We start from the raw sequence: 56598 nt of genomic DNA on the forward strand, positions 1-56598 counted from the left end.
TCGGATCGCGAGAAATTCCTTTGGATCAAAGACCAGCCCTTTCGGGGGTTGGCATATGGATACGTCAGTAATGATGTTTCTCTTTGGTCAGTTTCAAACTCGCTGCGGCCCCGTTTTCCCGGTGGTTGTATGCATTTCTTTTTTACGGAGAGTTTGATCCTGGCTCAGGATGAACGCTGGCGGCGTGCTTAACACATGCAAGTCGAACGGTGAAGCCAAGCTTGCTTGGTGGATCAGTGGCGAACGGGTGAGTAACACGTGAGCAACCTGCCCTGGACTCTGGGATAAGCGCTGGAAACGGCGTCTAATACTGGATATGAGCCCCTATCGCATGGTGGGGGTTGGAAAGATTTTTTGGTCTGGGATGGGCTCGCGGCCTATCAGCTTGTTGGTGAGGTAATGGCTCACCAAGGCGTCGACGGGTAGCCGGCCTGAGAGGGTGACCGGCCACACTGGGACTGAGACACGGCCCAGACTCCTACGGGAGGCAGCAGTGGGGAATATTGCACAATGGGCGAAAGCCTGATGCAGCAACGCCGCGTGAGGGATGACGGCCTTCGGGTTGTAAACCTCTTTTAGCAGGGAAGAAGCGAAAGTGACGGTACCTGCAGAAAAAGCGCCGGCTAACTACGTGCCAGCAGCCGCGGTAATACGTAGGGCGCAAGCGTTATCCGGAATTATTGGGCGTAAAGAGCTCGTAGGCGGTTTGTCGCGTCTGCTGTGAAATCCCGAGGCTCAACCTCGGGCCTGCAGTGGGTACGGGCAGACTAGAGTGCGGTAGGGGAGATTGGAATTCCTGGTGTAGCGGTGGAATGCGCAGATATCAGGAGGAACACCGATGGCGAAGGCAGATCTCTGGGCCGTAACTGACGCTGAGGAGCGAAAGGGTGGGGAGCAAACAGGCTTAGATACCCTGGTAGTCCACCCCGTAAACGTTGGGAACTAGTTGTGGGGACCATTCCACGGTTTCCGTGACGCAGCTAACGCATTAAGTTCCCCGCCTGGGGAGTACGGCCGCAAGGCTAAAACTCAAAGGAATTGACGGGGACCCGCACAAGCGGCGGAGCATGCGGATTAATTCGATGCAACGCGAAGAACCTTACCAAGGCTTGACATATACGAGAACGGGCCAGAAATGGTCAACTCTTTGGACACTCGTAAACAGGTGGTGCATGGTTGTCGTCAGCTCGTGTCGTGAGATGTTGGGTTAAGTCCCGCAACGAGCGCAACCCTCGTTCTATGTTGCCAGCACGTAATGGTGGGAACTCATGGGATACTGCCGGGGTCAACTCGGAGGAAGGTGGGGATGACGTCAAATCATCATGCCCCTTATGTCTTGGGCTTCACGCATGCTACAATGGCCGGTACAAAGGGCTGCAATACCGTGAGGTGGAGCGAATCCCAAAAAGCCGGTCCCAGTTCGGATTGAGGTCTGCAACTCGACCTCATGAAGTCGGAGTCGCTAGTAATCGCAGATCAGCAACGCTGCGGTGAATACGTTCCCGGGTCTTGTACACACCGCCCGTCAAGTCATGAAAGTCGGTAACACCTGAAGCCGGTGGCCCAACCCTTGTGGAGGGAGCCGTCGAAGGTGGGATCGGTAATTAGGACTAAGTCGTAACAAGGTAGCCGTACCGGAAGGTGCGGCTGGATCACCTCCTTTCTAAGGAGCATCTGACGCCCTGTAATGGGGTTGTTCAGGCGCCGGATCAGACCGAATGTGTCTGCCGGTTAGCTCATGGGTGGAACATTTGACTTGGTGCTCATATCTGATGGTTTGGATCTAGTACGCAGCTTGTCTGTGGGAACGGTTCGGTCCAAAGGGGTGGGCACATGCACGCTGTTGGGTCCTGAGGGGCCGGGCGCTGACGGGGGTCTTCGGATTCGTTGTTGGTGGCTGTTCCTCGAGGGCCTTTTTCTGGTGTCACGGTTGTGGCGTCGGGGAGGGGTACCGCCCGTACTTTGAGAACTACACAGTGGACGCGAGCATCTTCGACATGAGCCTTCGGGTTTGTGTCGTGAAGATGATCTTAAAGATCATTAGTCAATTTTTTGACGATTCAACTCATGTGATTTCAAGTCTTTAAGAGCAAACGGTGGATGCCTTGGCATCTGGAGCCGAAGAAGGACGTAGCAATCTGCGATAAGCCTCGGGGAACTGATAAGCGAGTTTTGATCCGAGGGTGTCCGAATGGGGAAACCCCGCCAGGGCGCGTGCGTACCTGGTGACTCCCGCCTGAATATATAGGGCGGGTAGAGGGAACGTGGGGAAGTGAAACATCTCAGTACCCACAGGAAGAGAAAGCAAAAGCGATTCCGTCAGTAGTGGCGAGCGAAATCGGAAGAGGCTAAACCTAGCGTGTGTGATAGCCGGCAGGCGTTGCATGTTGGGGGTTGTGGGACTTTTCGGATTGTTCTGCCGAATGATCGACGTGACAAGAGAGTATAGACGAACGGTTTTGAACGGCCGGTCATAGAGGGTGCGAACCCCGTAGTCGAAATGCTTGTTCTTGGCGTGAAGAGTATCCCAAGTAGCACGGGGCCCGAGAAATCCCGTGTGAATCTGTCAGGACCACCTGATAAGCCTAAATACTCCCAGATGACCGATAGCGGACAAGTACCGTGAGGGAAAGGTGAAAAGTACCCCGGGAGGGGAGTGAAATAGTACCTGAAACCGTTTGCTTACAAACCGTTGGAGCCTCCTTAGTAGGGGTGACAGCGTGCCTTTTGAAGAATGAGCCTGCGAGTTAGCGATACGTGGCGAGGTTAACCCGTGTGGGGTAGCCGTAGCGAAAGCGAGTCTGAATAGGGCGATTCAGTCGCGTGTCCTAGACCCGAAGCGAAGTGATCTATCCATGGCCAGGTTGAAGCGACGGTAAGACGTCGTGGAGGACCGAACCCACTTAGGTTGAAAACTGAGGGGATGAGCTGTGGATAGGGGTGAAAGGCCAATCAAACTTCGTGATAGCTGGTTCTCTCCGAAATGCATTTAGGTGCAGCGTTGCGTGTTTCTTGCCGGAGGTAGAGCTACTGGATGGCCGATGGGCCCTACAAGGTTACTGACGTCAGCCAAACTCCGAATGCCGGTAAGTGAGAGCGCAGCAGTGAGACTGTGGGGGATAAGCTTCATAGTCGAGAGGGAAACAACCCAGACCACCAACTAAGGTCCCTAAGCGCGTGCTAAGTGGGAAAGGATGTGGAGTTGCTTTGACAACCAGGAGGTTGGCTTAGAAGCAGCCACCCTTGAAAGAGTGCGTAATAGCTCACTGGTCAAGTGATTCCGCGCCGACAATGTAACGGGGCTCAAGCACGCCACCGAAGTTGTGGCATTGACATTTTTGGTAGGCCTTCGTGGTCCAGCCGTGTTGATGGGTAGGAGAGCGTCGTGTGGCGAGTGAAGCGGCGGGGTGACCCAGCCGTGGACGCTACACGAGTGAGAATGCAGGCATGAGTAGCGAAAGACGTGTGAGAAACACGTCCTCCGAAAGACCAAGGGTTCCAGGGTCAAGCTAATCTTCCCTGGGTAAGTCGGGACCTAAGGCGAGGCCGACAGGCGTAGTCGATGGACAACGGGTTGATATTCCCGTACCGGCGAAGAACCGCCCAAGCTAATCCAGTGGTGCTAAGAGTCCTAGCTCGGAATGTTGTTGATCCCTTCGGGGTGAAGGCACGTCCGTGTGAACGCTCGACCCCATGCTGGTGCGGCTAGCGTATTAACAGGTGTGACGCAGGAAGGTAGCCCAAGCCAGGCGATGGTAGTCCTGGTGCAAGTGCGTAGGCCAAGTGATAGGCAAATCCGTCACTTATTAAGGCTGAGACACGATGCGGATAAAAAGTGGGTGATCCTATGCTGCCAAGAAAAGCATCGACGCGAGGTTCAAGCCGCCCGTACCCCAAACCGACTCAGGTGGTCAGGTAGAGAATACCAAGGAGATCGAGAGAATCGTGGTTAAGGAACTCGGCAAAATGCCCCCGTAACTTCGGGAGAAGGGGGGCCATCCACTTATTAGGACTTGCTCCGAAAGGGTGTGGTGGCCGCAGAGACTAGTGGGTAGCGACTGTTTACTAAAAACACAGGTCCGTGCCAAGTCGCAAGACGATGTATACGGACTGACGCCTGCCCGGTGCTGGAAGGTTAAGAGGACCGGTTAGCCGCAAGGCGAAGCTGAGAATTTAAGCCCCAGTAAACGGCGGTGGTAACTATAACCATCCTAAGGTAGCGAAATTCCTTGTCGGGTAAGTTCCGACCTGCACGAATGGCGTAACGACTTCCCAACTGTCTCAACCGCGAACTCGGCGAAATTGCATTACGAGTAAAGATGCTCGTTACGCGCAGCAGGACGGAAAGACCCCGTGACCTTTACTACAGCTTGGTATTGGTGTTCGGTGTGGCTTGTGTAGGATAGGTGGGAGACGGTGAAGCATTCACGCCAGTGAGTGTGGAGTCATTGTTGAAATACCACTCTGGTCACTCTGGATATCTAACTTAGGACCGTGATCCGGTTCAGGGACAGTGCCTGGTGGGTAGTTTAACTGGGGCGGTTGCCTCCCAAAATGTAACGGAGGCGCCCAAAGGTTCCCTCAACCTGGTTGGCAATCAGGTGGCGAGTGTAAGTGCACAAGGGAGCTTGACTGTGAGACTGACAGGTCGAGCAGGGACGAAAGTCGGGACTAGTGATCCGGCAGTGGCTTGTGGAAGCGCTGTCGCTCAACGGATAAAAGGTACCTCGGGGATAACAGGCTGATCTTGCCCAAGAGTCCATATCGACGGCATGGTTTGGCACCTCGATGTCGGCTCGTCGCATCCTGGGGCTGGAGTAGGTCCCAAGGGTTGGGCTGTTCGCCCATTAAAGCGGTACGCGAGCTGGGTTTAGAACGTCGTGAGACAGTTCGGTCCCTATCCGCTGCGCGCGTAGGAAGTTTGAGAGGATCTGACCCTAGTACGAGAGGACCGGGTTGGACGAACCTCTGGTGTGTCAGTTGTTCCGCCAGGAGCACCGCTGATTAGCTACGTTCGGGATGGATAACCGCTGAAAGCATCTAAGCGGGAAGCCGGCCTCAAGATGAGACTTCCATACCATTTATGGTGAGAGGCTCCCAGCCAGACTACTGGGTTGATAGGCCGGATGTGGAAGCGTAGTAATACGTGAAGCTGACCGGTACTAATAAGCCGATGACTTGATAACACACCGTTTTTGGTGCTTGCGTCCACTGAGTGGTTCTCGATGTACGGTCGGGAACACAACAATGAAATATCGTTGTTGGTTTTTGAAACATCAATAGTGTTTCGGCGGCCATAGCGAGAGGGAAACGCCCGGTCACATTCCGAACCCGGAAGCTAAGCCTCTCAGCGCCGATGGTACTGCAGGGGGGACCCTGTGGGAGAGTAGGACACCGCCGGACTTCCTTTAAGTCGAAATGGCCACCCAAAGCTGGGTGGCCATTTCGCATTTACGGGCCCGATTGCGAAATCGACAGCCGTACGGCTTCAGCGCCGGTGCACGCTTCTTCACGGGAGTGCGCACCGGCGCTTCGTCGTATCCGGGGTACTCGAGTGCCGTAGCGCACGCGACTACGCTGACGGCAGCGGAGAAGGGACACGCCATGCGCTACTCACACCTGGGGGCTGAGCCCCGCATCCATCCCGATGCCGTCATCGCTCCCACCGCGGTGATCAGTGGCGACGTGACGGTCGCCGCGGGATGCCAGGTGCTGCACGGGGCGGTCATCACCGCCGAGGGCAGCCGCGTCGTGCTGGGTGAGAACACGATCGTCATGGAGAACGCGCTGGTTCGCGCCAGCTCCACGCACGCCGTGCACGTCGGAGCGCACACCCTTATCGGACCGATGGCGAGCGTCGCCGGCGCCGACATCGGTCAGGAGGTGTTCCTCGCCACCGGCACACGAGTGTTCAACGGCGCGGAGATCGGCGACCGCAGTGAAGTGCGCATCAACCCCGTCGTCCACGTGCGCACCGTTCTGCCCGCCGACACCATCGTGCCGATCTCTTGGGTGGCCGTCGGTGATCCGGTGCAGATCCTGCCTCCTGACAAGCACGAGGAGATCTGGGCCGCGCAGAAGGAACGCGACTTCCCGGGCTACGTCTTCGGTCTCGACCGTGAGACTCCCGACCTGATGGTGCAGCTGACGGAGCGGTACGGCCGCAGTCTCGCCCGACACTCCGCAGATCGCCCTCTGCCAGACTGAGGGCACGAACGACGATGCGCCGGCACCCGTGAGGGCCCGGCGCATCGAGGACGGTTCTCAGCCGGTGTTCTGCAGGCCCGCCGCCACGCCGCTGACCGACAGCAGCAGAAGGCGCTGGTGCTCGGCATCCGGAGTCGGATCGTCGGCGTTCGTGTCGCGCAGCGCGCGCAGGGCACGCAGCTGCAGGAGCGAGAGGGCGTCGACGTAGGGGCTGCGCATCTTGACGGCACGCTGGAGGACCGGCTTGTTGCCGAGCAGCTCGCCTCCCGTGATGCGCTCGACCCACGAGCGGGTGAGAAGCATCTCGTCCATCACGAGCTGGGCCAGATCGTCGCGGTCGCCGAGGGCGAGGTAACGACGAGCGATGCGCTCGTCGGCCTTCGCGAGGCTCATCGCGACGTTGTCGATCATCGTGCGGAACAGCGGCCACTGCTCGTACGCGTCGCGAAGACGGTGCTCGTCGCCCACGGCGTCGAGGGCCGTGCCGAGTCCGAACCAGCCGGCGAGGTTGATGCGGGCCTGCGTCCACGAGAACACCCACGGAATGGCGCGCAGGTCTTCGAGCGACTCGACCGAGAGACCACGGCGGGCGGGACGCGAGCCGAGGGCGAGGTGCCCGATCTCCTCCATGGGGGTGACCGTCGCAAACCACGGAGCAAAGCCCGGCGCCTTGACCAGCGCGAAGAACCGTTCGCGCGAGGCGACGTCCATCGTCGCGGCGACGTCGGCGAAGGCCTCGGCCGCCCCGCGGTTGCGGCGCTCGATCGAGGGGGAGGAGGCGGTGAGCACCGCCGCCGCGACCTGATCGATGTGGCGCATCGCAATGTCGGGGTCGCCGTAGCGCGCGAAGATGACCTCGCCCTGCTCGGTGAGCTTGAACCGGCCGTCAACAGAATGCGGCGGCTGCGCGAGAATCGCGGAGTTGGCGGGTCCGCCGCCGCGACCGAGCGCACCGCCGCGTCCGTGGAAGAGCGTCAGTTCGATGCCCTCGGCCTGCGCCCACGTCGAGATCTTCGCCTGCGCCTCGTACAGCGCGAGGTTGGCCGCGACGGGTCCGACGTCCTTCGAGGAGTCGGAGTAGCCGAGCATGACCTCGAGGCGGCGTCCGGTCGCCGCGAGGCGATCGGCGAACGAGGGGTGCGAGACGATCTCGGCCAAGATGCCGGGGGCCGCCTGCAGGTCGGCGAAGGTCTCGAACAGCGGGATGACGTCGAGAACCGGGAGGTCTTCACCCGGGCCCATGGCGTAGGACGCGAGCTCGTGCACGTTGGCGAGGTCGTCGGCCGACTGCGTGAACGACACGATGTAGCGGCCGGCGGCGCGTGGGCCGAAGCGCTCCTGCACGTAGGCGACGGAGCGGAAGACCTCGAGCACCTCTTCGGTCTGCTCGCTGCGGGCGCCGCCGGCGCGCAGCTCGTCGAGCACCTTGCGGTGCACCGCCGAGTGCTGGCGCACCTCGAGTTCGGTGAGGTGGAAGCCGTAGGTCTCGACCTGCCACACCAGACGCTGCAGCGCGCCGTAAGCCTGGCGCGCGGCGCCAGCCGCCACCAGAGAGTCCTGCACGACGCGCAGGTCGGTGAGCAGGTGCTCGGGGTCGCGGTACGCGAGGTCGGCGTTGCGCGTGCGCGTCGCGGCGATCTTGCGCGCGAGCAGCAGGAGGATGCGGCGGTGCGGCTCGGCGGGGGAGCGCTCGGCGATCTCGGCAGCGGCGTCTTCGTCGGCCGCGCGCAGACGGTGCCACAGCGCGAGCAGAGCGTCGCTGGGCGGGGTGGTCTCGGCATCCAGGGTCAATCCCCGGCCCACGCGCTGCGTGGTGCGTTCGAGACCCAGGAGCACGTGCTCGCTCGCGATCGCGGCGGCCTTGCGCGTGACGGACGCGGTGACGAACGGGTTGCCGTCGCGGTCTCCGCCGACCCAGGAGCCGACGCGGACGAACGGCTTGACGATGGGGGCGCGAGCCCCGGCGTTCTCGCCCTGCAGGATGTCGTCGATGCGGCGGTACACCCGCGGGACGGCCGTGTAGAGCGTCTCATCGAAGACGGCCATGACCGAGCGCACCTCGTCGACGGGCGACGGCTTCTCGCGTCGCAGCGGGGCCGTGCGCCAGAGGGTGTCGATCTCTTCGAGCATGCGACGCTCGGCGCGGCGGCCCTCGGAGTCGTTGTCGCCCGCATCGTCGTGCTCGACGAGCAGCTCGGACAGGCGACGGATGCTCGTCGAGATCGCGCGACGCCGCGCCTCGGTGGGGTGCGCGGTGAAGACGGGGTGGAAGCGCAGCGCCTGGAGACGGCTGAGGGCCGTCTCTTCGCCGACCTCGCTCGCGAGGCGCTCGTAGGCGGTCGCGATGGTGTCGGGGGTGCCTCCGCGCGCGGGGCGATCGCCGCGCTCGCGCAGCACGCGCACGCGCTGGTGCTCCTCGACGAGGTTGACGAGGTGGAAGTACGCCGTGAAGGCGCGGGCGACCTCGTCGGCGCGCTCGATCGAGAACCCGTCGGCGATGGCCGCCGCGCGTTCGAACGCCTCGGGCGTCTCGTCGGTGTAGGCCTGGATCGTCGCCGTCCGCAGTCTCTCGACGTCGTCGTACAGGCCGGGGGAGCCGCTCTCCTGAAGGACGCGGCCCAGGAGGGATCCGAGCAGGCGCACATCGGCACGCATCTGTTCGGGAAGTTCCTGGCCGGCTTCGAAGCGGCCCACGAGGTCGATGGCCTCGGTCGGGGTCAGTTCACGCACACGCCCCAGATTATCGGCGTCCTGTTGCCGACAGATCACACGTGACGTCGTGCGATGGTCGCCGGGGCCGAACTCCGGATTTTCTCCGGGAATGAGCGGGGGAATCCGCAGGGTTTCGCGGTGGCGGGGGCGCGGCATCCGGAAAGATCCGGAGTTCGGCACGTGCCGCCGCCCGGGGCGGCTCAGCCGGGGGATACTCGCAGTCAGCGGAGCCGCCGGGCCCGCGGAGGGAGAGACCGTGAGCGACGACGCCCTGCGGGAAGCCGCCGAGACCATGCGGGCGGTGCGCGAGCGCTGCGTGTGGACGCAGCGGATCGACCACCGCGACCTCGTGCCCTACCTCGTCGAGGAGAGCGCGGAGGTCATCGACGCGGTCGAGGCGGGCACGCGCGCCGATCTGCGCGAGGAGCTCGGCGACCTGCTGTGGCAGGTGCTGTTCCATGCGGAGATCGCCGCGGGAGACCCCGACGACCCGTTCGACATCGACGACGTCGCCCGGGGGCTGACCGAGAAGATGGTGCGCCGGCACCCGCACGTGTTCGCGGATGCCGTGGCCACCACGCCCGAAGAAGTTCTCGTGCACTGGAATGCGGCCAAGGCGGCTGAGAAGCGCGAGCGCACCAGCGTGCTCGACGGGGTCAGTGACCATATGCCCTCGCTCGCCCTGGCGCAGAAGGTGATGGGCAAGGCGGTGCAGGTCGGCGTCTGCGCGCCGACGCATCACCTGGCCGATCCCGAGACCGAGGCGGAGCTCGGCGACGCGCTGCTCACGCTCGTGCACCTCGCCCGGGCTCGGGGGTGGGACGCCGAACGCGCCCTGCGCGAGCGCGTGCGCGATCTGCGCGCCGAGGTGCGCGAAGCGGAGGCCGGCGCGAGCTGACACGCTCGGCCCTCATCCGCAGGGTGGGCGACGCGCCGGGAGATGGAGCCCCGGTTCCGCTCTGGAAGAATGGCACCGTGGCATCCGTGAACCCGCCGCGCGGCATGCGCGACTTCCTCCCCGCTGACAAGGCCCGTCGCGAGCGCGTGCTCGCCGTCATCCGCAAGCGCTACCGCGCGCACGGCTTCGACGAGATCGAGACCCCCGTCATGGAGGACTACGACCGCCTGCACGCCGGTCTCGGCGGCGACAACGAGAAGCTGTCGTTCAGCATCCTCAAGCGGGGGATGGATGCCGACGGCATCCGCGCCGCCGCCGACGACCCTGCCGCGCTGGCCGACCTGGGCCTGCGCTACGACCTGACCGTCCCGCTGGCCCGGTTCTACGCCACGCACCGGGCGTCGCTGCCGACGGTGTTCCGCTCCATCCAGATCGCCCCGGTCTGGCGTGCCGAGCGCCCGCAGAAGGGCCGCTACCGCCAGTTCATGCAGTGCGACATCGACATCATCGGCGATGCGTCGGCGCGCGCCGAGGCCGAGTTGATGGTCGCGAGCCTCGACGTGCTCGATGCGCTCGGGCTCGAGGGCGGCACGATCCGGGTCAACGACCGACGCGCCCTCGATGCGATGCTCGACATCTTCGGCTTCGCCCCCGAGGAGCGCCCGGGCGTGCTCATCACGATCGACAAGCTCGACAAGGTCGGCCCCTCGGGGGTCGTGGAAGAGCTGCGCGGCCGGGGAGTGGACGCCGCGGCGGTGGATGCTCTCGCCGCCTACCTCGAGCGCCCCGCGGTCGAGGCGTCATTCGATGAGGCCGGCATCCGTGCGGCGCTGCCCGACGGCATCCCGGACGAGGTCGTCGCGCACCTCGTCGACCTCGGAGACACGGTGGCCGCCGCCCGCGGGGGAGCGGTACCGCTCGTCTTCGACCCGTTCCTGGTGCGCGGCATGGGGTACTACACGGGCACGATCTTCGAGCTGGCCCACCCGAGCGTCGACTACTCGCTCGGCGGCGGAGGGCGTTACGACGGCATGATCGGCCGCTTCCTCGGACAACAGGTTCCGGCCGTCGGCTTCTCGATCGGCTTCGAGCGCATCGTCGACCTGCTGCCGGCCACCGACGCGAACGGCGAGCGGTCGGTCGTTCTCGTCCACGATCGCGACGTGCCGTTCGCCCAGCTGCTGTCCATCAAGACGGCGCTGGTCGCGCAGGGCGCGCGCGTGCGCGTGGAGCAGCGCGCGAAGAACATGAAGGCTCTGCTCGAGCGCTCCGCCGCCGACGGCTACACCTCGTTCGCGACGGTGACCACCGGCAGCACCGTCGACGATCTGGAGATCAAGCCCCTCGCCTGAGGCCGGCCCCGGACCCATCGACAGGCTCAGGGACCTTCTGACCGAGGTGGCTGAGCTTGTCGAAGCCACCGGGCCGCGCGTGGGTCTCGGTCCCTTCGACAGGCTCAGGGACCTTCTGACCGAGGTGGCTGAGCTTGTCGAAGCCACCGGGCCGCGCGTGCTCCCGGGACCCTTCGATAGGCTCAGGGACCTTCTGACCGAGGTGGCTGAGCTTGTCGAAGCCACCGGGCCGCGCGTGGGTCCCGGTCCCTTCGACGGGCTCAGGGACCTTCTGACCGAGGTGGCTGAGCTTGTCGAAGCCACCGGCCGCGTGTGGGTCTCGGTCCCTTCGACGGGCTCAGGGACCTTCCGACCGAGGTGGCTGAGCTTGTCGAAGCCACCGGGCGGGGCGTGGGTCCCGGGACCCTTCGACGGGCTCAGGGACCTTCCGACCGAGGTGTCGGAGAGCGCCTCAGGCGACGGCGCTGATCAGCGCCTCGTCGGGGCGCTCGGCCGCGAGGCGTTCGAGACGGTCGGCGGTGGCCGCATCGCGCGGCGAGAACCACACCACCCGGGAGCCGAGAGCGTCGTCGAGCCAGAGACTCGACATCTCGAGATTGAGCTCTCCGACCCGGGCGTGCACCAGGTGCTTCGTCGCGGCGCGCTCGCCCCCGACATCGCCCAGACGCCAGAGCTCGGCGAATCGCGGGGACTGCTCCTCGAGCTCGGCGATGAACCGCTGCCACGCGGGCTCGTCGTGGTGACGGCCGAAGGCGGCGCGGAGCCGGGCGGCGATGCGGCGCTGCGCGTGATCGAGGTCGACGTGTGCACGCTGCCACTCGGTGTCGGTGAACAGGAGCACGGCGCAGTTGCGACCCTCGGCGGGCAGCTGGTCGAGGTCGCCGAAGAGGTGGCGGTACGACCGGTTGTAGGCGCGGATGTCGAAGCGAGCGGTCTGCACCGCGGCGGGGTAGGGCAGCAGCTTCTCGAGCAGGTCGAGGTGCGAGGCGCCGACGCAGGGGCGGCTGTCGCGGTCGGGCACGGGGAGGTCGGCGAGGGCGAACAGGTGGTCGCGCTCGTCGTCGCTGAGGCGCAGGGCGCGGGCGATCGCCGAGACGACCTGGGCGGATGCCGCGATGGGCCGGCCCTGCTCGAGCCAGGTGTACCAGGTGAGTCCGACGCCGGCGAGCTGGGCGACCTCTTCGCGGCGGAGTCCGGCGACCCGTCGGCGTACGCCCTCGGGGAGCCCCACGTCGGAGGGACTCAAGCGCGCGCGGCGACTGCGCAGGAAGGCCGCGAAGGCGGCGCGGGTCTCGTCCGAGCGGGGCATGAACTCTCCTGTCCTCCGGCGAGCCTAGAGCCGTGCGCTGTGCGAGCTCGCACGGCGGGGAGTGCTGTCAGTACCAGGATGAGCAGACTCCTGGTACCAGGATGGCATCCGGTTCATCCTGGCACCATGACCAGTACCGCGCACCCTGCAACCGGGTCGGCCCCGACGCCTCTGCGTCCCGGAGTGTTCCACGTTCCGACGTGGCGCTATGTGGGGTTCCTCCTCGGACCCTTCGCCGGCACGTTCGCGTTCAACGCCGTCACGGTCACCCTGCCGGCACTGCGCGACCGCTTCGGCGCGGGCGACGTGGCGCTCGAGCTGGTCGTGGCGGGATACGGCATCCCGTTCGCGGTGTTCCTCATCCTGGGCGGCCGACTCGGCGACCGCTTCGGTCGTCACCGCCTGTTCGTCATCGGCATGGGACTCTTCCTCGCCTCCGCCATCGCGTGCGCGGTCGCCCCCTCGATCGAGACGCTCATCGCGGCGCGCGTGGCGCAGGGACTCGGGGCGGCCCTGTGCACGCCGCAGGTGCTCGCGACGATCCAGGCGACCTCGCAGGGCCCCGCACGCACGAGGGCGATCGCCGCCTTCGGCGCCAGCGGCGGCATCGGCGCGGCCGTCGGTCAGGTCGCCGGCGGAGCTCTCGCGGCGACCTCGTTCGGCCCGGTCGAGGGCTGGCGCGCGGTGTTCGTCGTCGTCGCGCTCATCGCGGTCGCGGCGATCGTCTGCGCTCCGCTGGCACCGCGCTCCCGCGCCCACGAGGTGGTCGCGCTCGACCTCGTGGGATCGGCGGTTCTCGCTGTCGGCATCCTCGCGGCATCCGTCGCCCTCACCTTCGGCCCCGCGTGGGGCTGGTCGTGGCCGGTGTGGGCGGTGCTCGCGCTCGCCGCCGTGGCCCTGGTGGCGATGTGGCGTCACCAGAACGCGATCGAGCGATCGGGACGCGTGCCCCTTCTGCCGCCAAGCGTGCTGCGCCTGCGCCCCCTGCAGCTCGGTCTGGTGGCCGCGGCGCTGTTCTTCGCGGGTTATTCGGCGCTGCTGTACGTCTTCCCCCGCGCCGTCGAGGGCGGGGGACTGACCTCTCTGCAGGCTGGAATGGCGTTGCTGCCGTTCGCCGTCGTGTTCGCGGGGATGTCGCTCGCCGTCGCCCGCATCCAGAGCAGGCTCGGCGACGCGACGCTCGTGCTGGGGGTGAGCCTGCAGATCGTCGCCCTCGTGGCGATGACGGCGACCCTCGCGTTCGCCTGGGGGAGAGACATCGGCCTGTGGCTGCAGCCGGCCCTCGTGCTGCTCGGCGCGGGGCAGGCGCTGATCTTCTCGCCGCTGACCCAGCTGGTCGTGCGGGAGGTACCGGTCGAGGCGGCGGGCCTGTCGGGCGGGATGTTCAGCACCGCCCAGCAGCTCGCGCTGTCGTTCGGGGTGATCGTGATCGGCAGCGTCGTCACCGTGACCGGGGTGACCGGCCGTGACGAGCTGGTCGCCGGCCTCGTGCTCGACATCGGACTCGCCGTCGCGGTGCTCGTGCTCGCGATGGTGCTGCGGACCCGGGGCCGGCGGGGGGTCTGATCGCGCGGGACCGGGAGCTCCCGGCATCCGCCTCTCGACGCAGATGCGCCGGATGCCGGGAGCCGGTCGTCCGCCGGGCGTCACGCCGCGTCCACCCCGCGTTCACCGGCGAGGGGTGTCATCGACGCATGTCCTCTCGTCGGCCCCTCGCCGTGACGGCCGCCTCCGCGGTCGCGATCCTCGGGGCGGGGGCGGTCGGAGCCCGCACCCTCATCGTGCGCCAGGCGGCGATCGCCCGGCGCCGCATCGGCAAGCCGCTCGGCGAACAGGCGCTCGACGCCGATCGCGTGTGGCGCCGCAAGAAGCATCCCGGCAGCCCGGTGGAGCTGCTGCTGCTCGGCGACTCGATCGCAGCGGGTCTGGGAGCGACGCACCGACGCGATACTCTCGGCGCGCGGCTGGCGAAAGGCGTCGCGCGCTCGGCCGGACGCCCCGTGCGACTGCGCACCGCCGCCGTGGTCGGATCGGAGACCTCGGCCCTCGCCGCGCAGGTCGCCTCTCTCCCCGCGGGGTATCGACCGGATGCCGCGGTGATCGTCGTGGGCGGAAACGACGTCACGCACCGCATCCCGGCGTCGCGCGCGGCGGAACAGCTGGAGCAGGTCGTGCGCGACCTGCGCGGACGGGGAGTGCCGGTGGTCGTCGGCACGTGCCCCGACCTCGGAACCCTCCGTGCGATCCCGCAGCCGCTGCGCGCCCTCGCCGCCCGCTCGTCGCGACAGCTCGCGGCCGCGCAGGCCGCCGCCGTGCACCGGTCCGGGGGTCGCGTCGTGGCGCTCGCGCGCGCCGTGGGGCCGGTGTTCGCGGAGCGGCCCGACGAGATGTTCAGCGAAGATCGGTTCCACCCCAGCGCACTCGGCTACCGCCGTACGGCGGAGGCCCTGCTGCCCGCCGTGCTCGCGGCGCTCGAGCCGGCGCAGGGCGATCGGCGTCCGGCGAAGACGCCCCGATCCCCGGCGGACGCATAGCTCGCGGATCTACGTTTCCCTCACGCCTCCCATCGATGTCTTCCTCAGCACCTGGCGCGCCGATCCGCTCACGCTCGGCGTGCTCTTCGTGGCATCCGTCGCGTATGTGCTCGGCGTCCGGCGGGTGCGCCGTCGCGGCGAGACCTGGCCGGTGCTGCGCACGATCGGGTTCTTCGCCCTCGGACTGCTGCCGTACGCGGTGATCGAACTCGGCTTCCTCGGGGTGTACTCGGCGGAGCTGCGGTGGGCCTTCTCGACACGCGTCGCTCTGCTGATCTTCGCCGTGCCGGCGGGGATCGCGGCCGGGCGCCCGCTCGACCTCGTGCCCTCGGGCATCCGGGAGCGGTTCCTCGCGTCGAGGGTCACGCGCATCTTCGGCAATGCGATGGTTGCCACGGTCGTCATCGCCGCGGTCTTCTGCCTCTTCCTCACCCCGATCGCCGGCATCCTGCGCGTGAATCCGGTGGTCGAGGCCTCGCTCGGGATCGTCGTGCCCCTCGTGGGGCTCGCGATGGTGCTGCCGATGATGGCGTTGGGCGCCGTGCACACCGGCACCTTCATCGCGATCGAGTTCCTGCTCGCGTTCGTCGAGCTGCTGATCGATTCCGTGCCCGGTCTGTTGCTGCGCCTCAACGACGGCGTGCTGGATCTGATCCCGGATGCCGCACAGACGGCGCCCTGGTGGCCCTCGCTGCTGCACGACCAGCACCTCGCCGGCGACATGATCTGGTTCATCGCCGAGTTCGCCGACGTGCCGATCCTCGTCATCCTCATGATCCGTTGGATGCGCTCGGACCGCGTCGAGGCGAAGGGCTTCGACGACCTCTCCGACGAGGAGTACGACGAGATGACCCGCGCCCACCTGCGCGGAGAGCGTTGACCGGCCGCCCGCACGCCGACAGGCTGGGGGAGTGCGTACCCACGAAGACGTCGACGCGTTCCTGACAGAGACCCTCGTCGGGTCCGACCCCGCGGGCGAGGCCGCGCTCGCCGCCCAGCACGACGCAGGACTGCCCGCGATCGAGGTCGCCCCGGTGAACGCGAAGTTCCTTCACCTGCTCACGCGCATCGCCGGGGCGCGTCGCGTGCTCGAGATCGGCACCCTCGGCGGGTACTCGACCATCTGGTTCGCCCGCGCCGTCGGCTCGGACGGGCAAATCGTGACGATCGAGGCGGAACCGGCCAACGCGGAGATCGCCCGCGCGAATCTGGCGAATGCGGGCGTCGCGGACCGCGTCGACGTGCGCACCGGTCGCGGAGCGGACGTGCTGCCGACCCTCGTCGACGAGGAGCCGTTCGACCTCGTGTTCATCGACGCCGACAAGGAATCGAACGAGACCTACCTCGACTGGGCCGCTCGCCTCGGCCGACCCGGCACGGTCGTCGTGCTCGACAACGTCGTGCGCGGGGGAGAGGTCGCCGACGCCGACACGCCCGACAGTAAGGTGCAGGGCGCTCGCCGCGGCATCCTGATGCTCGGCTCCGACCCCCGCTTCGACGCCACGGCGCTGCAGACCCTCGACCGCAAGGGCTGGGACGGGGTGGCGGTGGCGATCGTGGTGGATCCGGCGGCAGGCCTCGGTGGGCACAGAGGTCCCTGAGCTCGTCGACGGGACCGGACCCACGCGCGTACCGGTGGCTTCGACAGGCTCAGCCACCTCGTTCCCGACCCGCGCGCGCCGGTGGCTTCGACAGGCTCAGCCACCTCGTTCCCGATCCGCGCGCGCCGGTGGCTTCGACAGGCTCAGCCACCTCGTTCCCGATCCGCGCGCGCCGGTGGCTTCGACAGGCTCAGCCACCTCGCACCCGACTTGCGCGCGCCGGTGGCTTCGACAGGCTCAGCCACCTCGTTCCCGACCCACGCGTACCGGTGGCTTCGACAGGCTCAGCCACCTCGCACCCGACCCGGCCCCACGGCCGCCGAGCGAGATCACTAGACTCGACCACGGACCGACGACGCTCCGCCCCCTCTCCACCCAAGAACCAACGAGGAGTCCTTCGTGGCACTTATCGAGGCTGTCAACGCGCGCGAGATCCTGGATTCGCGCGGTAACCCGACCGTCGAGGTGGAGGTGCTCCTCGACGACGGAATCGTCCAGCGGGCCGCCGTCCCCTCCGGCGCGTCCACCGGCGCGTTCGAGGCCTACGAGCTGCGCGACGGCGACAAGAGCCGCTACAGCGGCAAGGGCGTGCTGAAGGCCGTTGCCGCGGTCGTCGACGAGCTCGGCCCCGCCATCGAGGGCGTCGAGGCCAGCGAGCAGCGCATCATCGACGAGATCCTCATCGAGACCGACGGCACCGAGAACAAGTCGCGCACGGGCGCCAACGCCATCCTCGGCGTCTCGCTCGCCGTGGCCAAGGCCGCCGCCGACAGCGCCGACCTCCCCCTGTTCCGCTACCTCGGCGGACCCAACGCGCACCTGCTGCCCGTTCCGCTGTTCAACGTCATCAACGGTGGCGAGCACGCCGACAACGGCATCGACTTCCAGGAGTTCTTCCTCGCCCCCATCGGCGCCGAGACCTACGGCGAGTCGCTGCGGTGGGGCACCGAGGTCTACCACGTCCTCAAGGGCGAGCTGAAGTCGGCCGGCTACAACACCGGCCTCGGCGACGAGGGCGGCTTCGCCCCCGACCTGCCCAGCAACCGCGAGGGCCTCGACTTCCTCATCCGCGCGATCGAGAAGGCCGGCTTCACCCCCGGCACGGACATCGCCGTCGGCCTCGACGTCGCCGCCACCGAGTTCTACAAGGACGGCGTGTACACGGTCGAGGGCAAGGAGTGGAGCGTCGACACGCTCGTCGACTACTTCGCCGACCTCGTCGCGAACTTCCCGATCGTCACGATCGAGGACGCCCTCGCCGAAGACGACTGGGACGGCTGGAAGAAGCTGACGGATGCCATCGGCTCCAAGGTCCAGCTCGTCGGCGACGACCTGTTCGTCACCAACCCGAAGCGCCTGCAGCAGGGCATCGACCTCGGCGTCGCCAACTCGCTGCTGGTCAAGGTGAACCAGATCGGCACGCTGTCCGAGACGCTCGACGCGATCTCGCTGGCCACCCGCTCGGGCTACACCTCGATGCTGTCGCACCGCTCCGGCGAGACCGAGGACACCACGATCGCCGACCTCGCCGTCGCCGTGAACGCGGGCCAGATCAAGACCGGTGCCCCCGCGCGCAGCGAGCGCGTCGCGAAGTACAACCAGCTGCTCCGCATCGAAGAGGACCTCGGCGACGCCGCGGTCTTCGCGGGCCGCTCGGCGTTCCCCCGCTTCAAGGGCTGATCGACCGACCATCGAGGAGGGGGAGCCGAGAGGTTCCCCCTCCTTCGTCGTTTCCGGCTGAACGGATGCCGAGACGCGGCGCGTCCGCGAGCCGCCGAGGCCCCGCGACGTAGACTCGCTCGGGTTCCGATGACGTGCGCGCCGGGACGAGGAAGGGAGCATGCCGTGGATCGACCGACATTGCCTCCCCGCCGCCCCGCGGCATCCGACGCCCCGAAGGCGAAGAAGACTGCTTCGCCGCGCGCCGGATCGTCCGCCCGTTCGTCCGCCTCACGCCCCGCTTCGACGCGACCGACCTCGTCGCGTCCCTCGGCTCCGCAGGCGACCGGCCGTCGTGTCGACGTGCGCGAGTGGCTGGGCAAGGTGCGCGTCTCGGGCTTCGTCGTCATCATGCTCGGCCTGGTGGTGCTCGGCACGTTCGTGCTCGTTCCGACCGTCGGCACCTACATGGACCAGCGCCAGCAGATCCAGGCCCTGCGCAGCGCGGTCGAGCTCAGCCAGTCGGAGGTCGCCGACCTGCAGACCCAGCGCGACCGGTGGTCGGACCCCGCCTACATCCGCACGCAGGCGCGGGAGCGGCTCGGCTACACGTTCCCGGGCGAGGTGGTCTACCTCATCGACAACGACCTCCCCGCCTCGGCGACGCCGCAGGAGCAGGACGACGTCAGCCAGGACGTCGGCCAGACGCACACCGACTGGATGGCGCAGATGGTCCGCTCGGTGGCCGCCTCGGGCGCGGCCCAGGTCGCGGTGCCCACGACCCCCACGATCGGCGTGCCCGACCCCGCGCCCACCGACGCCCCGCCCGCAGGCTGAGCCCGGCGCACGCTCGGCGGAGTGTCGCCGAGCCCGGGTACCCTGAGAGCGATGAGTACCGCAACGCTTCCCCCCGCTTCCGACGTCGACCTCGCCGTGCTGCAGGCGCAGCTGGGGCGCGTCCCGCGCGGAGTGGTGGGCATCGCCGCGCGGTGCGTGTGCGGCAACCCGACGGTGGTCGCAACCTCGCCGCGGCTCGACGACGGCAGCCCGTTCCCCACGTTCTACTACCTGACGCACCCGGCCGCGACGGCTGCGATGTCGGTGCTCGAAGCGGGCCACGTCATGAAGGAGTTCTCCGACGAGCTCGCCGAAGACGAAGAGCTGCAGGCGGCGTACGTGCGCGCGCACGAGGCGTACCTGCGCGATCGCGCCGCCTACGGAGAGCCCGAAGAGATCGCGGGCATCTCCGCGGGCGGAATGCCCACTCGCGTGAAGTGCCTGCACGCCCTCGCCGGGCACGCGCTCGCGGCCGGCCCGGGGGTCAACCCGATCGGCGACCGCGCGCTCGCCCGCGGTACCTGGTCGCCCGAGCGCTGCGCCTGCGAGAGCCCCGGGGCGGGCGGATGAAGCGGGTCGCCGCAGCCCTGGCATCCGTCATCCTCGTGGCGGTGTTGACGGGTGCGACGGCGACGCCCGCACCGGCCAACCCGGTGCCCGAAGACCCGACCGACTCGGTACGCGCCTCGGAGTACTGGCTCGACCAGTACGGCGTGCGCGAGGCGTGGAAGACCACGCGCGGCGCGGGCCAGAAGATCGCGATCATCGACACCGGAATCGGCCGCGGGCCCGCCGAGTTCAGCGGGGCCGTCGTCGGCGGCACCGATGTGTCGGGGGTCGGCGCAGCCGACGGGCGCACCCCGGTCGGCGCGGTGGACTCCAACCACGGCAGCTGGGTCGCCTCGCTCGCCGCCTCGCGCGGCACCGGCAACGGCCGCGGCATGATCGGCGTCGCGCCGGAGGCCGAACTGCTGTCGATCTCGGTCGGCTTCGGCAACTCGACCGCCAAGCCCTTCACCGAGCAGATCGCCGACGCCATGCGCTGGGCGGTCGACAACGGCGCGACGATCATCAACCTCTCGCTCACCACGAACACCCTCGACTGGGACACCAGCTGGGACACCGCGTTCGAGTACGCCTTCGATCACGACGTCGTCGTCGTGGTCGCCGCCGGCAACCGGGGGAGCGGGACCGACCGGGTCGGTGCGCCCGCCACGATCCCGGGCGTGCTCGCCGTGGGCGGCGTCGATCCCAACGGCGTCGCGAGCAACGACGCGTCGACCCAGGGCATCACGATCGGACTGTCGGCCCCCAGCGAGCGGCTCGTGGGTGTCTCGGCAGACGGGACGCTCGTCGGGTGGAACGGCACGAGCGGCGCGGCCCCGATCGTGGCCGGCATCGCCGCGCTCGTGCGGTCGGCGCATCCCGACCTCGACGCCAACAACGTGCTCGCCCGCCTGATCGAGACCGCCAAGCCTGCCAACGGCGCCTCGTCGGTGCCCGACAAGCTGTACGGGTACGGACTCGTGGATGCCGCCGCGGCGGTGTCGGCGCGCGTGCCGAGCGTCACCGAGAACCCCCTCGGCAGCCTCAAGGAGTGGATCCGCCTCTACCGTCGGGCCGACACCGAGCCCGCACCCGAGCCGACGTCGTCACCCGTCGTCATCCCAGCCCTGCCCCCCGTGGAAGCGGCGCCCGCCGCCGGTTCGCCTCTGCTGCCCTCGCGCGATAGCGTTCTCTACGGATCGTTGCCGCTCGCGGGTGCCACCGTCGCGGCTATAATGATTGCGCTCGGCGTCACTGCTGCTGCCCGGCGAATTCGACAGGCGCGCGTCTCCCGCGAGCCGAGCCGCACCACAAACGAGGAGTCCCTCCCATCGTGACAACTACCGTGCCCAGAATCCTCATCGTCGGTGGGGGCTACGCAGGTTTCTACACCGCCTGGAAGCTCGAGAAGCTCCTCGGCCGCGGCGAGGCCGAGGTCACCCTCGTCGACCCGCTGCCGTACATGACGTACCAGCCGTTCCTCCCCGAGGTCGCAGCCGGCGAGATCGAGCCGCGCCACGTCGTCGTGGGTCTGCGCCGCCACCTCAAGCGCACCACGGTCATCGCGGGCAAGGTCACCGGCATCGAGCACGCCTCGAAGACCGCGACCATCACCCCGATCGAGGGCGACGAGACCTTCACGCAGAGCTACGACCAGATCGTCGTGACCGCCGGCGCCGTCTCGCGCACGTTCCCGATCCCGGGCATCGCCGACAACGCGATCGGCCTCAAGACGATCGAAGAGGCCGTGGCCATCCGCGACCGCCTCACCTCGAACTTCGACAAGGCGTCCGTTCTGCCCGCCGGTCCCGAGCGCGACCGCCTGCTGACCGTCGTCGTCGTCGGCGGTGGCTTCGCCGGCATCGAGGTCTTCGCCGAGCTGCGCGCGTACGCCTCGTCGCTGCTGAAGTTCTACCCGACGCTGGCGTTCGAAGACACGCACTTTCACCTCATCGAGGCCATGGGTCGCATCATGCCCGAGGTGTCGCAGAAGACGAGCGAGTGGGTGCTCGCCGACCTCGCGAAGAAGGGTGCGTTCGTGCACCTCGACACGCAGGTCAAGGGCGCCGTCGACGGTGTCATCGAACTGTCGACCGGTGAGCAGCTGCCCACCGACCTCATCATCTGGACGGCAGGCGTCATGGCCAACCCGACCGTCGTGCGCGGGAGCGACCTGCCCGTCGAGGAGCGCGGTCGCATCCGCACCCGCCCCGACCTGCGCGTCGGCACCGAAGACGAGATCGTCGAGGGTGCCTGGGCCGCCGGTGACGTCTCGGCCGTCCCCGACCTCTCGGGTGGTGGCGTGGGCGGCTTCTGCGTCCCCAACGCCCAGCACGCGGTGCGTCAGGGCAAGCTCATGGCGAAGAACATCGTGGCGGTGCTGCGCGGCGAGCAGCCCAAGGAGTACAACCACAAGAACCTCGGCGCCGTCGCGGGCCTGGGCCTCTACAACGGTGCGTTCCAGTCTGGCAACATCGCCCTCACGGGTCTGATCGCCTGGTTCGCCCACCGCGGTTACCACGGCCTGGCCATGCCCACGTGGGAGCGCAAGTTCCGCGTGATCGGCGACTGGATGCAGAACTTCTTCCACGGCCGCGAGGTCGTCAACCTCGAGGCCGTGCAGAAGCCGCGCGCCGCGTTCGAGGAATTCGCCGCGCGTCCGCGTCCGGCCGCTCCCGCCGCCGACGCTCCCGCGCCTGCGGCTGCCCCGGCCGACAAGAAGGCCGAGCCCGTCGCCGCGAAGTAATCTCTCGCGCGTCCGAGACCCCCGTCCCCCTGTGGGTGCGGGGGTCTCGTCGTTTCCGGATGCCGCGGGGCGACGTGGCAGGGCCGTCGTGCGGATGCCGTGGGGGACGCGCCGGGTCGCGGCATCCGGGTTCGGCGTGTCGGTGTCGCGGTCCGCGGGACGGCGGGTGGCGCGGTGTGCGGGGTGGCGGGGCCGTCGTGCGGATGCCGTGGGGGACACGCCGGGTCGCGGCATCCGGGTTCGGCGTGTCGGAAGTGCGGTCCGCAGGACGGCGGGCGCGCGGCCGCCCCGCGATACGGTGGAGCACGGGCCCCCGTAGCCCAATGGCAGAGGCAGGCGACTTAAAATCGCTTCAGTGTGGGTTCGAGTCCCACCGGGGGTACGCGAACGATACAGCGCTCTCCGCATCGCCTGGGAGTCCTCACCCGGCTCCGTAACCTCCGTCACCCCGCGGTTACACTGAAGGGCAATCTCTCGAACGGAGTGTGGGGACTTATGTGGGAGTGGCTCGTACCGGTCATCGTGATCGTCGGCATTCTGGTGATCGCCGGCATCTACCTGTGGGCCACCTACAACGCCCTCGTCGCGCTCAACGTGCGCGTGGACGAAGCGTGGAGTGACATCACCGTCCAGCTGAAGCGGCGCGCTGACCTTCTGCCCAATCTCATCGAGACGGTGAAGGGCTACGCCGCCCACGAGAAGGCCGTCTTCGAGAACGTCACCCGGGCGCGTGCCGAAACGCTTTCGGCGCAGAGCCCCGCCGAGGCGGGTGTCGCCGAGGGCCACATGCAGCAGGCGCTGAAGTCGCTGTTCGCGGTCGCCGAGGCGTACCCGCAGCTGCAGGCCAGCCAGAACTTCCTCCAGCTGCAGCACTCGATCGTCGACACCGAAGACAAGATCCAGGCGTCGCGCCGGTTCTACAACGGCGGTGTCCGCGAGCTGAACACCAAGATCAAGGTGTTCCCCAACAACCTCTTCGCGCGCCAGCTCGGCTTCCACGAGCGCGAGTTCTTCGAGGTGGTCGACGGCGCCGCCATCTCGGAACCGCCACGCGTGCAGTTCTGACCTCACGCGCCCCCTCCGCTCCGGCAGAGGGGGCGCGTTTCAGTCGGCGCGCCCGTCGGGGTGATCGTGCCGGTCGGCGCGCAGCGCTCCGGCGATCTGGTCGGCCGCGTCGCCCCAGCGTGAGACGGTGACGCGTTCAAGGCCCTGCCAGCGGGCGGCCGTACGCAGCTCGGCGGCCACGCGCTCCGCGGCCTCGGGCGGTGCTCCGCGCTCCCACCAGGCCGACTGGACGCGCAACGCGCTCTCGGCGCGATCGGCCTTCAGATCGATGCGGCCCACGACGTCGTCGCCGACGAGCACGGGCAGCGAGTAGTAGCCGAACCGGCGCTGGGGAGCGGGCGTGTAGATCTCGATGCGGTAGTCGAAGTCGAACAGCCTCTCGGCGCGATCGCGGAACCACACTACCGGGTCGAAGGGGGTGAGGATCGCCGCCGCATCGATGCGTCGCGGGCGGGCGGCGTCGCGGTGCAGCCAGGCCTTCGCCGGGCGCCCGGCGATGAGCCACCCGTCGACCTCGACCGGCAGAAGCTCGCCGCTGTCGACGAGATCGCGGATGCCCGCGAGCACGGCGGGACGGTCTCGGATGCGCCAGTAGTCGGCGAGGTCGGATGCCGTGGCCACGCCATACGCCATGGCGGCGCGCCGGACGAGCTCGCGGATGGCCTCGGTGCGGGGGACCGCCGTGTCGAGGACGGAGGCGGGGAGGACGTCGGATGCCAGGGCGTAGCGCCGCTCGAAGCCGCGGCGCCCCGCGATGGCGACCTCGCCGAACAGCCACAGGCGTTCGAGGCCGTTCTTGACGTCGTCCCAGCCCCACCAGGAGCCCCGCGATCCGCTGCGCGCGTCGTGGTCGATCTCGGCCGGCCGCAGGGGCCCGCGATCGGCCAGTTCGTCGCGCAGCCACTGCAGCAGGGGCTGGTTGGCCTCGGCCCAGGCGTCGTGCCCGTACTTGGCCCGGAGGTCGTCGCGCCGGAACTGCAGCAGCGGCCAGTCGTCGACCGACACCAGCGAGGCGACGTGGGCCCATGACTCCACCCACGACGGACGACGGGCGAAGGCGAGCTTGTCGAGCAGTGCGGTGTCGTACGCCCCGAGGCGTGCGAACAACGGCATGTAGTGCGAGCGCGAGAAGACGTTGACCGAGTCGATCTGCAGGATGCGCATGCGATGTAGGGCGCCGGTGATCTGGCGCGTGCCGACCGCGTCGGGCCGGGGGCGGGCGAAGCCCTGAGCGGCCAGGGCGATGCGGCGCGCATCGGCACGGCGGAGCGTCGTGGTCATGTCTGTCACCGTATCGGCGACCTCCGACATGCTCGGCGATCCACGTCGGAGGGCGGCGGTAGGCTGACGGGATGAGCGGCACCGATCCCGAACCTCGCGGATCGTTCCTCGACGCCCTCAAGCGGCGCACCGTCTCGAGCGACCTGCAGCCTCCGGTGCCGCCCGCGCTGCGCCAAGCGACCGCCTACGCGTGGCGTCTGCTCGTCATCGCCGCTGCTCTCGCCGTCGTGGTGTTCGTGGTCATCCAGCTGAAGCTGCTGGTCGTGCCGCTTCTCATCGCGGTGCTCATCACCGCGTTGGTGTGGCCGGCCTTCTCGTTCCTGCTGCGCCATCGGTGGCCGAAGTGGCTGGCCATCGTCGTCACGGTTCTGGGCACGATCGCCGTCATCTCGGGGCTGGTGTGGTTGGCCGTCTGGCAGATCACGCGCGAGTTCGGCTCGGTGCGCCAGCGCACGGTCGATGCCGTCACGCAGTTCCGCCAGTACCTCATCGACGGCCCGCTGCACTTGAGCGCCCAGCAGATCGACGACGGCCTGCGGCAGGCGGGGACCTTCCTGCAGCAGCAGGCGGAAGTGCTCTGGACCGGCGCGCTGGCCATCGGCACGACGATCGGCCACGTCGGCACGGGCGTGCTGCTGACGCTGTTCATCCTGCTCTGCCTTCTCGCCGACGGCGGCGGCATCTGGCGCTGGACGACCCGGTTGTTCCCCCGCGTCGCGCGTCCCGCCGTCGACGGCGCCGGTCGCGCGGGGTGGCGCACCGTGAAGAGCTACGCCCGCACGCAGCTTCTCGTCGCCACGATCGACGCGGTCGGCATCGGCCTCGGTGCCTTCCTGCTCGGCGTGCCGCTGTCGATCCCCATCGCCGTGCTGGTGTTCCTCGGCGCGTTCATCCCGTTCGTGGGAGCCGTCGCCACCGGAGCCCTCGCCGTCTTCATCGCCCTGGTCTACAACGGCCCGTTGATCGCCCTGTTCATGCTCATCGTCGTGCTGGCCGTGCAGCAGATCGAGAGCCACATCCTGCAGCCGATCCTCATGGGCTCCGCCGTGAAGGTGCACCCCCTCGCGGTCGTGCTCGTCGTGGCGGGTGGGGCGATGGTCGGCGGGATCGCCGGCGCCCTCTTCGCGGTGCCCCTGGCGGCGTTCGTCAACGTCGTGGCCGTGTACCTCAGCACAAAGGCCTGGCAGCGCACCGGCGACCCCCTCGCATCCCCGGATCTCATCTGGCGGACCGTCCCGCGCGAGCGCGGAAGGAGATCATGAACGACACTCCCACTCTGGCCGAGTTCGAAGATGCCGCGCAGAACCTGCGCGGCATCATCACGCGCACGCCTCTCGACGAGTCCCTGCACCTGACCGAGCTCCTCGGCGTGCCGGTGAACCTCAAGCTCGAGAACCTGCAGCGCACGGGGTCGTTCAAGATCCGCGGGGCGAGCTACCGCCTCTCGCGGCTGTCCGCCGAGGAGCGCGCGCGAGGCGTGGTCGCGGCATCCGCCGGCAATCACGCGCAGGGGGTCGCCCTGGCCGCGCAGCAGCTGGGCATCTCGGCGACGATCTTCATGCCTCTGGGCGTTCCCGTGCCCAAGCTGCTCGCGACGCGGGGGTACGGGGCCGAGGTCATCCTGGAAGGCGCGACCGTCGAGACGCCCCTGCGCCTCGCGGCGGAGTTCGCCGAGCGCACGGGCGCCGTGCTGATCCACCCCTTCGACCACCGCGACATCATCGTGGGTCAGGGAACGCTCGGACTCGAGCTCGTCGAAGACATGCCCGACCTCGAGACCGTGATCGTCGGGATCGGCGGAGGAGGCCTCGCCGCGGGCGTCGCCGCGGCCGTCAAAGCCCGCGCGGCCGCCGAGGGACGGACGGTGCGCGTGATCGGCGTGCAGGCGCACAACTCCGCGGCCTACCCGTCATCGCTCGCCGCGGGGTATCCGATGCAGGTCGAGACGACCCCGACGATCGCCGACGGCATCGCCGTCGCCCGCCCGGGCGACCTGCCGTTCGAACTCATCCGCCAGTACGTCGACGAGGTCGTCACCGTGACCGAGGACGACATCGCGCGAGCGCTGCTCGTTCTGCTCGAGCGCGCCAAGCAGGTCGTCGAACCCGCGGGGGCCGTCGGCGTCGCCGCGATCCTCGCGGGCAAGGTGAAGGCCAGTGGCCCCACGGTCACGATCCTCTCGGGCGGCAACATCGACCCGCTGCTGCTGCAGCGCGTCGTGGCGCACGGGCTCTCGGCATCCGGTCGTTACATGTCGCTGCGCATCCCGCTCCCCGACCGTCCCGGGCAGCTGGCCCGCGTGTCGGAGCTGCTCGCCGGCGTCGGCGCGAACGTCATCGAGGTCTTGCACACGCGCCACGGGCAGGGCCTGCAGATCAGCGAGGTCATCCTGCAGCTGAGCGTCGAGACGCGCGGCGAGGAGCACCGCGCCCTCGTGATCCAGACGCTCGAAGACGCCGGGTTCATCGCGACCGTCGTTCCGAACTGAGCGCCCGGCGCCTCGCCGGTCTCGTCTTGACACGGGCGCGGTTCGCGGGCTGTGCGTGCGACGGGCGTGCGCCGGAGGGCGCGGCCGGTGTCGCACGTCGCGCGGTTTGGGGCGCATTTCGCCGTTCGGGGCGAGAATCATCCGCCCCGAACGACGGAATCCGCCCCGAACGCGCGAGGTCCGCGGAAACGCCGCGAGCCGCCCACCCGACGACGGGGGAGCGGCTCGCGAGAAGTCAGCGGGTCACTGACCCGAGTAGGTCTCGACCTTCACGACCTCGACCGAGATCTCTTTGCCGTTGGGCGCGGTGTACGAGCCCGTGTCGCCCTCTTTGAGCCCCATGATGGCGGCACCGAGGGGGGACGCCTCGCTGTAGACGTCGAGCTCGGAGTTCGCGGCGATCTCGCGGTTGCCGAGCAGGAACTTCTCTTCGCCGCCGGCGACGATCGCGGTGACGACGGTGCCCGACTCGACCACGCCGTGGCTCTCGGGGGCCTCGCCGACCTTGGCGTCCTTGAGCAGCTGCTGGAGGGTGCGGATGCGGGCTTCCTGCTTGCCCTGCTCGTCTTTGGCGGCGTGGTAGCCGCCGTTCTCCTTGAGGTCTCCCTCTTCGCGTGCGACCTCGATGCGCTTGGCGATCTCTTCGCGACCCGTCGTCGAGAGGTGCTCGAGCTCGTTGTGGAGGCGGTCGTAGGCGTCTTGCGTGAGGAACGTCACCTGAGCGTCGTTGGACACGGTTACTCCTTCGTCGAGGCGCTGACGGCGATGCGTTTTCGGGCCGTCGGCGGGGGATATGTCGAACGCCCCGGCATCGAGCCGGGGCGCTTCCTGACCTACGAGTCTACGGGACCCAGCAAGCGTTGACAAAACCCGTCGTCGCCAGTGAGAGCGTGGGAATCGCCTCGGTGAAGGCGCGGGTGTGATCCTCGGATGCTGGGTACTCCACGACCCGCCAGCCCACGGTGCCGTGCTCTTCGTCGCGGGCCTCGAGGGCGCAGGCGACAGGCTGTCCGGTGGGGCCGGTGATCTGGAACGTGGCCGACACGGACTTGTCGTTCTCGACGGTGAAGCCGGTGTCGGTGGCGGTCACCGAGGCAGCGCTGCTGGCGAAGGTCGTCCACCCGAGGTAGCCGATCGCGCTCAGTGCCAGGACCGCGACGATCGTCCAGCCCAGGATGCGGCGCCGCGGGGAGCGCGTGCGCCCGTAGCGGTCATCGAGCAGGGCTTGCGTCGTCATGGTCTCTCCGGGCTTTAGGCTGGACTTCCAGGCTACGCGCTTCCGCCCGGACCGAAGGACTCCATGCTTCCCGTGATCGTCGCTCTTGCGACCACACCCTCCCCGGTCGTCACCCCCGACGAGTCGATCGTCACGCCCGGGCCACTCGGCTTCGCCGCGATCGCCTTCATCGGCGTCGCGGTCTTCCTGCTCGTGTGGGACATGCTGCGTCGCATCCGCCGCGGCCGTTACCGCGAGGAAGTGAACGCCGAGCTGGATGCCGAGGAGCAGGCCCGCGCCGCCGAGAACGCCAGCACGGTCGACGACCAGGACATCGACCCGGCCGCTCCCCGCAGCTGAGCCGTCGTCGGGGTTCCCGGCATCCGGAGCCCTCTTCGACCTGCGCGTGACCGCGGACTCGCGCGTGACGCGGGGCGGGATCAGCCCCCGTGGTACGCGGGGGCGAGCGAGATGAGCAGGCACGCCGTCCAGTGGCAGAGGAACGCCAGCACGGTGCACACGTGGAAGATCTCGTGGAACCCGAAATGGCCCGGCCACGGGTTGGGCTTCTTGAGGGCGTAGACGATCGCCCCGGCCGTGTACAGCAGCCCGCCGACGACGACGAGCACCATCATCGCGACGTTCGCCGCCAGCAGGTCGCCGAGGTACATCACGGCGGCCCAGCCGAGCGCGAGGTACAGCGCGACGTAGAGCCAGCGCGGCGCGTTGATCCAGAAGACGCGGAACAGGATGCCGAGGATCGCCCCACCCCACACGATCGACAGCAGCAGCGTGGTCTTGGGCGTCGGCAGGGCCAGCACCGCGAGCGGGGTGTACGTGCCGGCGATCAGCAGGAAGATGTTGGCGTGATCGATGCGCTTGAGCACCGCCAGCGTCCTCGGCTTCCAGGTGAAGCGGTGGTACAGCGCGGAGTTGCCGAACAGCAGCATCGACGTCACCATGAACACCGCCGCGGCCCACTTGGCGGGCGTGCCCTGGGCGAGCGCGATCAGGACGATGCCGGCGACGATCGCGACCGGGAACGTGCCGGCGTGGATCCATCCGCGCCAGGTCGGCTTCATGTCCTGCTGCGCGCCGAGGGCTCCCGCTTCGAGGAGGGGGAGTTGCGGCATGTCGGGGCCGTCGGCCGGGATGGGACTCGTCACCCTTCCGACATTACGTCTGCTCCCATGCACGGCAGGGAACATGAACCGATGCTCACCCTTCCCCCAGGAATCGACCACCCGGGATACGAGGCGAAGGCCTCGACGCGGTAGCGTAGGCGGGTGGCGCGCGAGCGGAAGAACGAGGGGCGGGGTCCTCTCTACCGTCTCTACATCTCGCGCCTGCGCCGGCGCATGCCGACCACCGTGCCGCACCACGTCGCGATGATGATCGACGGCAATCGTCGCTGGGCGCGCCAGCTCGGCTACGACAGCGCCGCGCACGGGCACCGAGCCGGCGCGGCGAAGATGCACGAATTCCTGCGCTGGTGCGACGACCTCGGCATCGAGGTCGTGTCGCTCTACCTGCTCTCCAACGACAACCTCGTCAAGCGCGACAGCAAAGAACTGCAGGAGCTGCTCGAGATCATCGCGCAGCTCGCGGGAGAGCTCTCGCACGAGCCGAACTGGCGCGTCCAGCACGTCGGTCGCGCCGAGGGCCTGCCGCCCGAGCTCGCCGAGGTGCTGCACGAGGCGACGGAGCGCACCCGCGGCCACCAGGGTCTGCACGTGAACCTCGCCGTCGGCTACGGCGGGCGGAGCGAGATCGTGGATGCCGTGCGCTCGATCATCGTCAAGCACGACGAGTCGGGCGGATCGCTCGAAGAGCTCGCCGCGAGTCTCACCCCCGAGCAGATCGGCGAGCACCTCTACACCGGCGGCCAGGCGGATCCCGACCTCGTCATCCGCACGTCGGGGGAGCAGAGGCTCAGCGACTTCCTGCTCTGGCAGTCGGCCCACTCGGAGTTCTACTTCGTCGAGGCCCTCGGCCCCGACCTGCGCGAGGTGGACTTCCTCCGCGCGATCCGCGACTTCGCGGCGCGCGACCGCCGGTTCGGTCAGTAGAGCCCAGCCGGCCCCGCCCGGCCGCGCGCGAGGGCGCTGGAGCGGCATCCGGTGAACTACTTCACGGCTGCGAGACGCGCGAACGCGCTGTTCACGAACTCGTCATATTCGCGGCGTGTTAACGACCCTCGTGGGTGTCGCGGAGTCGTACGGTGATCACATCGGACACGGAGTCCGGTCGAGTCGACCTTCGGATCGCGACTCGTGACCCACAGGTCGACTCGTGAAAACCGGGTGAAACACCCGGGTCGGGAGTGGGTTGTGACTGCACGAGCACCGTACGACCAGCGTCACGTCGTCGAGAGCACCGAGTCCGAAGCCGGAGCCGATCAGGCCCTGCGCACGTACGTCCTGGACACCTCCGTCCTGCTGAGCGACCCCCGGGCGTTCTTCCGCTTCGCGGAGAACTCCGTGGTGATCCCCGTCGTGGTGATCATGGAACTCGAGGGCAAACGTCACGACCCCGAGATCGGCTACTTCGCCCGGCAGGCCCTGCGCCACCTCGACGAACTCCGCATCGAGCACGGCCGCCTCGACTTCCCCGTGCCGGTCGGAGACGACGGCACGCTGCGCGTCGAGCTGAACAACACCGACCCCTCCGTTCTGCCCTCGGGCATGCGCACCGGCGGCAACGACAGTCGCATCCTCGCGGTCGCGATGAACATCGCTAAAGACGGCGCCGAGGTCACGGTCGTGTCGAAAGACCTGCCGATGCGCGTCAAGGCGGCATCGCTCGGTCTCAGCACCGAGGAGTACCTCGCCGAGCAGGCGATGGACTCGGGCTGGACCGGCATCACCACGATCGACCTCTCGGGCGACGAGATCTCGGACCTGTACGAGACCGAGGTCGGGGTGAGCCCCGCCGTGGCGGGTCTGCCGGTGAACACCGGCCTCGTCATCCACTCCGAGCGGGGATCGGCGCTGGGGCGCGTGACCGGTAAGGGGGAGTACCGCCTGGTGCGTGGCGACCGCGACGCCTTCGGACTGCACGGCCGCTCCGCCGAGCAGCGCATCGCCCTCGACCTGCTTCTCGACCCCGAGGTCGGCATCGTGTCGCTCGGCGGTCGCGCCGGAACCGGCAAGTCGGCCCTCGCCCTCTGCGCGGCCCTGGAGGCCGTGCTCGAGCGCCAGCAGCAGAAGAAGATCATCGTGTTCCGCCCCCTGTTCGCCGTGGGCGGTCAGGAGCTCGGCTACCTCCCCGGCGACCAGGCCGAGAAGATGGGGCCCTGGGGTCAGGCCGTCTTCGACACGCTCGGGTCGGTGGTCTCGGGCAACGTTCTCGAGGAGGTGCTCGCTCGCGGCCTGCTCGAGGTGCTGCCCCTGACCCACATCCGCGGTCGGTCGCTGCACGACGCGTTCGTGATCGTCGACGAGGCGCAGTCCCTGGAGCGCAACGTGCTGCTGACGGTGCTGAGCCGCATCGGCCAGAACTCCCGCGTGGTGCTGACGCACGACGTGGGCCAGCGCGACAACCTCCGGGTCGGTCGGCACGACGGCGTCGCCTCGGTGATCGAGACGCTGAAGGGCCACGGCCTGTTCGGGCACGTCACCCTCACGCGCTCGGAGCGCTCGGCGATCGCCGCGCTCGTGACCGAGCTGCTGGAGGCCGGCGAGCTGTCCTGACGAGATCGAGGAGGGCCGGGATGCCGCGGCGTCCCGGCCCTTCGTCGTGCGGGGCGAGGGGCGCTGGTGTCGGGCGGGGTGGCATCCGGGAACTCCCTCGTCACCCTGGGGTGCGCACCGGTCTTCGGCGGGCGCGAGTGTCCGTAGATGAGAGGGTTCTCATCTGCGGCTCCCCGTGATCTCACGAATGCCCGTCAGGGTGGAAGCACAGGCGGGGAACACCCCGCCGCCGCCTCGGCGGATCCCCTGGAACGAGAGCGTCACGCGCAGGTCACCGCTCTTCGGGTGAGTCGGAAGACCACCGGACGCATCTCCCTGAACCCCCGGTTCCCCCACCGGGGGTTTTCGGGTTTCCGTCGTCACTCCCAGCGGTAGCCCGCCCCGCGGACGGTGACGATGTGGGCCGCGCCGATCTTCGCCCGCAGGTAGCGCACGTAGACGTCGACGACGTTGGAGTTGGGGTCGAAGTCCATGCTCCACACGCGGCTCAGCAGCTGCTCCCGGCTGAGCACCTGACCCGCGTGACGCACGAACTCCTCGGCGAGGGCGAACTCGCGGGCACTCAGATCCACCTCGCGCGAGCCGACGGTCGCGCGCCGACCGAGCACGTCGAGCGTGACGTCGCCGTGGGCGAGGGTCGTGGCCCCGACCGTCACCGGCTCGCGCAACCGCAGACGGACGCGCGCGAGCAGTTCGTCGAACTTGAAGGGCTTCGCCACGTAGTCGTTGGCCCCCGCATCGAGCCCGTCCACGGTGTCGCGGGTGCTGGTGCGCGCGGTCAGCATGATGACGGGGATCGTCGCCCCCTGTCCGCGCAGGCTCCGCAGGACCTCGAAGCCGTCCATCGTCGGCAGCCCCACGTCGAGGAGCACGAGGTCGCACGATCCCGACAGGGCGGTGTCGAGGGCTTCGGCGCCGTCGTCGACGATCAGGGTCTGGTAGCCGGCCGCCTCGAGTCCCTTCGCGACGAAGGCCGAGATGCGCTCTTCGTCTTCGGCGATGAGGATGCGGGTCATCCGGTGGCCTCTCTCTGCAGCACGACGTCGCCGGCGCGCACCGGGGTGGGCAGGGCGGCCGAGGCGCGGACGCCGGTGACGGGGATGTGGAGCGTGACCGTCGCGCCGCCGCCGGGGGTGTCGGAGACCGAGCAGTGCCCGTCGTGGGCCTTCGCGATGGCGTCCACGATCGACAGACCGAGACCGGAGCCGTCGACACCGCGACGCGTCGACAACCGATCGAACCGACGGAACACGCGGTGGCGGGCGGCGGGAGGGATGCCGGGACCGTGGTCGCGCACCCAGAGATAGGCCGTGGTGTCGTCGGCGGTGCTGCCGATCTCGACGGGGGAGCCGGCGGGGGTGTACTTCGCCGCGTTGTCGGCGAGCTGCAGCCACGCCTGCACGATGCGGTCGGTGTCGCCGAGGATGCGCACGCGTGCGCGGTGGGCGACGGACCAGGGGTGATGGGGGATCGCTCCCGCCAGCTCCGCAACGCGGTCTGTCAGCGCGGAGACGTCGATGACCTCGGCCGCCAGCGCATCGGTCTCGACGTCGGCCAGCGCGTCGATGTCGTCGACGAGCCGCGTCAGCCGGTCGAGTTCGGCGATGCCGAGCTCTCGCGTCTCGGCCGCGTCGTGCGGGTCGGCGGGATCCATCATCTCGAGGTGACCGCGCACGATGGTGATGGGGGTCTTCAGCTCGTGCCGCACGTCGTCGAGCAGCTGGCGCTGCGCCTCGACCGACATCGCGAGGCGATCGAGCATTGAGTTGACCGAGGTGGCGAGGTCGGAGATCTCGTCGTTGCCGTGGGCGCGCAGGCGGGCACCCATGCGGTCGATCGTGATCGCGTCGGCGGTGTCGCGCAGGCGCTTCAACGGCGAGAACGACCGCCCGATGACGAACCACCCGGCGACGGCCACGAGCACGAGGACGACAGCGCCCGTCACGGCGTAGCTGGCGGTCGAGAGCGTCACGAGCTCCATGCGCTGGTCGACCGAGATCAGCTGCGCGACGACGCCGTCGGCCACGGGCACCGCGGCGTACATCATCGGACCGTGGCTGCTGTCGACCCGCCCCGAGAGCTCTCCGCCGGCGATGGCCGCGGACAGCGACGAGACCAGGGCGGCGTCGCCCGCCACGTCGAGACCGGGAGGCGAGGGCGTCGAGGCCCGCACCCGTCCGTCGACGAGGGCGACCGTGCCGTCGCTGCGACCGGGGATCGCCGCCGAGGCGAGCTCGACCGCGCTGCCCCCGCTCGACGACACCGTCGCGACGAACCCGTCGAGCTGGCGTTGGGCGTTCTGGACGACGCGTTCGCTCTGCACGAGGAAGGTCGCCCCGCCCGCCAGGATCAGCCCGAGCAGCACGACGCCGAGGATCGCGCCGAGGAGTCGCACCCGCGTCGAGAGAGGTCTCGTCGCGGGGCTCATCCTTCGATTATGGCGCGCCTCGGCGTCGTGATCGTGCGGGGGCGGCTCAGCCCGGGTGCGTCATCGACAGCAGGTCGAGCTTGGCGTCGAGCACCTCTTCGGTGATCTCGCCGCGCTCGACGTAGCCGAGGTCGATGACGGCCTCGCGCACCGTGATGCCCTTGGCGACGGAGTGCTTCGCGATCTTCGCCGCGGCCTCGTAACCGATGACCTTGTTGAGGGGGGTGACGATCGAGGGCGACATGCCGGCGAACGCCTCGGCGCGCGCCACGTTGGCCTCGAGGCCGTCGATGGTCTTGTCTGCCAGCACGCGCATGGCGTTGGAGAGCAGGCGGATCGACTCCAGCAGCGCGGTGCCCATAACGGGGATCGCCACGTTGAGCTCGAACGAGCCCGAGGCGCCGGCCCAGGCGACGGTGGCGTCGTTGCCGATCACGCGGGCGCACACCATGAGCGTGGCCTCGGGGACGACGGGGTTGACCTTGCCGGGCATGATCGAGGAGCCGGGCTGCAGGTCGGGGATGTGCAGCTCTCCGAGACCGGTGTTCGGGCCCGAGCCCATCCAGCGGATGTCGTTGTTGATCTTGGTCAGCGACACCGCGATGGTGCGGAGGGCTCCGGATGCCTCGACGAGGCCGTCGCGGTTGGCCTGGGCCTCGAAGTGGTCCTTCGCCTCGGTGATCGGCAGCTGGGTCTCGGCCGCGAGCAGCTCGATGACCTTCTGCGGGAAGCCGAGCGGAGTGTTGATGCCGGTGCCCACGGCCGTGCCGCCGAGGGGGACCTCTCCGACGCGGGGGAGGACGGCCTCGACGCGCTCGATGCCAAGGCGCATCTGGCGGGCGTAGCCGCCGAACTCCTGGCCGAGGGTGACGGGGGTGGCGTCCATGAGGTGGGTGCGACCCGACTTCACGATGCCCTTCCAGGAGTCGGCCTTGGTCTCGAGGGCGGTCGAGAGGTGTTGCAGCGCCGGGATGAGGTCGGTGATCAGCGCCTGGGTGACGGCGATGTGCACCGAGGTCGGGAAGACGTCGTTCGACGACTGCGAGGCGTTGACGTGGTCGTTGGGGTGAACGGTGTCGCCGAGGATGCGGGTCGCGAGGGTCGCGAGCACCTCGTTCATGTTCATGTTCGACGAGGTGCCGCTACCGGTCTGGTAGGTGTCGACCGGGAAGTGCGCGTCGTGCGTTCCGGCGACGACCTCGTCGGCGGCCTGGGCGATGGCATCCGCGATCGCACCGTCGAGCGTGCCGAGCTCCTTGTTGGCGAGGGCCGCGGCCTTCTTGATGCGCGCGAGGGCGGCGATCTGCGTCGACTCGAGCCCCTTCCCCGAGATCGGGAAGTTCTCCACCGCGCGCTGGGTCTGCGCGGCGTAGAGCGCGTCTTTGGGCACCCGCACCTCACCCATGGTGTCGTGTTCGATGCGGTACTCGATGTCGGTCACGTCGTCGTTCCTCCAGGTCGTTCGTTCGGTTCTCAGATGCGGGGGTCTTCTACGTCGCCCACGATGACGACGGGGACGGCTTCACCCTCGTCGAGGCGGTAGTTCGCTCCGACCACGGCGGTGCGGCCCTCGGCCACGGCTTCGCTGATCAGTTCGGAGGCGCGCAGCAGATCGGCCACGGTGTGCCGCAGGTGCTCACGGCCGACGAGCTCGGCGTCGACGTGCTCGGTCAGGTGGCCGTCGACGACGTTCTCGCGCTGCACGCGGCGCACGGCGGGCACGATGGGCGCGATCTGCCGCCAGATGTACGGGGGGAGCGTGGGGGCGTCGGCGCCCGTGCTCTCGATCGCCGCGCCGACCGCGCCGCACGCGTCGTGCGCGAGCACGACGATGAGCGGGACTTCGAGCACGCCGACCGCGTACTCGAGGCTGCCGATCACCGAGTCGGAGATGACCTGGCCGGCGTTGCGCACGACGAAGAGGTCGCCCAGACCCTCGTCGAAGATGATCTCCGCGGCCAGGCGCGAGTCGGCGCAGCCGAAGAGGGCCGCGCTCGGGTGCTGCGAGGAGGCCAGCTCGGCGCGGCGCTCGACGTCTTGACGGGGGTGGGCGGGTTCGCCCGCGATGAAGCGCTTGTTGCCCTCCACCATCTGCTGCCACACCTGACGGGGGGTCATGCGCTCGCTCACGGGACCTCTCTCAACTGCTCGATCTGGGATGTGACGGATGCCGCCGCGAGGGCGGCCGTCTCGGGGGCTGCGTCGCCGTAGACGAGCACGTAGTCGGGCCCGGCGGGGGTGGCGAGCGCGTAGTCGATGTTGCCCGTGCCCGAGGGGTTGGACGGGCGGTAGATATTCCAGGTGATGCCGTCGATCTCGGTGGTCTCGGTGCTGCGGGTGCCGTCGAGCACCTGACCGACCCATGCCTCGTCGGCGTCGAACCCCTGGGCGACGCGGAGGAAGCCCGACTCGCCCTCGCGCACGTAGACCATGGTCCACGCCTCGGTGCCGCCGACGCCCTCGGTGCTCGCCTGGTTGACGCGCCAGCCTTCGCCGAGCGACGGCGTCAGGACGGGACGGCCGAGGTCGCTCTCGATGCCGGCCGCCAGAGCGGGCACGTCGGGCTGAGGCTGGGCCACCGGCTCGCCGCGGGGCACGCCGGCCACCACGACGAAGACCACCGCGACGGTCACGAGGATCGCGGCGATGAGGTTCTTGAACGTCTTGCTGTTGCGGTAGCGCGCCGAGAACTCCGCCTTGCGGTCGGCGGTCTCCTGCGGGGTCTCGGGGCGACCGAGGTGCGCGACGACGCGGGCCATCAGTCGTCTCCCTCGCCGCGCGCGGCGTCGAGTCGCCGCTTGGCGCCGAGGAGCCATTCCTCGCAGCGGGCGTAGAGCTTCTCGCCGCGCTCCCACAGAGCCAGGGACTCCTCGAGCGTGGGCGCGCCCTGTTCGAGTTCGGCGACGACGCGCACGAGCTCGTCGCGGGCCTGCTCGAACGAGAGGGTGGCGACGTCGGCGGCGGAGCCGGGGGTCGTCGCGGTCATGTCGTCCATTCTAGGCGCGACCCTCCGACGGGCCGTCGCCGATTGACTCGGCGTCGAGGGGAGTGTTTCCGGATGCCGTGCCCTCGGCGTTCGACCGGGGCGCGGCATCCGTCGTCCCGTGCGGCACCACGTCGGGCACCGCTCCCTCGGACCGGGCGGCGAGCGTGCCGTTCTCGACCGTGAGTCGCAGCGTCGCACCGGCGGGAGCCTGGGCGGCGTCGCGCACGACCGAGCCGTCGTCGAGCTGAGCGATCGCGTAGCCGCGGGCCAGTGTGGCCACGGGGGAGAGGGCGCGCAGGGCCGCGCCGAGCTCGCTCGTGCGGCGCTGTCCGGTCTCGATGCGGCGGTCGACGATGTCGCGACCCCGGTTCGAGAGCATCCACAGCTCCTGCGCGCGCGAGGTGAGCATGGTGTGCGGGGTGCGCAGCGCCGGGCGGGAGCGGACCTGCTCGAGTTGGGCGATGTCGTGCAGCACCCGCTGGGTGAGGCGGCCGGTCAGGCGTGCGCGCAGCTGCGACACGAGAGCGCGCTGCTCGCTGACGTCGGGCACCACGCGCTTGGCCGCGTCGGTGGGGGTGGACGCGCGCACGTCGGCGACCTCGTCGAGCAGCGGGCGGTCGTTCTCGTGCCCGATGGCGCTGACGACGGGGGTGGATGCCGCGGCCACCGCTCGCAGCAGTCGTTCGTCGCTGAAGCCGAGCAGGGTCTGCGGGTCGCCGCCGCCGCGGGCGATGATGATGACGTCGACCTCGGGGTCGGCATCCAGGGCCTTCAATGCCGCGATCGTCTCGGGGACGCAGCGATCGCCCTGCACGGCGGCGTGCCGCGTGCGGAAGCTCACCCGGGGCCACCGCAGCTCGGCGTTGCGGTGCACGTCCTTCTCGGCATCCGAGTTCTCGCCCGTGATGAGACCGATGCAGTGGGGGAGGAACGGCAGCTTCTTCTTGCGCACGGGGTCGAACAGGCCCTCCGAGCGCAGCTGCACGCGCAGGCGCTCGAGGCGCTCGAGCTGTTCGCCGAGGCCCACGTGTCGCATCGCCGAGATCGCGAACGAGAAGTCGCCGGTGCGCGGGAAGTAGTCGGCCTTCACGCACGCGACGACGTGGTCGCCGACCTTGAGGTCTTTCGGCAGACGGTTGAGAGTGCTCGACCAGATGCGGAAGGCCACCGTCGACTCGGTGCCGAGGTCTTTCAGCCGCCCGAACACGTTGCCGCCGCGGCGGTTGAACGAGGTGATCTCACCCTCGACCCAGACCGATCCCCAGCGCTCGATGAAACCGCGGATCGTGTCGTTCAGCCGCGACACCGAGGTGGGGGCGTCGGTGGAGGAGTCGCGCGGGTGCACGCTGTCGGCGGGCGGCGCCTGACCCGGAACGGTCTCGGGCTGGAAAGAGGTCATGTCACTCGCTGGGATGCACGCCGTCGGCGGGGGCCGCGAGAGCCGGACGTCTCTCGGGAGGGGAAGGTCCCATGCTATCCGGACCGGTCGCGCCGGGCGGGTTCGGCCGGTGTCCAGGGGCACCCCCGTAGAATCGAGGGGTGAGCTCACCTGCCGTGCACCTGCCCGTTCCCCGCATCCCGGGTCGACGCGGGCGGCTTCAGGACGTCCCCGTCCAGGGCAAGAAGAAGGTGCTGCTCGCAGCACCCCGCGGGTACTGCGCCGGCGTCGACCGTGCCGTCATCGCCGTCGAGAAGGCGCTCGAACGCTACGGCGCCCCGGTCTACGTGCGCAAGCAGATCGTGCACAACATCCACGTCGTGACCGAGCTCGAGAAGAAAGGCGCCATCTTCGTCGAGGAGGTCGACGAGGTCCCCTCCGGCTCCCACGTCGTCTTCAGCGCCCACGGGGTGTCGCCTGCCGTCGTCTCGGCCGCCTCCGACCGCGGCCTGCAGGCGATCGACGCCACGTGCCCCCTCGTGACCAAGGTGCACCGCGAGGCCGTGCGCTTCGCCCGCGACGACTTCGAGATCCTGCTGATCGGCCACGAAGGCCACGAAGAGGTCGAGGGCACCGCCGGCGAGGCTCCCGAGCACGTCACCGTCGTCAACTCGCCCGCCCACGCCGACACCATCGAGGTGCGCGACCCGTCGAAGGTCGTGTGGCTCTCGCAGACCACGCTGTCGGTCGACGAGACGATGGAGACCGTGCGGCGCCTGCGCGAGCGCTTCCCCGAGCTGCAGGATCCGCCCTCCGACGACATCTGCTACGCCACCCAGAACCGCCAGGTCGCGATCAAGAAGGTGGCCGTCGGCGCCGACCTCGTGATCGTGGTGGGTTCGGCGAACAGCTCCAACAGTGTGCGCCTGGTCGAGGTCGCCCTCGAGCACGGCGCGAAGGCCGCCTACCGCGTCGACTACGTCGACGAGGTCAAGCAGGAGTGGCTCGAGGGCGTCGAGACCGTCGGCGTCACCAGCGGTGCTTCGGTGCCCGAGGTGCTCGTGACCGAGGTGCTCGAAGAGCTCGCCGGCGCCGGTTACCGCGACGTCGAAGAGGTGCGCACGGCCGAGGAGGACTTGATCTTCTCGCTGCCCAAGGAGCTGCGTCAGGACGCCTCGGGCAAGCGCGACAGCCGCGCGCTCGGCGGTCGGGGGCACGCGTGAGCGACGACTCCTCGCGCGATGATGCACTCCCGGCCGAGGTCGGATCGCGCCCGCGTCCGCAGTTCGGTGAGTACGCCACACCTGAGGAACAGCGCGCCCGCATCCAGCGACCCGAGGTGACCGAGGCGCTCGACGCCGGCGTCGCCCCGCAGCCCGCCCCGACCCCCGAGCCCGCGCGCGCGGCGCAACCGGCCGCCGCGGGCTTCCCCGTTCCGACCACGCGCGGGGCCCGCGTCGATCGCATCGTCACGTTCGGTCTGCTCTTCTACGGCCTGTTCTCGGTGGTCACCACGATCATCCAGTTGCTGAACTTCCCCGAGTACGCCGAGACCGGCGCGCGCATGCTCGGCGTCGAGGCGACCTTCACCAATTTGTCGGCCGGTTACGTCTGGGGCGCCGCGGCAGCGGCCGTCTACGGCATCGGGTGGCTCGCCACGGCTGTGCTCACCTGGCGCCGCCTGAAGCGCGGTCGCCTGGCCTTCTGGATCCCGCTCGTCGGATTCGTCGTGACGGCACTCATCGCCGGCATCTGCGTCACCGTCGCGCTCGTCGGCGACCCGCAGTTCATGTCGGCGATCGTGAACAGCGTCCCGAGCTGAACCGTCGGGCCCGGCATTCCGTGTCCCCTGTGAACGAGGGAGAGGGGATGCCGCGGTGCGAGACGAACACGCGCAGTTGACAGCGCTCTACGACGCGCACGCGACGCCCGTCTGGCGCTACGTCGTCAGTCTGACCGGCGACCACGCCGGAGCCGACGACGTGGTGCAGGAGACCCTGCTGCGCGCGTGGCGCACGCCCAAGGTGATGGCGGACGACCCCGCGTCGCTGCGGTCGTGGATGTACACCGTCGCGCGCAACATCGTCATCGACGAGGCCCGAAGCGCCCGTCGGCGCCACGAGCACTCGGTCGATGAACTGCCCGAGAGGGTACGCGACGACGACACGGATGCCATGTTCGATGCGCTCCTGGTCGAGGAGGCCCTCGCGACCCTGACCCCGGACCATCGCGCGGTCATCGTCAGCGCATACTACGGCGGGCGCAGCGTCGCGCAGGCGGCGGAAGAACTCGGCATCCCGGCCGGCACCGTCAAGTCGCGATTGCATTACGCGGTGCGAGCGCTGAGGCTCGCCCTGCAGGAGAGAGGGGTGACCCGATGAGCCACGAACACGATCGACTGTCGTCGTGGGACGGCGCCTACGTGCTGGGCGCGCTGTCGGCGAGCGACCGAGCCGAATACGAAGCTCATCTCGCGGAGTGCGCGGAGTGCCGCGCCGCCGTCGGAGAGCTCGCGCCGACGGCAGGACTGCTGTCGCGCCTGTCGGCCGATCGCGCGCGCGCCCTCGACGCCTCGACCGGCCCGGTGCCGCTCGCGACCCCCAACCCCGCGCTGCGCGGACGCATCGTCGAGACGGCCAAGCGACGCAAGGCGCGGCGGAGGACGGTGTGGGTGCTCGCGGCATCCGTCGCCCTCATCGGCGTGGCCGTGCCGAGCGTGGTGGCGATCACGAGCTCGGCGCAGCAGTCGGCGGGCACCGTCTACGCGCTGGACGACATCGCGGGAGCGCCGCTCGAGGCATCGGTGCGACTGACGTCGGCGCCCTGGGGCACGCGGATCGACCTCGTGTGCGAGTACACCGGCGAGGTGCTCGACGCCCCGCCCGGCGGATGGCCGTACGCCCTGGCGATCACCGACGGGTCGGGCGCGACCAGCGTGCTCTCGACCTGGAGGGCCGACCCCGGCTCGACGACCGAGCTGAGCGCGGGCACCGATCTGGCGACGACCGACATCGGCGCCGTCGAGATCCGTACGCTCGACGGCGACCGCGTGGTCATGCGGCACGAGTTCGCTACCCCCTGACGCCCCGCCGCGGCGTGGCGGCGGCGGGACCGCGGACTCGAGCGGACCGTTTAGCATCGACGCATGCCCCGTCTCGTCGCCGTCTGCGCCGTCCACGAATTGCATCCGGATGCCGGATCGATCGGCGTCACCGCGATCGACAAGCGTCCCGTCGACGGAGCCGTGCGCGTCGGAAAGCTCGGCGTCCGCGCGGACGTGCAGGCCAGCCGTAAGCACCACGGCGGACCCGACAAGGCCGTGTACGCCTATGCGCAGGACGACGCGTCGTTCTGGGAGGGCGAGCTCGGCCGCGAGCTGCACCCCGGGTGGTTCGGCGAGAACCTGCGGGTCGAGGGGCTCGACGTCAACGGCGCCCGCATCGGGGAGATCTGGCGCATCGGCGACACCGTCGAGGTCGAGGTGACGATGCCCCGCACGCCGTGCGCGACCTTCGCGCGATGGGTGGGCGGATCCGCCTCGCGGGGATGGGTGAAACGCTTCTCCGACGAGGGACGGCTCGGTGCCTACCTCCGCGTGCGCCGCGCCGGCGAGGTGCGGGCGGGGGATGCCATCGAAGTGCTGTCGTCGCCGGCGGAGGCGCCGACGGTGCTCGAGGTCTACCGCAGCTGAGGGCTGCCCTGCCGATCGTGCGCTGTGCGCGACGGCGGGGCTTTTTGGCGGCACACCCTGGGGTGGCTGTGTGATCGCGGGCCGTTCTGCCTCGGCGGTGGCGCGAGACTGCAACTCGCTGACGAGTCCGCTGCAGGCTGACGCCGGATTGTCAGCGAGATGCAGTCTCGATGCTCGAGGGGCGCGCGGGCGGCGGATGCCGGAGCGTGCGGCGGGGGCCCGGGGCCACGGCATCCGGAAACGACGAACGCCCCGGCATGAGAGCCGGGGCGTTCGAGGGATGACGAGGTGTCAGCTCTTGGACTGGCCGTACGAGCCGAGCTGCTTCGTGGCCTCGACGACACGGACGGCCATGGCCGACTCGGCGACCTTGCCCCACGCGCGCGGGTCGTACTGCTTCTTGTTGCCGACCTCGCCGTCGAGCTTGAGCACGCCCTCGTAGTTCGAGAACATGTAGCCCGCGATCGAGCGCGTGAAGGCGTACTGGGTGTCGGTGTCGATGTTCATCTTCACGACGCCGTTGGCGACCGCGAGGGCGATCTCTTCGTCGGTCGAGCCGCTGCCGCCGTGGAAGACGAGGTCGAGGGGCTTGGGGCCGGTGCCGAACTTCGCGGCGATGCCCTCCTGGATCTCACCGAGCAGCTCGGGGCGGAGCTTGACGCCACCGGGCTTGTACACGCCGTGCACGTTGCCGAAGGTGAGGGCCGAGATGTAGCGGCCGTTCTCGCCGAGGCCGAGGCGCTCGACGGCCTTGGTCACGTCGGCGACCGTGGTGTAGAGGGCCTCGTTGGAGCCCTCGTGCTGCACGCCGTCTTCTTCGCCGCCGACCACGCCGACCTCGATCTCGAGGATGGCGTTGATGTTCTTCATGCGGGGGAGGAGCTCTGCGGCGATGTCGATGTTCTCGTCGAGGGGAACGGCCGAGCCGTCCCACATGTGCGACTGGAAGATCGGGTTGCGGCCGGCCTTGACCTCTTCTTCGGAGGCCTCGAGCAGCGGCAGGACGAAGCCGGGCAAGGCGTCCTTGGGGCAGTGGTCGGTGTGCAGCGCGACCGTGATCGGGTAGTTCTTCGCGACCTCGGTCACGTACCTGGCGAAGGCGAGGGCGCCGGTGGCGCGGGCCTTGACGGTGTGGCCGGCGAAGTAGTCGGCACCGCCGGTGGTGACCTGCAGGATGCCGTCGGAGCCGGCCTCGGTCAGGCCCTGGAGCACCGAGTTGATGGTCTGCGAGCTGGAGACGTTGATCGCGGGATACGCGAAGCCGCCGGCCTTCGCGCGGTCCAGCATGTCGGCGTACTGCTCAGGGGAAGCGACGGGCATGGAGGTGCTCCTTGGTCGTTGTCGGGACAACGGTCACTCTAGCGAAGCCGCCCGATCGTGACGGTGCGGGCGCGGCAGGAACGCGGCACTTCTGCTATTTCGTTAAGAACCGCGATTCCTTCGTTGCACATGCGCTCAAAACCCGCGATTGTCTTCTCTCGGCTGGATACAGTGACCCCATGGTGAGCCTGACTGCCGACATGAGCCCTTTGCACCCCGACCGCAACCTGGCTCTGGAGTTGGTGAGGGCGACGGAGGCTGCATCCATCCGCGCCGTCCCCTTCATCGGTCGAGGCGACAAGGAGGCCGCCGACGGTGCGGCCGTCGACGCGATGCGCGCGTTCTTCAGCACCGTCAACTTCGACGGCACGATCGTCATCGGTGAGGGCGAGAAGGACAACGCCCCCATGCTCTACAACGGGGAGCGCGTCGGCAGCGGTCGCGGACCCCAGTGCGACGTGGCCGTCGACCCGATCGACGGCACTTCGCTCACGGCCGCGGGCCGCCAGAACGCGCTCTCGGTCATCGCCGTGTCGGACCAGGGCACGATGCTCGACGCCTCGAGCGTCTTCTACATGGACAAGCTCGTCACGGGTCCCGCCGGTGTGGGCGTCGTCGACATCCGCCTCCCGATCGGGGAGAACATCCGCCTGCTCGCGAAGGCCCTCGGTAAGCCGGTCGACGAGCTCGTCGTCTCGGTGCTGAACCGCCCGCGTCACGAGAAGCTGATCGCCGACATCCGCGAAGCCGGAGCCGGTACGCGCCTGATGAGCGACGGCGACGTCGCCGGTGGCATCAACGCCGCCCGCCACAACGCCCGCACCGACATGTGCGTCGGGATCGGCGGCAGCCCCGAGGGCATCGTCACCGCGTGCGCGATCAAGGCGCTGGGTGGCCACATCCAGGGTGTGCTCGCCCCGCGCACCGACGACGAGAAGGAGAAGGGTCGGGATGCCGGCCTCGATGTCGACGGCCAGGTGTACGAGGCCGATGGTCTGGTGAAGGGCAAGAACACGATCTTCGTCGCCACGGGCGTGACCGACGGTCAGCTCGTGCAGGGAGTCCGTCGCGATGGCGACTTCATCTACACCGAGAGCGTCGTGCTGCGCGGTGCCTCGGGAACGCTCCGCCGCATCTCGTCGGAGCACCTGACGTCGAAGTGGCTGTGACGCCGCGCGGCTGAACGCGGGCGCACGTGCGCCGCTCAGGGTGGCGGCGTTGGATCGCGAGACTGCATCTCGCTGACAAGTCGGTTGCACGCTGCAACTGTTTCGTCAGCGAGATGCAGTCTCGTGGTTTCAGGGGGTGCGGGGGCGAGCCTCGACATGAAGCCGGGGCGAGGCGCGCGGTCGTCGCCTCGACGTGCAGATACAGCCGGGCGTGTCGTGACGCAAGCGTGACCGGCGTCGGAGGGCTCGTCTGGCAGAATCTCAAGGAGTGTCAACGGCGACGCTGTGTTCTTCCGAGACCCGAAGGGGGATCGTCCATGGCAGCAGCTCCGACGAATCAGGCCGCACCTCAGACAGGTGCACAGGCGGTCATCGCCAGCGCAGTCGACCCTGCGCGTCGCCCCGATGTGCTTCTCCGCGTTCGCCGCGACGAGGGCCACGAGGTCAGCGCGTGGTGGATGGTCGGCGCCTTCGTCGGTGTGTCCGCGGCCGTGGTCAGCCTGCTGAGCTGGGTTCCCGGCGGGTCTTGAGCCTCACCGTGGGCGAGCACAGCGGCTCGTCCCTCTGAGTCACCGCGACCTTCACTGGCCTCCTTCCAGTCCGGCGCGCTCGCGCACCGACCCGAGGTCTGCGCGGACGGCGGCGCGACGGTCTTGGTCATCCGCGAACCGTGCTGACGGCTGGTCGTCGTCGAGATCGATCATCTCGGGGGCCGTCCATCGCCGCGGCGTCGCATCGAGCGCGGCCGGGGCCGCCACCGCGTCGAGCTTGGTCTCGTCGATGCCGGGGAACTTGCGGGCCGTGACGAGCACGCGCGACTCCAGGGAGCCGGCGAAACGGTTGTAGCTGTCGACCGTCTTCTCGATCGCGCGACGAAGATCGTTCGCGTGTCCGGCGAGCACCCCCACCCGCTCGTACAGTTCGGTCCCGAGGGTGAAGAGCGTGCGGGCCTCGTCGGAGACGTCTTGCTGCGTCCACGTGAACGCCACCGTCTTGAGCACCGCCCACAGGTTCACCGGGGAGGCCAGGGCCACGCGCCGCGTGAAGGCGTAGTCGAGCAGCGTCGGGTCTTCGTCGAGCGCGGAGGCGAGCAGCGACTCGCTGGGCAGGAAGCAGACCACGAACTCGGGGCTCGTCGTCAGCCCCGACCAGTACGCCTTCTTCGCGAGGGCGTCGACGTGCGCGCGCACGGCCTTCGCGTGCTTCGCGAGAAGTCCGGAACGGCGGATGCCCTCGTCGCCGTTCGCCGTGACCGGGATCGCGCTCGCCTGCAGGTACGCGTCGAGCGGCACCTTGGCATCCACCGCCAGCGCCTTGCCGCCGGGCAGTCGCACGACCATGTCGGGTCGACCGGCGCCCGCGTCGCTCGAGATCGACGACTGCAGGTCGAAATCGACGTATCGGGTGAGACCGGCGGCCTCGACGACGCGGCGCAGCTGGGTCTCTCCCCACACTCCGCGGGTCGTTCCCGATCGCATGGCGGAGGCGAGGGACTCCGTCGTCGCGCGCAGGGCCTCGTCGGCTTCGCGCGAGAGGCGCAGCTGCTCGCCGAGCGCGGTGTACTGCTCGACGCGGTCGCGCTCGAGACCGTCGACCTTGCGCTGCATCGCGTCGAGCGTCTCGCGCACGGGGTCGAGGGCGCGCAGCACGGTCTGCTCGCGCCGTTCGCGTTCTTCGCGCGCGGCCTGGTCGGCCCGGGATTGCCCCGCCAGCTCGCGGTACAGGGTCATCTGGTGGTCGAGCTGCGCCCTGAGGCCCGCACCCTCGGCCTCTGCGGCGGCCACCCGCGCCGACAGCGCCTGCTGCGCGGTCGCGTCGCGAGCCGCGGCGCGCGAGGTCGCGACGAACCAGCCGCCCGCGGCGCCGACGGCGAGGGCGATGATCACGAGGATGAGGGCGATGGCGTCCATGGGGTCAGCATGCACCAGACCTCCGACATCGCCGGAAAGACGGGCCGGAACGGCTCAGGCGACCGCGCGCTCGGCCGGCTCGACGGCGATCTGCGACACCCGCACGCCGAGATGCGAGGCGAGGGCGAAGACGTCGTCCGCACCCGCGCGCCGGGCGCAGTCGATCGTGATCTCCGCGCACGCGACCGCGTCGGCGAGGGCGTCGTGGTGGGCGAACGGCGAGCAGCCGGCCTCGGCGGCCACGAGCGGGAGGCGGTACGACGCGAGCGAGTAGGTCTTGCGCGACATCTGCACGCTGCACAGGTAGCGGTACGGCGGGCACTCGTCGCCCGTCGCCGCGCACGCGCGACGCAGCACCGACATGTCGAAGCCGGCGTTGTGGGCCACGAGCACGTCGGAACCGGCGAACGCGGTGAGGCGCTCCAGCTGCTCCGACCACTCCGGCGCGTGCATCACGTCGGCGGGCTGGATGCCGTGGATGCCGATGTTGATTGGCGCGAAGTGGTCGTGACCGGCGGGAGGCTTGATCAGCCAGGCGGCGGTGGCGACGACGCGGCCGCCCCGGACCCGGGCGAGACCCACGGCGCACGCGGACGCACCACTGGAGTTCGCCGTTTCGAAGTCGATCGCGGTGAAGTCCAAAGCCACGCCTCCACCCTCACCCGGCCCGGCGTCGAGCCGAGGAGGCGCGCCGGGGTCGGCGGCATCCGGCCCGCTCGAAAAGACTCCGGATGCCGTGTCGGAGGGTCGGCGTAGGGTCGGGGCCATGAGCGATCAGGCGAAATCGACCTCGTTCGGACAGGCGGCCGCCGCCTATGAGTCGGGGCGTCCGGGTTACCCCGCCGAGGCGGTCGCGTGGCTGCTGGAGCGGGTGCGCGAACCGGGGCGCGGTCTGCGCGTCGCCGACGTCGGTGCCGGCACGGGCAAGCTGACGCGCTCCGTCGTCGAGCTCGGTGCCGACGTCGTGGCCGTCGATCCGGATGCCGACATGCTCGCGACCCTGCGGGAGAACGCGCGAGGCGTGCCCACGTTCGTCGGAACGGCCGAGAGTCTGCCGCTGCCCGATTCCGCCCTCGACGCCATCGTCATGGGGCAGGCGTGGCACTGGGTCGACGTCGAGCCGGCCTCCCGCGAGGTCGCGCGTGTGCTGCGCAGCGGGGGAGAGCTGGGGCTCATCTGGAACATCCGAGACGACAGCGTCGACTGGGTGAAACGGCTGACGGCGGCGATGGGCGGTTCGAACGCCGAGGTGCTCCTGGCGACGACCGGACCGCGGGTGGCCGAGCCCTTCGAGGGGCTGGAACACCGCGAGTGGCGCTGGGACCGGCAGATCACCCTGCCGCAGTTGCGCGACCTCGTCGGCTCTCGCAGCGACGTCATCACGGCCAGCCCCGAGAAGCGCGCGGGCATCGACGCCGCGGTCGACGGGGTCGTGGCATCCGTGCCGGGACTCGCCGACGGAGAGGCGGTCGCGCTGCCGTACGTCACCCACGCGTTCCGCGCGCGGCGCCCCTGACGCGGTGAGGCGTCTCCCAGCCGGGTAACCTGGACTCCCGTGGCTCTTACCATCGGAATCGTCGGCCTTCCCAACGTCGGAAAGTCGACCCTCTTCAACGCTCTGACCAAGAACTCGGTGCTTGCGGCGAACTACCCGTTCGCTACCATCGAGCCCAACGTCGGGGTCGTGAACCTTCCCGATGTGCGCCTGCAGAAGCTCGCCGACGTGTTCGGCAGCGAGCGGCTCGTGCCCGCTGCGGTGTCGTTCGTCGACATCGCCGGCATCGTCCGCGGCGCGAGCGAGGGCGAGGGCCTGGGCAACCAGTTCCTCGCGAACATCCGTGAAGCGGATGCCATCGCGCAGGTTGTGCGCGGATTCGCCGACGACGACGTCGTGCACGTCGACGGTTCGGTCAACCCGGCGAACGACATGGAGACCATCAACGCCGAGCTGCAGCTCGCCGACCTCCAGACGCTCGAGAAGGCGATCACCCGGTACGAGAAGGAGGTCAAGGGCAAAAAGCTCGACCCCTCGGTGCTCGAGGCCGCCAAGGCCGCGCAGGACGCTCTTCAGCGCGGCGTGCTGCTGTCGGCATCCGGAATCGACCTCTCGCCGATCCGTGAGCTGGGGCTGCTCACCGCCAAGCCGTTCATCTTCGTCTTCAACGTCGACGAGGCCGTGCTGACCGACCCGTCGCGCAAGGAGGAGCTCGCCGCGCTGGTCGCCCCCGCGAAGGCCGTGTTCCTCGACGCGAAGATCGAGTCGGAGCTCATCGACCTCGACCCCGAGGATGCCGCCGAGCTGCTCGCGTCGACCGGTCAGGACGAGTCCGGCCTCGACCAGCTCGCCCGCATCGGGTTCGACACGCTCGGCCTGCAGACCTACCTCACCGCCGGCCCCAAGGAAGCGCGCGCCTGGACGATCCCGCAGGGCGCGAAGGCGCCGCAGGCGGCCGGTGTCATCCACACCGACTTCGAGAAGGGCTTCATCAAGGCCGAGGTCATCTCGTTCGACGACCTCGTCGAGCTCGGCTCGGTCGCCGAGGCCCGTGCGAAGGGCAAGGCCCGCCTCGAAGGCAAGGACTACGTCATGCAGGACGGCGACGTGGTGGAGTTCCGCTTCAACAACTGAGCGGCAGACCCGCCCCGCTAGGGTCGGGCACGTGACCGACACCTCGAAAAACAGCATCGACGACCTGGCCGCCTTCGCCGCAGCGAACGGCTGGACGTACCAGGCCGCGGCGGAGCCTCCCGCTTTGTCGGGGGACATGTGGGAGTACGCCACGGCCGGGAACGTGCAGGACCGTATCGCCGGCGCCGACTGGGAGGTCGGCCGGATCGTCGGCGGGGCGAGGAAGGCCGAGAGCGTCCGCCAGAGTGGCATCGTCACGATCCGGACGAGCGTGTCGATCAACGTGCCGGTGAAGAGCATCAACCTCGGTTACTTGGCGATCCGGTTGCCCCGGCAACTGCCGCACTTCGTGCTCGACGCGCGGAGCAACAACGGCATCCTGTCGTCGCTTCGGCACCAACCTCGGCGGAATCAGCGGCTGTCCCTCGAGGGCGACTTCGACACGCACTTCCACCTGTTCGCGCCGAAGGGCTACGAGCGCGACGCGTTGTACGTCTTCACGCCCGACCTCATGGCTCTGCTGATCGATGAGACAGGCGATCTCGACGTCGAGGTGCGCGACGACATGCTGATCGTCTATCGGCCGGGCGGATTCGATCTGCACGACCTTGCGGTGTGGGAACGCTTCGCCCGCATCCGGGCAACCGTGGGTGCGAAGGCGTGGACTCAGACCGACGGCTACAGCGACGACCGTGCAGTGCCGGGCCTCTCGGCATCCGTGGGTCCCGGAGGCCGGCGCCTGAAGCGGAGCCTGCCGCGGTGGGCGTGGATCGCGATCGGGATCGTCGGGGCCGCCATGCTCGTGACCGCGGGCGTGCTGTTCGCGGTGTTCGGGGCGGTGGCCTCGGCCTGAGCCGCCGAGGGCTACCGGCTGAGCGATACGGTGAAGCCGTGAACGACATTCGCACGTTGAAGATCGTGCAGTTCGTGTGCTTTCCCGTGTGGATTGGCGCAATGTTCGCCGTATTCGCCGCACCTGCGGAGGGCCGGCTGATCTGGCTCGTTCTGTGGATCGCGGCGATGATCATGTTCTTCGTCGCGTTCTGGCGCGCCATGTGGCTCTCCGCTGATCCCGTGCGCGACCGACGCCGAGACGATCAGTAGTGGGAGCGAGCCTGCAGGATCGTCACCTGAGTGTCACCAGCAACACGGACGAGCCTGTTCGCCTCGTCGATGCGTCGTGACCAGGCTCCTGCCCGACCGTCCGGCAAGAGTCCGAGGATGATGTCGGTGCCCCTGCCTACACTGCTGGCATGGCCCAGATCGACGCCCGCGTCGCGAACGTCCCATCCGGGTGGGTGCTTCCGCTCGCCTCGAAGAAGCGGCTGCAACTCCTCCCGGCCGAGATGTTCAACCGCACCTTCGACCGCGCACCCGACGAGTGGCTGCACGTCGCCCCGCTCAAGCGCCCACCGCTCTTCCTGACCGTCGTGTGCGGGCTGATCGCCGCCGGGGCGTGCTGGGTGACCTGGGCCGTGCTCGCTCAAGCAGGGACGACCCCGTCGATGCAAGGACCCATTCCGTACGTGATCGCGGTGGTCTTCGGCATCCTGGGTCTGTTCTTCCTGCCGTCGTTCGTCAACCTCGTCTTCGCCGCGCGCAGCCGTTCGTCGTGGGGCAATCGTCAGTGCGTCGCCGTGGGCCGCAGCGGCGTGGCCGCGCGCTTCCAAGGCGCCTCGGTCGACATCCCCTGGGCCGAGGTGACGGCGATCCGCGCCACGACGACCAACGACACGGGGTGTTCAGCAGGCGCGACCGGTGAAGATCCCGATCCTGCGCATCGAGCGCGACACCGGCGACGGCACGCGGGGCATCGTGGGGGAGTGGAAGATCGCGACGTTCGCCCTGGATGCCGCGCCCCGGGCAACCTACGCGGCTCTGCACTACTACTGGACGCATCCTTCGGCCCGCAGCGAACGGGGAACGACCGTGGCGCAGCAGCGCATCGACGGTTTCGCGGGATTCGCACCGACGACGGTCGGCTGAACCCCGCCATCAGCCGAGGGCCCGGCGGGCACGCGCGAACGCCCCCGACCTTTCGGCCGGGGGCGTTCGCGTCGGGGATCAGCCCCCGATGGGGGTGGGGTTCGTCGGGTTCGGGGGGACGGGGAGCGACCCGTTGATGCGATTCTGCGCCTGGCACTGGCTGGTGCAGTTGGTCGCACCCGCGGAGAGCTCGATCGCGTCCTCGCCCAGCACGCCGCCCATGCGACCACCCGAGGCGACGGTCCACTTCGTGACGGTCGCATCCTGGTAGGTCTTCGTGGCGACCTGCGGGCTGTCCTTGCCCAGCAGCATCTGGTGCGCGCCGGGGCCGGAGCTCACGGCATCCACTCCGTTTCCGAAGTTGATCTTGCCGGTGTACTGGTTGACGAAGTAGAAGAGTCCTGGGCCGAGCGTATGCACGAGCTCGACCGGGGCGGCGAACTCGGGCTCCATCTGGAAGATGCCGCCCTGCGCGCCGTCCTTCGCCTGGATCTTCAGCTTGCCGCCGGCGGTGGTGAAGATCGCCACCAGGGAGTCGTCGCGCACCTCGAGGCTCGACAGTCGGGCGCCGCTGCGCTGGGCGGACGTGAGGGTCGGGACCTTCGAGGCGAACACGACGGTGGGGCTCGTGACCATGCGCTGCGTGTCGGGAGCGCCCGTGAGGGTGTAGTCGTACACGCCGAGCGTGGCGGGGTCGATCGTGAAGCGGTTGTTCGTGCCGCTGACGGTGATGCGGCCCGAGACGGCGACGTCTTTGAGCTTCGCGTCCTTGCCGGGTGCGGGGTTGTAGGTGGTGCCGTTCACGGTGACGGCGTAGTCGCCGCCGACCGAGGTCGTCTTCGCCTGCGCGGCGGCGGGGAAGAGGAGACCGGATGCCGCGACCAGGGCGGCGGCGACGATCGCGGTGGTGCGGGTCAGGGTCGAACGGGGGGAGGTGCTGCTGCTCATGATGGCCTCGTTTCGTCGGTTGAGCTGCTCCCACCGTCGCGGCCGGCGCCCGGACCGGGCAATGCGACCTTGGTACTACGACCATCGTCCGATGGCCCGGCCGTGCGCTTTCGCGAACAGTGGACAGCGTTCCCCGCACCGCGGGTGAAAATGGGCGAAAGGACGGATGACATGAAGAAGCGGATCCTTGTCGGAGCGGGAGCTCTGCTGATAGCTGCCGCACCCGCGGCGATCGGGTTGTGGGGCAATGCGTCGTTCGCCGAATCGGTGCCGGTGCCGGTGCCCTCGCTCGCCCAGGTGCTCGCGCCGACGCCCTCGCCCTGGGCATCCGTCGACGATCATGGCGGAGACGTTCCGCGCGATCAGCGGGTCGAGCCCGGCGACGACCGCGACGGCGGCGCCACCTCGACCGACGACTCCGCTCCCGGCGGCGACGGCTCGCACGGCAGCGACGACCGTGCGGCGGTGACGACTCCCGAAGACGCCGGTGGCGACGCCCCGCGCGACACGCGCGTCGAACCCGGCGATGACAGAGCCGTGCAGGGCACGGGCGATTCGACGCAACCCCGCACCGACGACAGCGGCCGCGCTGAGAGCGGCGGCACGGACGATGGCGGCACAAGCGGACACGGCGGCGACCGCCACGGGGGAGACGACTGAGTGGCATCGGACCCCTCCGCTCCGTCGTGGGAGGTGCTCGTCACGGCGCGCCCCTCACGGACGCTCCCGCGCACCCTGTCGACCCGTGCCGTGCTGCTGCGCCTCGCCGCGGGGCTGGCCGCCGTGCTGGTGGCCGTCGCAGCGCTCGCCGGGTTCGGCGCGCAGTGGCTCGCGGAGCGCGAGGCGGTCAACGACGCCGCGCAGGTGACCAATGTGCTCGCCGACGCCGTCGTGCGGCCCGCGCTCAGTGACGCGCTCGCCGCGGGAGACCCGGCCGCCGTCGCTGCCTTCGACGTGACCGTGCGGTCGCAGATCCTCGGCGACGACGTCATCCGGGTGAAGATCTGGAGCCCCGAGGGGCGCGTGCTCTACGCCGACGAGCCGCAGTTGATCGGCCGCACCTTCGAGCTCGACGAGGCCCAGCGCGCGGCCCTCACGACCCCCTCGACCCGTGCGGCGGTGTCGGACCTGTCGGAGGATGAGAACGAGTTCGAGAGCGGGTCGCGCCTGCTCGAGGTCTACCGTCCGGTGTGGTCGGCGAGCGGGCAGCAGCTGCTCTTCGAGGTCTACTACCCCTATGAGCCCGTCGCGGCGCGCTCAGCGGAGCTGTGGCGCGGATTCACCGGCGTGACGACGAGCAGTCTGCTGCTGCTCGCGGTGCTCACCGCCCCGATCGTCTGGACGCTGCTGCGGCAACTCCGCCGCGCCGAGACGCGACGCAGCGAGCTGCTGCAGCGGGCGGTGGATGCGTCGGATGCCGAACGCCGACGCATCGCGGGCAGCCTGCACGACGGCCCGGTGCAGGAACTCGTCGCCACCAGCTACGGCGCCGAGAGCGCGGCCGTCGAGGCCGACCGCCGCGGCGAGGAGGCCGGGGCGTCGCGCCTGCGGGAGGTGGCGGCGGCGGTCCGCGGGAACGTGCGGGTGCTGCGCTCGTTGTTGGTCGACATCTACCCCGAGAGCCTGGGCGCGTCCGGCCTCGCCTCCGCGCTGCACGACCTCGCGGCGACGGCCCGCACGCGGGGAGCCGACGTCGTACTCGACCTGCGGATGCCCGTGGACGAGCTGCCGGAAGAGCACGAGCGCCTGCTGTACCGGGTCGCGCAGGAGGCTCTGCGCAACGCCGTGACCCACGCGGCTCCCTGCCGCGTCGTGATCACCGTGGCCGCGGAGGTCGGCGGCACCGTGCTGACGGTCGCCGACGACGGTCGCGGGTTCGACGCGGCGACCCTGCACCGCCCACCCGCCGAGGGGCACCTCGGCACCCGCGTCCTGCGCGACCTCGCCACCGATGCCGGCGCCGAGCTCGCCCTCGCCACCGCTTCCGGCCACGGCACGGCGTGGCGCTTGACCCTTCCCCCGCACGATCGCCCCCGGGAGTCCGAATGATCCGCGTCCTCGTCGTCGACGACCACTCGATGGTGCGGGAGGGACTCGCCTCGGTGCTCGCCGCGGACGGCGACATCGTCGTGTCCGCCACCGCGGCGAACGGCGCGGAGGCCGTCGCGCTCGTCGGCACCACCGAGGTCGACGTCGTCGTCATGGACGTGTCGATGCCGGTCATGGACGGGATCGCGGCGACGCGTGCCGTGCGGGCGGAGCATCCCGGCATCCGCGTGCTGGTGCTGACCTCGTTCGGCGACCGCGACCAGGTCCGTCGGGCGATCGCCGCCGGCGCCACGGGGTATCAGCTCAAGGACGCCGAGCCCGCCGACCTGCGCTCCGCCGTGCGATCCGTCGCGGAGGGACACACGCCGCTCGACGCCCGCGTCGCCGGGGCTCTGCTTCCGGATGCCGCGGCACCGGGCAACGGCCTCAGCGCGCGCGAGGAGGAAGTGCTGCGGCTCGTCGCGAACGGCCTCGCGAACAAGCAGGTGGCCACGGCCCTCGGCATCTCGGAGCGGACCGTGAAGGCGCATCTGGGCAACGTTTTCCGGCAGATCGGCGTCGCCGACCGCACGAGCGCCGCGCTGTGGGCGCGGGATCACCTGAGGTCGTGAGCGACGATCACGCGCGCTCGGCGTAGACCACCCGGTTGTCGACGTACGAACCCGCGTCGCGGTCGAACACCCCGCCGCAGGTGATGAGTCTCAGCTCGTCTTTCGCGGTGGCACCGAAGACACGGGCGGTGGGGAAGTCCGACTTCGGGTAATCGGCCGTTTCGGTGACGCGGTAGACGTGAGCGGCACCGGCGTCGTCGTAGACCTCGATGACGTCGCCGACGACCACGTTCTCGAGCTCCACGAACACCGCAGGACCGGTGGGCGAGTCGACGTGGGCGGCGATGACGGTCGGGCCGATTCCGCCGGGGCGTCCGCCGCCGGTGAACCATCCCACCTCGTCGTAGTCGGCCGGGACCTCCATGCTCCCGTCCGCGGCGATCCCCAGGTCGATCAGCTCTTCATCGAGGGAGAGCGCCGGGATCACGACGCGGGAGGGCGCAGGGGGAGCCGGAGCCGCGGGTGCGGCCGCTGCCGCCTCGGGCGTGGACGCCGATGGGGCGGCGGACGCCGGTGGGGCGACGGATGCGGGCGATGCCGGGGATGCGGCGGTGCATCCCGCGCAGGCCAGCACGCCGACGAGAGTGAGCACGCACGCGGCACGCAGCGTCCGCCCCGTCGAGGCGATCCGCCGCGCGCCGCGCCGTGCGTCGGTCACTTCGCGTCGGCCGCGCGTCGACGCTGGACGACAAAGACGGATGCGGCGACGAGGCCGAGTCCGCCGGTGGCGGCCGCGATGCCCCAACCGCTGGCGTCGGCCGCAGCAGCGCCCCCGGCCCCGGTGTCGACTCCGCCGACGGGGATCGACGTGAGCTGGCCGCGGACCACTCCGGCTGCGAAGTCGACCGTGTGCGAATCACCCGTGAACCCGGCGGGGTTCGCTTCGATCTGCTTGAGCGAGAAGCCCGTGCCGGTGTCGGCGCCGTTCGTGACGACGCCCGTGGTGAAGGGACCCTGCAGGCATCCCGACGAGGTGCGCGGTCCGTCGCCGACCGGCTCCGGGTTCGGGAAGGCGATACGCGGCGGGCCGGGCTTGCCGACGGCGGCTTCGTGGATGTGCGTCGCCGTCTTGGCGGGGCTCTGGTAGTCGCCGCTGACGCCCTCGAGGCGGATGTCGTAGCAGATGATCTCCTCGTCCGAATTGATGCGGAATGTGAAGGTGCCGGTCGCGCCGCTCTGCCCCGGTGCGGCGACCCCGTCGTTGTTGATCACCTGATCGGGGGTCGCCATGACCGTGAACGCACTCGTGAATTCGGCCGGTTCCGACACCTCCGTCTCGGCGAACGCGGGGGATCCGACGGCCAGCAGGGCGACACCGGCCAGGGCGCCGATCGTCAGTGGGCGGGCGTA

Annotated in this window: 53 protein-coding genes, 1 tRNA gene and 3 rRNA genes (1 of these 57 only partly in view); 37 read left to right on the forward strand and 20 right to left on the reverse strand. The window is 69.1% G+C overall.

The annotated features are described in order from the left end of the window. The first annotated feature begins 141 nt into the window (after nucleotides 1-141). The 4 genes from ABXS86_RS00005 to ABXS86_RS00020 all read left to right on the forward strand — a co-directional run bounded on the left by ABXS86_RS00005 (nucleotide 142) and on the right by ABXS86_RS00020 (nucleotide 6207). A 16S ribosomal RNA gene (locus tag ABXS86_RS00005) occupies nucleotides 142-1663 on the forward strand. A gap of 410 nt (nucleotides 1664-2073) precedes the next feature. Beyond that, nucleotides 2074-5186, forward strand: a 23S ribosomal RNA gene (locus ABXS86_RS00010). A gap of 100 nt (nucleotides 5187-5286) precedes the next feature. Next, nucleotides 5287-5403 (forward strand): 5S ribosomal RNA (gene rrf, locus ABXS86_RS00015). The 16S, 23S and 5S rRNA genes sit together here, the layout of an rRNA operon. A gap of 201 nt (nucleotides 5404-5604) precedes the next feature. Next, nucleotides 5605-6207: a gamma carbonic anhydrase family protein gene (locus ABXS86_RS00020; RefSeq protein WP_353665223.1), complete on the forward strand. Its 603-nt coding sequence runs from the start codon at nucleotides 5605-5607 to the stop codon at nucleotides 6205-6207. 57 nt (nucleotides 6208-6264) lie between these two features. Here ABXS86_RS00020 and ABXS86_RS00025 read toward each other — a convergent pair whose 3' ends face one another. After that, complete coding sequence (locus tag ABXS86_RS00025) at nucleotides 6265-8937, reverse strand: phosphoenolpyruvate carboxylase (RefSeq protein WP_353665224.1); 2673 nt, start codon at nucleotides 8935-8937, stop codon at nucleotides 6265-6267. Between the two features lie 274 nt (nucleotides 8938-9211). On the opposite strand from ABXS86_RS00025, the gene ABXS86_RS00030 reads away from it, so the two are divergent. After that, the gene (locus tag ABXS86_RS00030; protein WP_353666206.1) at nucleotides 9212-9817 is read left to right on the forward strand and encodes a MazG family protein; all 606 of its coding nucleotides are present in this window, start codon (nucleotides 9212-9214) and stop codon (nucleotides 9815-9817) included. A gap of 104 nt (nucleotides 9818-9921) precedes the next feature. Then, entirely contained in the window at nucleotides 9922-11169 is a 1248-nt protein-coding gene (gene hisS / locus ABXS86_RS00035; protein WP_353666207.1) for a histidine--tRNA ligase, read from the forward strand. Nucleotides 11170-11620: 451 nt separating this feature from the next. Here the strand turns inward: hisS and ABXS86_RS00040 are convergent, their stop codons facing one another. Then, complete coding sequence (locus tag ABXS86_RS00040; protein ID WP_353665225.1) at nucleotides 11621-12478, reverse strand: helix-turn-helix transcriptional regulator; 858 nt, start codon at nucleotides 12476-12478, stop codon at nucleotides 11621-11623. A 126-nt stretch (nucleotides 12479-12604) separates the two neighbouring features. On the opposite strand from ABXS86_RS00040, the gene ABXS86_RS00045 reads away from it, so the two are divergent. The 11 genes from ABXS86_RS00045 (at nucleotide 12605) to ABXS86_RS00095 (ending at nucleotide 23466) form a co-directional block, all read left to right on the forward strand. Continuing rightward, the gene (locus ABXS86_RS00045; RefSeq protein WP_353665226.1) at nucleotides 12605-14044 is read left to right on the forward strand and encodes an MFS transporter; all 1440 of its coding nucleotides are present in this window, start codon (nucleotides 12605-12607) and stop codon (nucleotides 14042-14044) included. Nucleotides 14045-14172: 128 nt separating this feature from the next. Next, nucleotides 14173-15012 (forward strand): SGNH/GDSL hydrolase family protein, encoded by an 840-nt coding sequence (locus ABXS86_RS00050; protein WP_353665227.1) that lies wholly within the window; start codon nucleotides 14173-14175, stop codon nucleotides 15010-15012. A gap of 88 nt (nucleotides 15013-15100) precedes the next feature. Continuing rightward, nucleotides 15101-15892 (forward strand): cytochrome c oxidase assembly protein, encoded by a 792-nt coding sequence (locus ABXS86_RS00055; protein WP_353665228.1) that lies wholly within the window; start codon nucleotides 15101-15103, stop codon nucleotides 15890-15892. Between the two features lie 31 nt (nucleotides 15893-15923). Further along, the gene (locus ABXS86_RS00060; protein ID WP_353665229.1) at nucleotides 15924-16613 is read left to right on the forward strand and encodes an O-methyltransferase; all 690 of its coding nucleotides are present in this window, start codon (nucleotides 15924-15926) and stop codon (nucleotides 16611-16613) included. A 399-nt stretch (nucleotides 16614-17012) separates the two neighbouring features. Continuing rightward, the gene (eno, locus tag ABXS86_RS00065; RefSeq protein ID WP_094733999.1) at nucleotides 17013-18293 is read left to right on the forward strand and encodes a phosphopyruvate hydratase; all 1281 of its coding nucleotides are present in this window, start codon (nucleotides 17013-17015) and stop codon (nucleotides 18291-18293) included. 165 nt (nucleotides 18294-18458) lie between these two features. Further along, complete coding sequence (locus tag ABXS86_RS00070; protein ID WP_353665230.1) at nucleotides 18459-19109, forward strand: FtsB family cell division protein; 651 nt, start codon at nucleotides 18459-18461, stop codon at nucleotides 19107-19109. Nucleotides 19110-19160: 51 nt separating this feature from the next. Further along, a complete protein-coding gene (locus tag ABXS86_RS00075) occupies nucleotides 19161-19679 on the forward strand; it encodes a DUF501 domain-containing protein (RefSeq protein ID WP_353665231.1) in 519 nt (172 codons plus the stop codon). Continuing rightward, nucleotides 19676-20992 (forward strand): S8 family serine peptidase, encoded by a 1317-nt coding sequence (locus ABXS86_RS00080; RefSeq protein ID WP_353665232.1) that lies wholly within the window; start codon nucleotides 19676-19678, stop codon nucleotides 20990-20992. The genes ABXS86_RS00075 and ABXS86_RS00080 overlap by 4 nt, the downstream gene beginning before the upstream one ends. An 8-nt stretch (nucleotides 20993-21000) precedes the next feature. Beyond that, entirely contained in the window at nucleotides 21001-22401 is a 1401-nt protein-coding gene (locus tag ABXS86_RS00085) for an NAD(P)/FAD-dependent oxidoreductase (protein ID WP_251509411.1), read from the forward strand. Between the two features lie 309 nt (nucleotides 22402-22710). Continuing rightward, nucleotides 22711-22783, forward strand: a tRNA-Leu gene (locus tag ABXS86_RS00090). A 113-nt stretch (nucleotides 22784-22896) separates the two neighbouring features. After that, nucleotides 22897-23466 (forward strand): LemA family protein, encoded by a 570-nt coding sequence (locus ABXS86_RS00095; protein ID WP_144835306.1) that lies wholly within the window; start codon nucleotides 22897-22899, stop codon nucleotides 23464-23466. A gap of 39 nt (nucleotides 23467-23505) precedes the next feature. On the opposite strand, the gene ABXS86_RS00100 is transcribed toward ABXS86_RS00095, so the two are convergent. Continuing rightward, nucleotides 23506-24747: a winged helix-turn-helix domain-containing protein gene (locus ABXS86_RS00100; protein WP_353665233.1), complete on the reverse strand. Its 1242-nt coding sequence runs from the start codon at nucleotides 24745-24747 to the stop codon at nucleotides 23506-23508. Between the two features lie 71 nt (nucleotides 24748-24818). Here ABXS86_RS00100 and ABXS86_RS00105 point away from each other — a divergent pair, with 71 nt between their 5' ends. After that, nucleotides 24819-26009, forward strand: coding sequence for an AI-2E family transporter (locus tag ABXS86_RS00105; RefSeq protein WP_307212313.1), 1191 nt, complete (start codon nucleotides 24819-24821; stop codon nucleotides 26007-26009). Next, nucleotides 26006-27235, forward strand: coding sequence for a threonine ammonia-lyase (ilvA, locus tag ABXS86_RS00110; protein ID WP_353665234.1), 1230 nt, complete (start codon nucleotides 26006-26008; stop codon nucleotides 27233-27235). The genes ABXS86_RS00105 and ilvA overlap by 4 nt, the downstream gene beginning before the upstream one ends. A gap of 243 nt (nucleotides 27236-27478) precedes the next feature. Here the strand turns inward: ilvA and greA are convergent, their stop codons facing one another. Both greA and ABXS86_RS00120 read right to left on the reverse strand, forming a co-directional pair. Beyond that, a complete protein-coding gene (greA, locus tag ABXS86_RS00115) occupies nucleotides 27479-27970 on the reverse strand; it encodes a transcription elongation factor GreA (protein ID WP_353665235.1) in 492 nt (163 codons plus the stop codon). 106 nt (nucleotides 27971-28076) lie between these two features. Further along, complete coding sequence (locus tag ABXS86_RS00120; RefSeq protein WP_353665236.1) at nucleotides 28077-28472, reverse strand: DUF4307 domain-containing protein; 396 nt, start codon at nucleotides 28470-28472, stop codon at nucleotides 28077-28079. 63 nt (nucleotides 28473-28535) lie between these two features. Between ABXS86_RS00120 and ABXS86_RS00125 the strand changes: the two genes are divergently transcribed. Continuing rightward, nucleotides 28536-28811 carry a hypothetical protein gene (locus ABXS86_RS00125; RefSeq protein WP_144835291.1) on the forward strand — a complete coding sequence of 92 codons (276 nt, stop codon included), beginning with the start codon at nucleotides 28536-28538 and terminating at the stop codon, nucleotides 28809-28811. A gap of 80 nt (nucleotides 28812-28891) precedes the next feature. Here ABXS86_RS00125 and trhA read toward each other — a convergent pair whose 3' ends face one another. Continuing rightward, complete coding sequence (gene trhA / locus ABXS86_RS00130) at nucleotides 28892-29584, reverse strand: PAQR family membrane homeostasis protein TrhA (RefSeq protein WP_353666208.1); 693 nt, start codon at nucleotides 29582-29584, stop codon at nucleotides 28892-28894. A 153-nt stretch (nucleotides 29585-29737) separates the two neighbouring features. Between trhA and ABXS86_RS00135 the strand changes: the two genes are divergently transcribed. Together ABXS86_RS00135 and ABXS86_RS00140 are read left to right on the forward strand one after the other, a co-directional pair. Then, complete coding sequence (locus ABXS86_RS00135; RefSeq protein ID WP_307212305.1) at nucleotides 29738-30520, forward strand: isoprenyl transferase; 783 nt, start codon at nucleotides 29738-29740, stop codon at nucleotides 30518-30520. A gap of 261 nt (nucleotides 30521-30781) precedes the next feature. After that, nucleotides 30782-32143: a PhoH family protein gene (locus ABXS86_RS00140; protein WP_144835287.1), complete on the forward strand. Its 1362-nt coding sequence runs from the start codon at nucleotides 30782-30784 to the stop codon at nucleotides 32141-32143. A gap of 359 nt (nucleotides 32144-32502) precedes the next feature. Here the strand turns inward: ABXS86_RS00140 and ABXS86_RS00145 are convergent, their stop codons facing one another. The 7 genes from ABXS86_RS00145 to xseA all read right to left on the reverse strand — a co-directional run bounded on the left by ABXS86_RS00145 (nucleotide 32503) and on the right by xseA (nucleotide 38956). After that, nucleotides 32503-33159, reverse strand: a complete 657-nt coding sequence (locus ABXS86_RS00145; RefSeq protein ID WP_307212301.1) for a response regulator transcription factor — start codon at nucleotides 33157-33159, stop codon at nucleotides 32503-32505. Beyond that, a complete protein-coding gene (locus tag ABXS86_RS00150; protein WP_353665237.1) occupies nucleotides 33156-34538 on the reverse strand; it encodes a HAMP domain-containing sensor histidine kinase in 1383 nt (460 codons plus the stop codon). Before ABXS86_RS00150 ends, ABXS86_RS00145 begins: the two co-directional genes overlap by 4 nt. A 79-nt stretch (nucleotides 34539-34617) precedes the next feature. After that, nucleotides 34618-36012 (reverse strand): class II fumarate hydratase, encoded by a 1395-nt coding sequence (locus tag ABXS86_RS00155; RefSeq protein ID WP_353665238.1) that lies wholly within the window; start codon nucleotides 36010-36012, stop codon nucleotides 34618-34620. A 32-nt stretch (nucleotides 36013-36044) separates the two neighbouring features. Next, nucleotides 36045-36701: a carbonic anhydrase gene (locus ABXS86_RS00160; protein WP_409988227.1), complete on the reverse strand. Its 657-nt coding sequence runs from the start codon at nucleotides 36699-36701 to the stop codon at nucleotides 36045-36047. Next, on the reverse strand, nucleotides 36698-37330 hold the full coding sequence (locus ABXS86_RS00165) for a DUF4245 family protein (RefSeq protein ID WP_353665239.1): 633 nt from the start codon (nucleotides 37328-37330) through the stop codon (nucleotides 36698-36700). Before ABXS86_RS00165 ends, ABXS86_RS00160 begins: the two co-directional genes overlap by 4 nt. After that, the gene (locus tag ABXS86_RS00170) at nucleotides 37330-37557 is read right to left on the reverse strand and encodes an exodeoxyribonuclease VII small subunit (protein WP_144835277.1); all 228 of its coding nucleotides are present in this window, start codon (nucleotides 37555-37557) and stop codon (nucleotides 37330-37332) included. Before ABXS86_RS00170 ends, ABXS86_RS00165 begins: the two co-directional genes overlap by 1 nt. 10 nt (nucleotides 37558-37567) lie before the next feature. Then, on the reverse strand, nucleotides 37568-38956 hold the full coding sequence (gene xseA, locus ABXS86_RS00175; protein WP_353665240.1) for an exodeoxyribonuclease VII large subunit: 1389 nt from the start codon (nucleotides 38954-38956) through the stop codon (nucleotides 37568-37570). A 140-nt stretch (nucleotides 38957-39096) separates the two neighbouring features. On the opposite strand from xseA, the gene ABXS86_RS00180 reads away from it, so the two are divergent. The 5 genes from ABXS86_RS00180 to ABXS86_RS00200 all read left to right on the forward strand — a co-directional run bounded on the left by ABXS86_RS00180 (nucleotide 39097) and on the right by ABXS86_RS00200 (nucleotide 42626). Continuing rightward, nucleotides 39097-40158, forward strand: a complete 1062-nt coding sequence (locus ABXS86_RS00180; protein ID WP_353665241.1) for a 4-hydroxy-3-methylbut-2-enyl diphosphate reductase — start codon at nucleotides 39097-39099, stop codon at nucleotides 40156-40158. Then, on the forward strand, nucleotides 40155-40757 hold the full coding sequence (locus tag ABXS86_RS00185; protein ID WP_307212284.1) for a DUF6264 family protein: 603 nt from the start codon (nucleotides 40155-40157) through the stop codon (nucleotides 40755-40757). The genes ABXS86_RS00180 and ABXS86_RS00185 overlap by 4 nt, the downstream gene beginning before the upstream one ends. Before the next feature lie 55 nt (nucleotides 40758-40812). Then, the gene (locus ABXS86_RS00190; RefSeq protein WP_144835271.1) at nucleotides 40813-41316 is read left to right on the forward strand and encodes a sigma-70 family RNA polymerase sigma factor; all 504 of its coding nucleotides are present in this window, start codon (nucleotides 40813-40815) and stop codon (nucleotides 41314-41316) included. Beyond that, nucleotides 41313-42017, forward strand: coding sequence for a zf-HC2 domain-containing protein (locus tag ABXS86_RS00195; protein ID WP_353665242.1), 705 nt, complete (start codon nucleotides 41313-41315; stop codon nucleotides 42015-42017). The genes ABXS86_RS00190 and ABXS86_RS00195 overlap by 4 nt, the downstream gene beginning before the upstream one ends. A 63-nt stretch (nucleotides 42018-42080) precedes the next feature. Beyond that, the gene (locus ABXS86_RS00200) at nucleotides 42081-42626 is read left to right on the forward strand and encodes an MOSC domain-containing protein (RefSeq protein ID WP_307212279.1); all 546 of its coding nucleotides are present in this window, start codon (nucleotides 42081-42083) and stop codon (nucleotides 42624-42626) included. Nucleotides 42627-42917: 291 nt separating this feature from the next. On the opposite strand, the gene fbaA is transcribed toward ABXS86_RS00200, so the two are convergent. Then, nucleotides 42918-43946 (reverse strand): class II fructose-bisphosphate aldolase, encoded by a 1029-nt coding sequence (gene fbaA / locus ABXS86_RS00205; RefSeq protein WP_353665243.1) that lies wholly within the window; start codon nucleotides 43944-43946, stop codon nucleotides 42918-42920. A 179-nt stretch (nucleotides 43947-44125) separates the two neighbouring features. Between fbaA and glpX the strand changes: the two genes are divergently transcribed. Together glpX and ABXS86_RS00215 are read left to right on the forward strand one after the other, a co-directional pair. Beyond that, nucleotides 44126-45115: a class II fructose-bisphosphatase gene (glpX, locus tag ABXS86_RS00210; protein ID WP_144835263.1), complete on the forward strand. Its 990-nt coding sequence runs from the start codon at nucleotides 44126-44128 to the stop codon at nucleotides 45113-45115. Nucleotides 45116-45432: 317 nt separating this feature from the next. Beyond that, nucleotides 45433-45645, forward strand: coding sequence for a UDP-N-acetylmuramyl pentapeptide phosphotransferase (locus tag ABXS86_RS00215; RefSeq protein ID WP_144835261.1), 213 nt, complete (start codon nucleotides 45433-45435; stop codon nucleotides 45643-45645). Between the two features lie 51 nt (nucleotides 45646-45696). Here the strand turns inward: ABXS86_RS00215 and ABXS86_RS00220 are convergent, their stop codons facing one another. Both ABXS86_RS00220 and ABXS86_RS00225 read right to left on the reverse strand, forming a co-directional pair. Next, nucleotides 45697-47025: a DNA recombination protein RmuC gene (locus ABXS86_RS00220; protein WP_353665244.1), complete on the reverse strand. Its 1329-nt coding sequence runs from the start codon at nucleotides 47023-47025 to the stop codon at nucleotides 45697-45699. Nucleotides 47026-47079: 54 nt separating this feature from the next. Next, nucleotides 47080-47673: a 3'-5' exonuclease gene (locus ABXS86_RS00225; protein WP_353665245.1), complete on the reverse strand. Its 594-nt coding sequence runs from the start codon at nucleotides 47671-47673 to the stop codon at nucleotides 47080-47082. Between the two features lie 118 nt (nucleotides 47674-47791). Here ABXS86_RS00225 and ABXS86_RS00230 point away from each other — a divergent pair, with 118 nt between their 5' ends. From ABXS86_RS00230 to ABXS86_RS00245, 4 genes are read left to right on the forward strand one after another with little or no spacing between them, the layout of a single operon-like run. Further along, nucleotides 47792-48541 (forward strand): class I SAM-dependent methyltransferase, encoded by a 750-nt coding sequence (locus ABXS86_RS00230; protein WP_353665246.1) that lies wholly within the window; start codon nucleotides 47792-47794, stop codon nucleotides 48539-48541. A gap of 39 nt (nucleotides 48542-48580) precedes the next feature. Next, nucleotides 48581-49654, forward strand: a complete 1074-nt coding sequence (gene ychF / locus ABXS86_RS00235; RefSeq protein WP_353665247.1) for a redox-regulated ATPase YchF — start codon at nucleotides 48581-48583, stop codon at nucleotides 49652-49654. A gap of 31 nt (nucleotides 49655-49685) precedes the next feature. Further along, nucleotides 49686-50507: a hypothetical protein gene (locus ABXS86_RS00240; RefSeq protein WP_353665248.1), complete on the forward strand. Its 822-nt coding sequence runs from the start codon at nucleotides 49686-49688 to the stop codon at nucleotides 50505-50507. A 38-nt stretch (nucleotides 50508-50545) separates the two neighbouring features. After that, nucleotides 50546-50758 carry a hypothetical protein gene (locus ABXS86_RS00245; protein WP_307212262.1) on the forward strand — a complete coding sequence of 71 codons (213 nt, stop codon included), beginning with the start codon at nucleotides 50546-50548 and terminating at the stop codon, nucleotides 50756-50758. Here ABXS86_RS00245 and ABXS86_RS00250 read toward each other — a convergent pair. After that, complete coding sequence (locus tag ABXS86_RS00250; RefSeq protein WP_353665249.1) at nucleotides 50752-51045, reverse strand: type II toxin-antitoxin system YoeB family toxin; 294 nt, start codon at nucleotides 51043-51045, stop codon at nucleotides 50752-50754. The two genes, ABXS86_RS00245 and ABXS86_RS00250, sit on opposite strands and share 7 nt — an antisense overlap. Nucleotides 51046-51412: 367 nt before the next feature. Here ABXS86_RS00250 and ABXS86_RS00255 point away from each other — a divergent pair, with 367 nt between their 5' ends. Further along, entirely contained in the window at nucleotides 51413-51640 is a 228-nt protein-coding gene (locus ABXS86_RS00255; protein WP_353665250.1) for a hypothetical protein, read from the forward strand. Nucleotides 51641-51718: 78 nt separating this feature from the next. Here the strand turns inward: ABXS86_RS00255 and ABXS86_RS00260 are convergent, their stop codons facing one another. Continuing rightward, nucleotides 51719-52588: a hypothetical protein gene (locus ABXS86_RS00260; RefSeq protein WP_353665251.1), complete on the reverse strand. Its 870-nt coding sequence runs from the start codon at nucleotides 52586-52588 to the stop codon at nucleotides 51719-51721. Between the two features lie 171 nt (nucleotides 52589-52759). Here ABXS86_RS00260 and ABXS86_RS00265 point away from each other — a divergent pair, with 171 nt between their 5' ends. The 3 genes from ABXS86_RS00265 to ABXS86_RS00275 are packed head-to-tail and all read left to right on the forward strand — an operon-like array spanning nucleotide 52760 to nucleotide 55248. After that, a complete protein-coding gene (locus tag ABXS86_RS00265; protein WP_353665252.1) occupies nucleotides 52760-53248 on the forward strand; it encodes a hypothetical protein in 489 nt (162 codons plus the stop codon). Continuing rightward, nucleotides 53249-54637, forward strand: coding sequence for a sensor histidine kinase (locus ABXS86_RS00270; RefSeq protein ID WP_307212255.1), 1389 nt, complete (start codon nucleotides 53249-53251; stop codon nucleotides 54635-54637). It abuts the gene before it with no gap. Then, nucleotides 54634-55248 carry a response regulator transcription factor gene (locus ABXS86_RS00275; RefSeq protein WP_316001314.1) on the forward strand — a complete coding sequence of 205 codons (615 nt, stop codon included), beginning with the start codon at nucleotides 54634-54636 and terminating at the stop codon, nucleotides 55246-55248. The genes ABXS86_RS00270 and ABXS86_RS00275 overlap by 4 nt, the downstream gene beginning before the upstream one ends. A 7-nt stretch (nucleotides 55249-55255) precedes the next feature. On the opposite strand, the gene ABXS86_RS00280 is transcribed toward ABXS86_RS00275, so the two are convergent. Then, nucleotides 55256-55906, reverse strand: coding sequence for a class F sortase (locus ABXS86_RS00280; protein WP_353665253.1), 651 nt, complete (start codon nucleotides 55904-55906; stop codon nucleotides 55256-55258). Then, nucleotides 55903-56598: the 3' portion of a CHRD domain-containing protein gene (locus ABXS86_RS00285; RefSeq protein ID WP_353665254.1), read on the reverse strand. 15 nt of this gene lie beyond the right edge of the window; the window shows 696 of its 711 coding nt (coding positions 16-711); the start codon falls outside the window, past its right edge; its stop codon occupies nucleotides 55903-55905. The genes ABXS86_RS00280 and ABXS86_RS00285 overlap by 4 nt, the downstream gene beginning before the upstream one ends.

This window comes from Microbacterium sp. che218 (assembly GCF_040436305.1).
Classification (GTDB): Bacteria; Actinomycetota; Actinomycetes; order Actinomycetales; family Microbacteriaceae; genus Microbacterium; species Microbacterium algihabitans.

Coding starts and splice junctions, on each gene's coding strand:
- ABXS86_RS00215 (WP_144835261.1), top strand. CDS start 45,433: ATGGCAGCAGCTCCGACGAATCAGGCCGCACCTCAGACAGGTGCACAG.
- hisS (WP_353666207.1), top strand. CDS start 9,922: ATGCGCGACTTCCTCCCCGCTGACAAGGCCCGTCGCGAGCGCGTGCTC.
- ABXS86_RS00120 (WP_353665236.1), bottom strand. CDS start 28,472: ATGACGACGCAAGCCCTGCTCGATGACCGCTACGGGCGCACGCGCTCC.
- ABXS86_RS00195 (WP_353665242.1), top strand. CDS start 41,313: ATGAGCCACGAACACGATCGACTGTCGTCGTGGGACGGCGCCTACGTG.
- ABXS86_RS00220 (WP_353665244.1), bottom strand. CDS start 47,025: ATGGACGCCATCGCCCTCATCCTCGTGATCATCGCCCTCGCCGTCGGC.
- ABXS86_RS00075 (WP_353665231.1), top strand. CDS start 19,161: ATGAGTACCGCAACGCTTCCCCCCGCTTCCGACGTCGACCTCGCCGTG.
- ABXS86_RS00170 (WP_144835277.1), bottom strand. CDS start 37,557: ATGACCGCGACGACCCCCGGCTCCGCCGCCGACGTCGCCACCCTCTCG.
- ABXS86_RS00020 (WP_353665223.1), top strand. CDS start 5,605: ATGCGCTACTCACACCTGGGGGCTGAGCCCCGCATCCATCCCGATGCC.
- ABXS86_RS00230 (WP_353665246.1), top strand. CDS start 47,792: ATGAGCGATCAGGCGAAATCGACCTCGTTCGGACAGGCGGCCGCCGCC.
- ABXS86_RS00200 (WP_307212279.1), top strand. CDS start 42,081: ATGCCCCGTCTCGTCGCCGTCTGCGCCGTCCACGAATTGCATCCGGAT.
- ABXS86_RS00030 (WP_353666206.1), top strand. CDS start 9,212: ATGCGGGCGGTGCGCGAGCGCTGCGTGTGGACGCAGCGGATCGACCAC.
- ABXS86_RS00125 (WP_144835291.1), top strand. CDS start 28,536: ATGCTTCCCGTGATCGTCGCTCTTGCGACCACACCCTCCCCGGTCGTC.
- ABXS86_RS00100 (WP_353665233.1), bottom strand. CDS start 24,747: ATGACCACGACGCTCCGCCGTGCCGATGCGCGCCGCATCGCCCTGGCC.
- ABXS86_RS00260 (WP_353665251.1), bottom strand. CDS start 52,588: ATGAGCAGCAGCACCTCCCCCCGTTCGACCCTGACCCGCACCACCGCG.
- ABXS86_RS00050 (WP_353665227.1), top strand. CDS start 14,173: ATGTCCTCTCGTCGGCCCCTCGCCGTGACGGCCGCCTCCGCGGTCGCG.
- ABXS86_RS00045 (WP_353665226.1), top strand. CDS start 12,605: ATGACCAGTACCGCGCACCCTGCAACCGGGTCGGCCCCGACGCCTCTG.
- ABXS86_RS00095 (WP_144835306.1), top strand. CDS start 22,897: ATGTGGGAGTGGCTCGTACCGGTCATCGTGATCGTCGGCATTCTGGTG.
- trhA (WP_353666208.1), bottom strand. CDS start 29,584: ATGCCGCAACTCCCCCTCCTCGAAGCGGGAGCCCTCGGCGCGCAGCAG.
- fbaA (WP_353665243.1), bottom strand. CDS start 43,946: ATGCCCGTCGCTTCCCCTGAGCAGTACGCCGACATGCTGGACCGCGCG.
- ABXS86_RS00080 (WP_353665232.1), top strand. CDS start 19,676: ATGAAGCGGGTCGCCGCAGCCCTGGCATCCGTCATCCTCGTGGCGGTG.
- ABXS86_RS00265 (WP_353665252.1), top strand. CDS start 52,760: ATGAAGAAGCGGATCCTTGTCGGAGCGGGAGCTCTGCTGATAGCTGCC.
- ABXS86_RS00040 (WP_353665225.1), bottom strand. CDS start 12,478: ATGCCCCGCTCGGACGAGACCCGCGCCGCCTTCGCGGCCTTCCTGCGC.
- glpX (WP_144835263.1), top strand. CDS start 44,126: ATGGTGAGCCTGACTGCCGACATGAGCCCTTTGCACCCCGACCGCAAC.
- ABXS86_RS00145 (WP_307212301.1), bottom strand. CDS start 33,159: ATGACCCGCATCCTCATCGCCGAAGACGAAGAGCGCATCTCGGCCTTC.
- ilvA (WP_353665234.1), top strand. CDS start 26,006: ATGAACGACACTCCCACTCTGGCCGAGTTCGAAGATGCCGCGCAGAAC.
- ABXS86_RS00105 (WP_307212313.1), top strand. CDS start 24,819: ATGAGCGGCACCGATCCCGAACCTCGCGGATCGTTCCTCGACGCCCTC.
- ABXS86_RS00165 (WP_353665239.1), bottom strand. CDS start 37,330: ATGGCCCGCGTCGTCGCGCACCTCGGTCGCCCCGAGACCCCGCAGGAG.
- xseA (WP_353665240.1), bottom strand. CDS start 38,956: ATGACCTCTTTCCAGCCCGAGACCGTTCCGGGTCAGGCGCCGCCCGCC.
- ABXS86_RS00275 (WP_316001314.1), top strand. CDS start 54,634: ATGATCCGCGTCCTCGTCGTCGACGACCACTCGATGGTGCGGGAGGGA.